This window comes from Ottowia sp. oral taxon 894 (assembly GCF_001262075.1).
GTDB classification, from domain to species: domain Bacteria; phylum Pseudomonadota; class Gammaproteobacteria; order Burkholderiales; family Burkholderiaceae_C; genus Ottowia; species Ottowia massiliensis.
This window is the reverse complement of record NZ_CP012073.1, coordinates 1244446-1300152: the sequence shown is the minus strand read 5'-3', so window position 1 is coordinate 1300152 and position 55707 is coordinate 1244446. Positions and strand designations below refer to the sequence as shown.

Genomic DNA, 55707 nt, shown 5'->3' with positions numbered 1-55707 from the left:
GCCGATGTCGGCGCTGAACTGGCCTTGCATGCCGCCCACGCGTATTTGCAGCGCGGCAGGCTGGCCGCCGGGGCCGGGCGCGGCTTTGGCGGCTTCAGGCGCGGGTTCTGGCGCTGTTTCGGGCGCGGCTTCGGGCGCGGCTTCAGATGCCTTGGCGGCGGGGGCGAAGGTCATTTCCATGCCTTTGAAGTCCACCTGGCCGGACAGGCGCTGGCGGTTCTGGCTCAGGCGCAGGTCGTAAGTCAGGGGCTGCCAGCTCGCCTGGCTGGCGGGCTGGCCGGGCTGTTGCACGGCGAAGCGGCCGGCGGGCAGCAGCAGCTGCGCCGTCATGTCGCCCGCCAGCGGGCGGTGGAGCGTGACTTCGGGCGGCTCGGCCTGGGCGAAGGCCTGGCGCACTTCATCGGGCAGGCCCTCCACCTTGGCCAGCTTCAGGCGCGTGGTCACGCCCAGCGCACCGTGGCTGACGTGCTGGCTGATGTGAAAGCGCACGGGCGGCAGCGGCGCGCTGCTGTCCGCCTGGCTTTCGCGGCTGCTTTCGGCCTGGCTTTCATGGCCTTCGCCAGCTTTTGCGGCGGCGCTCTGGGCCGCCTTGGGCGGGCGTTTGAGTTCCACGACGATGGTGTTTTCGTCGCTGAACAGGCCGCGCTGGTAATTGCTTTGCACCACGGCGTGCTCGCCCAGCTTGTCTTTCACCCAGTTCAGGGCCTGGTCGGTGTGGTGCTCGGCCTGCTGGCCCATCCACCAGCTGGCGCCGGCGTAGCCAGCGGCGGCGATGACGGCGGCGGCGGCCGCGATTTTGGTGAGTTTGCTCATGTTGATGATGGCGTGGCGTTTGAAAAAGAAAAGCTGAAAAAGGACAGCGGCGGATTTTCAGGGCCGCGAAAAATCATGAAAAACGCCGCCAGCGCCCGTGGATTGGGCGCGGGCAGCTATCAAAAGCGCAGTGGCAGCGGGCATGGGGCGCTTCAGTCTAGCCGCAGGCCCAGGGTGCGCACGATCTGGCCGAGCGCTTCGGCCTCTTTGCCGATGTGCTGGCGCAGCTCTTCGGGGCTGGAGCCAACGGGCTGCCAGCCCAGGGCGAGCAGGCGCTGGCGCAGCGGCTGGGCCTGCATGACGGCGGCCACGGCCTGCGCCAGCTTTTGCCGCGCGGCGGCGGGCAGGCCGGCGGGGGCGATGAGGGCGTTCCACACCTGCAAGTCGTAATCGGGCACGCCCAGCTCGGCGAGCGCGGGCACGCCGGGGGCCAGGGGGCTGCGGCTGGCGGTGGTCAGGCCAATGGCGCGCAGCCGCCCTTCGGCCACGTGCGGCATGGCGACGCCGGGGGCCATCAGCCCCATCTGAATCTGCCCGCCGATCAGGGCGGTGATGACGGCGGGCTGCCCGTTGTAGGGCACGTGCAGGGGGTTGAAGCCGGGCAGGCGGGCCTTGATGAGTTCCACGCCCAGGTGGGCGATGGAGCCTGCGCCCACGGAGCCGTAGTTCCAGCGCTCGCCTTCCTGGCGGGCCTTTTGCAGAAATTCCTTGCCGCCGGGCAGGCCGGCCGGGGCCACGAGCACGGCGGGGGCGGTGGTCAGCAGGCTGATGGGGGCCAGGTCTTTAGCCGGGTTGTAGGCGAGCTTGCGGTACAGCAGCGGGGCGGTGGTGAGGTTGCCGTTGATGGCGATGCCCAGCGTGTGCCCGTCGGCGGCGCGGGCGACTTGCGCGGCGGCGATGTTGCCGCCCGCGCCGGGCTTGTTTTCAACGATCACGGGCTGCCCCAGCGCGGCGGCCAGCGGCTCGGCCAGCGCGCGCGCCGTCAGATCGGGCGAGGAGCCGCCGGGAAAGCCGACCATGAGCTTGACGGGCTGCACGGGCCAGCTTGCGGCCGGAGCATCGGCGGCCTGCGCGCGCGGCGCGGCGGCGGCCAGGGCGGCCAGCAGGAGGGAGCGGCGTTGCATTTTGTGGGTGGTTGGCATGGGAGTCAAAACGCTTTTTGCTATTGATAGTGAGGCAAATCCAGGCCCATTGAAACGGCTGAGGTCCTAGTGGAATCTGCGCAGTGCGCTATGAAACAAGGAGCAAAGAAACCGTTCTGTTCATGGCTTGGCGTCCTGCGCGCGGGCCTGCTCGCGCGCCAGTTTTTCGGCTTTTTCCTGCGCTTCGCGGGCTTTTCTGGCGCGGCGCTCCTGCACGCGGCGCTTGGCGAGCACGCGGATTTCGTCAGGGGTGAGAAAGCCGTCGCCATTGGTATCGGCGGTGTGGAATTCCGAGCGCAGGGGCTTCCAGGGCACGAAGCGCACTTCCTTCCATTCCAGGTGGCCATCGTGGTTGGTGTCGAGCATGTCGAACCAGACGCGGGCCTGTTTCTCGCCCTGGCCGGGTTCTTCGGCGGGTTTTCCGGCAGATGTTTCAGCAGCGGGCGCATCGGCGGCAGCGCAGGGCAGGGCCAGCAGCAGCGCCAGCAGGCCAGCGGGCAGGGCGGGTGTTTTCATGGGGGCGCAATCATGCCGTTGGCGGCTTTGCGCCCTGGCTGCGGGCGGGCGGCTCGTTGGCCACGCCGGCGGCCACATGGCCGGCGGGCACGTGGCGGGCGGCGTGTTCGGTGTGGCCGGTCTGGTCGTCAAAAAAGAAATCGGGCGCGAATTCGCGCAGAAAGCCGCCTTTGGGCAGGCCGCCGAGGAACATGGCTTCGTCCACGGCAATGCGCCAGGCCATCAGCGTTTGAATGGCGCGCTCGTGCGCGGGGGCGCTGCGGGCGGTGACGAGCGCGGTGCGCAGGCGCATCTTCGGCGCGCCGCCATCGCTGCCATCGCCGCCGCCAGCGTTTTGCAGGCGGTTGAGCGCGTCCAGCAAAGGCTTGAAAGGGCCGGGCGGCAGGGGCTGGCGGGCCTTTTCGCGCTCGTGCGTGTGGAAGGCGGCGATGCCCCCGCTTTGGTAGATGCGCTCGGCTTCGTCGGAAAACAGCACGGCGTCGCCGTCAAAGGCGATGCGCACTTCATCAGGATGGGCTTCGCTGGCGGGGGCCGATTCGGTGAGCACGCGGGCGGCCGGAAAGCCCAGCGCCAGCGCCTGCTTCACATCGGCCTCGTTGGCCGAGAGAAACAGGTGCGCGCCCAGCGGCCGCAGGTAGCCAAAGGGCGCGCGCCCCTGCGTGAACACGCCCCTCTCCAGCGCAACGCCATTGGCGGCGGCGCTGCGGAAGGCGCGCATGCCGCTGACAGGGTCGTTGCGCGAGAGCATGACCACTTCCACCCGCTTGCGCTCCGGCGTGTTGAAGGCCAGCAGCTTTTTCACCAGCGCGAAGGCCACGCCGGGGCGCGCGGGCGCGTCCAGCCGGTCGAGCTGCAACCGCATGTAGGCGGCGGCGTCGCCCGTTTCAAACAAGTGGTTTTCTTCCTCGAAGTCAAACAGCGCGCGCGAGGAAATGGCGACGACGAGCTGGTCTTGCAGGCTGGCGGGCATGGGCGGGCGAAGCGAGGCGGGGAGCGGGGCGGGGGAGCGAAAAAAGCAAGGGGCAAAAGCAGGAGGAGCAAATGTACCCGCCCAATACAATCCGTTGCACTCCAGGCTCCCGCTCATGAAGATTCTGCTCTGCAACGACGATGGCTACCAGGCCCCCGGCATCTGCGCGCTGCATGCCGCGCTGGCGGCCGCGCCCGGCGTGCAGGTGGAAGTGGTGGCGCCGGAGCGCAACAACAGCGCCAAGTCCAACGCGCTCACGCTGCACGCGCCGCTGTTCGTGCACGAGGCGGCAAACGGCTTTCGCTACGTGAGCGGCACGCCCGCCGACTGCGTGCACCTGGCGCTGACGGGGCTGCTGGGCTACCGGCCCGATCTGGTCGTCTCCGGCATCAACAACGGCGCCAACATGGGCGACGACACGCTGTATTCAGGCACCGTGGGCGCGGCGATGGAGGGCTATCTGTTCGGCATTCCGGCCATCGCCTTCTCGCAAGTGCAAAAGGGCTGGGCGCACCTTGAAGACGCCGCGCTGAAGGCGCGCGACATCGTGCTGGGCGTGGCCGCCGGGCGGGTGGGCGAGGGCGCCGGCGGCCAGCCCTGGCTGCTCAACATCAACATTCCCAACCTGCCGCTGGCGCAGCTGGGGCGCGTGAAAGTCTGCCGCCTGGGCCGCCGCCACGCCGCTGAAAAAGCCTGCGTGCAAGTCAGCCCGCACGGCGACACGATGTACTGGATAGGCGGCGCAGGCCCCGCGCTGGATGATGCGGAAGGCACCGACTTTCACGCCACGGCGTCTGGCTGCGTCTCGCTCACGCCGCTGCAAGTGGATTTGACCGATCACGATCGGCTGGCCTACTGGCACCAGGGCCTGGCGGGCACGCTCACCGGAAAGGGGCCGCAGCAGCCATGAGCGCGCCGCCGCGTCGCCCGCCGGGCCAGGGCCGTTCAGGGCGCATCGTGCCCGCCCTGCAAGCCCAGGCGCGCACGCCCGCCGAAGGCGATTTCAATGACCCCATTCCCGCCCGCGCCCACATGCTGCGCCAGCTTGCGGCGCAGGGCCTGCGCGACGCCCAGGTGCTGCGCGCGCTGGGCGCGGTGGATCGCCGCCGCTTCGTGGAAGCCGCGCTGGCGCGCCGCGCCTATGAAGACACGGCCCTGCCCATTGGCCTGGGGCAGACCATCTCCAAACCCAGCGTGGTGGCGCGCATGGTGGCGCTGCTGCGCGGCGGCCTGACCGACCCCGCAACCGGCAAGCTGGGCCGCGTGCTGGACATCGGCACCGGCTGCGGCTATCAGGCCGTCGTTCTCTCGCACGTGGCCGACGAGGTCTACAGCATGGAGCGTCTGCGCGGCCTGCACGAGAAAGTGCGCGAAACCCTGCGCCCCTTGCGCGTGAGCAACGTGCACCTCATTCTGGGCGACGGCATGGAAGGCTTTCCCAGCGGCGCGCCCTACGCCGGCATCATCGCCGCCGCCAGCGGCGCCGCCGTGCCCCCCGCCTGGGTCGAGCAGCTGGCCGTGGGCGGGCGCATCGTCGCGCCGGTGGACGTGCGCGGCGACGGCGGGCAGGCGCTCGTCGTCATCGAGAAAACCCGCCAGGGGCTGACGCACGCCGTGCTCGAACCCGTGCACTTCGTGCCCCTAAAATCCGGCATTTCCTGAGAAAATTTTCACAGTCTGGCAACGCGCCTTCACAAAAACGCCGGGCAGGCGTTCAGGCGCGGGCCACGCCCGGCGGAAGGCGCTTCAGCCCTCCGACAGGCTGCCCCGCCCCATGCAGGCGGCGGCAGGCGGCCCCACCGAACAAAGGAAATCCAGCATGGTTCTTCTCACACGCAGCACTCACACGACGCGGGCCTGGGCGGCGCTGACGCTGGCCGCCGCGCTGGCCATCAGCGGCTGCTCCACCACGCGCGCGCCGCGCGCTTCCGGCGCCAACGTCACCCTGCCCGGCGCGTGGAGCGCGCAGCCCGGCGGCACGGGCGCGGCCGCCGCGCCCGCCGCCACCCCCGCGGTCGATCCTTCCACCCTGCCCGGTGCCGAAAACGCGGGCAAGCCCGGCTACCACACCGTCCGCCCAGGCGAAACGGTGCGCAAGATCGCCGCCGAATACAACCAGGACTGGCGCGACATCATCCGCTGGAACCAGCAGCTGCCCAACCCGGACGTGATTGAAATCGGCCAGGTTCTGCGCGTTCTGCCGCCCGCCAAAGCGCCTGCGCACGCCAGCGCCACGCCGCCCGCCACCACCACCACCACCACCACCCCGGCTGCTGGCGACGTGGCCGTGGCCACGCAGACCACGCCGGGCGTGACGCCTGCCGCCATGACGCCCCCGCCGGTTTCTCCGCCCGCCGCCACGGCCCAGACGGCCAGCCAGGCCGGCGCGCTGGACGAGAAAGTCTCCTTCATGTGGCCCGCCAGCGGCGCGGTCATCAGCGGCGGTGCGGGCGAAAAGGGCAAGGCCCTGTTCATCGGCGGCAAGGCGGGCGACCCCGTCGTGGCCGCCGCCGACGGCAAGGTCGTGTATGCCGGCGCGGGCCTGCGCGGCTACGGCAATCTGCTCATCGTGCAGCACACCGACGCCGTCATCAGCGCCTACGCCCACAACCGCGCCCTGCTCGTGAAGGAAAAGCAGACTGTCAAGAAAGGCCAGCGCATCGCCGAAATGGGCGACAGCCACGCCAGCCGCGTCATGCTGCGCTTTGAAATCCGCAACAACGGCAAGCTGGTCGATCCCCTGCGCTACCTGCCCGCGCGCTGAGTGCCGCTGGCCGCGCGGCCTCTTTCACGACGTCAAAGGGCGCTGGCAGCGCCCTTTTTCATGCGGCCAAGGCACAGCCGGACTTGGATGAATGGCGATATTTCGCTCTTTTATCCATAGCATGATGTCCTAGTGAAAACTGCGCAAGAGGCATTTCAGGCCCCTTGAATTCGCTATTGTTTTTGATGATGTTTGACTGTTGCAGAGCCGCTGCGCAATCCGGCTTTGCCCGTCTGCTGCCCAATCTGGATCTGCGGTGCGGGTTGATGGCAAGCGGGCGGCATCAAGCCGCAGTAGGGATTTCCGGCATTCCCAAGCGGGCAGCAAAGGCCAACACTTTGGGGCAGGATTGACTGCCATGACTTCTTCCAGCCTTCAGCATCTCATTGACGCCAATCACGCCTGGGCCGAGGGCGTGAGCCGCCAGCAGCCCGGCTTTTTCCAGCAGCTGGCCAAGCAGCAAAGCCCGCGCTACCTGTGGATTGGCTGCTCCGACAGCCGCGTGCCCGCCAATCAGGTGGTGGCGCTGGCGCCGGGCGAGGTGTTCGTGCACCGCAATGTGGGCAATGTCATCGTTCACTCCGATCTCAACGCCCTCTCGGTCATCCAGTACGCGGTGGACTATCTGAAGGTGGAGCACATCATGGTGGTGGGGCACTACGGCTGCGGCGGCGTGCTGGCGGCCCTGCACGGGCAGCGCGTGGGCCTGGCCGACAACTGGCTGCGTCACATTGGCGACGTGAAGATGCGTCACTACGCACGCCTGGCCAGCCTGTGCCGCCACGAGCAGGAAGATGCGCTGTGCGAGATGAACGCCATTGAGCAAGCCTTCAACGTGGCGCAGTCCAACGTGGTGCAAGACGCCTGGAAGCGCGGCCAGCCGCTTTGCGTGCATGGCTGGTGCTACGGCCTGAAAGACGGCAAGGTCAAAGACCTGGGAGTGACCATGAGCTGCGCCGAAGACGCCGGGCAGATTTACCGCGCCGCCCTGCAACGCTACCCGTGTGCGCGGCCGCCAAGGCTTGACGTTTCGCTTGATGTTTCGCAGGAAGGCGCACCTCAAAAACGGTAACAATTCCCGGCGAGAACCTGTTTGCGCCCCGCATTGCCATGCCACCGCTGCCGGTGGCAGACAGATTCCAAGCCGCCCGCGCCCCGGCCCAAGCGGCGTTTTGCAAGTACCTGAAAGGAGACTCTCTCATGAGTGAAACCATCGTCATCGTTTCCGCCACCCGCACCCCGATGGGGAGCTTCCAGGGCGACTTCACTCCGCTGTCCGCCAACGAACTGGGCGGCGTGGCCATCAAGGCTGCCGTTGAAAAAGCGGGGCTGCAGCCGCAGCAAGTCGATGAAGTCATCTTCGGCAATGTGCTCACCGCCGGCCAGGGGCAAGCGCCCGCACGGCAAGCCGCCATCAAGGCCGGGCTGCCCATCTCCACGGGCGCGGCCACGCTCAACAAGGTTTGCGGCTCGGCCATGAAGGCCGTCATGCTGGCCGCTGACGCCATCAAGGCAGGCTCTGCCAGCGTGGTGGTGGCTGGCGGCATGGAAAGCATGACCAACGCGCCCTACCTGCTCAAAAAAGCCCGCGGCGGCTACCGCCTGGGCCACGACAAGATTTATGACCACATGATGCTCGATGGCCTGGAAGACGCTTACGAAGAAGGTCGCAGCATGGGCCTGTTCGGCGAAGACTGTGCCGCCAAGTACAACTTCACGCGGCAAATGCAGGATGACTTCGCCATGGCCAGCGTGCAGCGCGCGCAAAGCGCCATCGCCTCGGGCGCGTTCAAGGAAGAAATCACCCCCGTCACCATCAAAGACCGCAAAGGCGAGCGCGTGGTGGACACCGATGAAGGCCCGGGCCGCATCAAGCCCGAAAAAATCCCCACCCTCAAGCCCGCCTTCAAAAAAGACGGCACCGTCACCGCCGCCGCCAGCTCCAGCATCAATGACGGCGCAGCCGCCGTGGTGCTCATGACCGAAAGCCGTGCCAAGGAGTTGGGCTGCAAGCCGCTGGCGCGCATCGTCAGCTACGCCACGCACTCGCAAGAGCCGGGCTGGTTCACCACCGCCCCCGTGCAAGCCAGCGAAAAGGCGCTGAAAAAAGCCGGCTGGCAAGTGGGCGATGTGGATCTGTGGGAAGTCAACGAAGCCTTCGCCGTGGTGCCCATGGCGCTGATGCACGAGCTGAAAGTGCCGCATGACAAAGTGAACGTCAACGGCGGCGCTTGTGCGCTGGGCCACCCGATTGGCGCCAGCGGCGCGCGCATCATCGTCACGCTGCTTTATGCGCTGAAAAAGCGCGGCCTGAAAAAAGGCCTGGCCACGCTGTGCATCGGCGGCGGCGAAGGCACGGCCATGGCGCTGGAACTGCTGTAAGCCACTGGCGCGCCTGCTTTTTTTTGAATAGGGACAGGCGCGTTTGATGAGAAAAGCGGCCCTTGAGGCCGCTTTTTCTTTTCTGTTTCGGCGCTTCGCGGTGAGTGACTTGACCTCGCGCGGGCAGATTGCAAACAGGCTTCCAAAGTCGCTCCCGGCATTCATGACAGCCCATTCAGGCTGCGCCAAGGCACTTGAGCAATTGAGTATTCGGATGCCTGGCTGAAATGAAAAACGGGGCGGATGTTGCTGCCCCGTTTTTTCGTCATTGGCGTGCGATGCGCCAGCTGCGCTTCAGGGGTAGAGGCCGCGCAGATCGCGCGCTTGCAGGATGCGCGTGCAGGCCACGATGTAGGCGGCCGTGCGCAGCGTGACTTTGTGCTGCTGGGCCACGTCCCACACGCTGGTGAAGGCTTCTTTCATGATGCGCACCAGGCGTTCGTTGATTTCGGTTTCCGTCCAGAAGAAGCTGGAGAAGTCCTGCACCCATTCAAAGTAGCTGACCGTGACGCCGCCTGCATTGGCAATGACGTCGGGCACGACAAGCACGCCCTTGTCTTTCAGAATGTCGTCGCCGGCCGGTACCGTGGGGCCGTTGGCGCCTTCCACAATCAGTTTGGCCTTGATTTGCCCGGCGTTGGCGGCGGTAATCTGGCCTTCCAGCGCGGCGGGAATGAGGATGTCGCAAGGGGTGGCCCAGAAATCGGCGGCATCCATGGCTTCAGCGCCTTTGAAGCCCGCGACGCTGCCGGTTTGCGCCACGTGTGCGAGCAGGGCGGGCACATCCAGCCCCTTGGCATTGGCGATGCTGCCGCCGTGGTCTTGCACGGCCACGATGAGCGCGCCCGCTTCGGCAAACAGCTTGGCCGCAATGCCGCCCACGTTGCCAAAGCCTTGCACGGCCACGCGCGCGCCGGGCACGCTCAGGCCCAGGCGCTGGGCAGCTTCCACGCCCACGGTGAACACGCCCCGGCCCGTGGCTTCGCGCCGGCCCAGCGAGCCGCCCAGCGAAATGGGCTTGCCGGTGACCACGCCGGTGGCGGTTTCGCCCAGATTGACGGAGTAGGTGTCCATCATCCAGGCCATGATTTTTTCGTTGGTGTTCACATCAGGCGCGGGAATGTCCTTGGTCGGGCCGATGATGATGCCGATTTCGCTGGTGTAGCGGCGCGTGAGGCGCTCCAGCTCGCCTTGCGAGAGCTTGCGCGGATCGACGCGGATGCCGCCCTTGGCGCCGCCATAGGGCACGCCGACGGCGGCGTTTTTGATGGACATCCAGGCCGACAGCGCCATCACTTCCGACAGCGTCACGTCCTGGTGAAAGCGCACGCCGCCCTTGCCGGGGCCCCGGCTGGTGTTGTGCTGCACGCGGTAGCCCTCGAAGTGGGCGATGCTGCCGTCATCCATCTGGATGGGTACATCCACCACCAGCGCGCGCTTGGGGCGCTTGAGCGTTTCCACCCATTTGGACAAGGGTCCCAGATAAGGCGTGACGCGATCGACTTGCGTGAGGTAAATGCCCCACGGCCCCAGACGCTCTGGATTGAGGTACGAGGGCAAGGCATGAGTGGCGGTTTGGCTGGATGTCATGCGAACTTCCCGAAATGAAAAACAAAAGGGCTTGAGAAAAACAAAAGGGCTTGAAGCTTAACGGTTTGCAACAGCGTCTTGCGCCTTCCTGCGCCCTGCTTTGCTCGGAGCCTGTTCAAAGGCCTTTGATCAAGAGAGCCAGAAATTTTCAGCCAGACCAAGCAGAGCTCAACGATTCAGCGCTTGGGTTTCACCTTGAATGCGTGAAGTTCGCCTCTCCTGGCTATCTGCACCGTCACATGCTCGCCAAGGATGTTTTTGACGTCCTGCGCACTGACCTGCGTGGCCGCAATCGCGCAGCAGGCTTTGCAGGCAGCCCTGGCTGTGCTGGCTGCACTCCGGCACAGCCAGCGCCTTTTGACGCTGCCGCTGGGAGGGCGGGCTTGCGCGGTGACATCGCGAAGACAGAGCCAGCCTGATTCACATGCCGTGGTTTTCGCGCTGTTTCGCTTGCTGGGTGCCGCTAAGCCCGGCACTGTGCGCTGGGCATCGCGCCAGATGACTCGGTGACCGCAGTCAGCGCCCTGCTGGCGCCGACTGCATGTGCGGCTTATTTTGCTCCTCTATTCATAGCATGATGCCTTAGTGGATAGTGCGCAAGACGGGTTTTGGCGTCTGTTTTTTCGCTCCTTTTTTTGTGTTTGTGTGCGCATCTGTCGTCCAATCTTGCGCTTGCATGGCTGAGATGAGCCAGTTGGCTCAAACAGAGGAATGAATGAGGCGCACGTGATTTCAGAACCGCATGCGCGCGGTCAGCATGAAGCTGCGCGGCTCGCCGTAGGAAACCTGGTTCAGGTTCACATCAGCAAAGTAGTGTTTGTCAAACAGGTTGCTGATGTTCAGTTGCACGCTCCAGCGCGGGTTGGGCTGCCAGGCCAGCATGGCGTCCCAGATGGCGTAGCCGCCCTGGCTCACGCGGGCGGCGGGCACGCGGCCGCTGGCAGAGCGCGCGACAAAGTAGTTGCTGTTGGCGCGCACGCCGCCGCCCAGCCGCCATGCGCCGCCGGCCACGGGCAGCCGCCAGTCGGCCCAGGCGCGGAAGGTGCGAAGGGGCACGCGTTCGTTCCAGGTGACGGCATCTCTGGGGTTGCCGTTGCCGTCCAGGTTGCGGACGTAGCGCTGGTGTTGCAAGGTTGCGCCCAGCGCTATTTTCAGGCTGGGGCGCACCAGGCCAGCCAGTTCCAGCTCAATGCCGCGCACGCGCTGGCGGTTGTCGGCGATGTAGCAGTAATCGTCGCTGATGGGCGAGGCCGGGCAGGGGTAGGGCGTGCTGGGGTCGCGGCGGATCTGGTTCTTGCGGTCGGTCTGGTACAGGGCGATAGAGCCGGTCAGGCGCTTGTCCATCCATTCCGTTTTCAGCCCCAGCTTCCAGTTCGTGCCCGTGGTAGGCGGCACCATCTTGCCGCGCGCGTCGTAGGCGTTGTTGACATCAAAGATGTCGGTGTAGCTCACGTAGGCGCTGGCGTGGGGGTTGAAGTCCCAGTTCAGCGCGAAGAAGGGGGTGAAGATGTGGCTCTTGTGGTAGGCCCCGTTGCCCACTACGTTGTAGGTGGGGTTGAAGCGGCCGCCGTAGTGGTAGCTGCTCAGGCGCCCGCCGAGAATGCTGGAAACCGAGTCGGTCAGCCGCAGGCGCAGGCTGGCGTGCGCGCCCCAGGTTCTGGAAGGGGTGAACGACCAGGCGCTGGGGCCCCAGATGGCGGGCCGCCACGGCGCGGTCATGTCCAGCGTGCCCGGGTTGATGCGCACGGGATTGTCCGGGTAGTGGGGCGTGGGGCGGGATTCGTAGGCGTATTCAACGGGTCTGATCTCGCGGGACTTTTCCCACCGCCAATCAATGCCTGCAATGAGGTCGTGGCGGCGGCCCAGCCAGTCGAAGCCGCCCGTCAGGGTCACATCCATCGTGCGGCTGTTTCTGGAGCCCAGGCGGCGCTGCGCGTCCTGATACAGCGGCACTTGCGCGCTGCCCGGAACCGGATTGGCCACGCCGCTGACAAAGCCGAAGTCCCAGTCTGTTTCTTCGCGCCGCCAGTTGTAGGCGGCCTTGAGCTTCCAGCCGTCGCGGAACTGCTAGGCCGCTTCGGTGAAAAAGCCCAGGGTGTCGCCGGCCCATCGCGACCAGGGAGACACCGTGCTCATGCGGCGCGAGTAGCCGGGGAAGGCGCCGTCGCCGCGCAAGGGCAGGCCGTTGATCCACGGTATGGAGCGGCGGCGCTCCAGATCCATGCCCGCCGTCAGCGTGAGCGCAGCCAGCGGCTGCCACTCGGCCACGCCGTAGAGCGTGGTGTTTTTGCGGCGGGCGGTGCGGAAGAAATATTCGCGATTGGCCTGGCTGGCGATCAGGCGCACGCCCAGGCTGCCATCGGCCAGCAGGCGGCGGTTCACGTCCACGGTGGCGCGGTACTGCTTCCATGAACCCAGCGCCGCTTCGCCTTGCGTGTGCGGCTTGTCTTGCGGGCGCTTGCGCGCGAAGTTGATCTGTCCGGCAGGGCTGCCCACATAGCCGCCGCCTGAAAACAGGCCATTGGGGCCGCGCAGCACTTCCACCTGGTCATAGGCGGACAAATCGCCAGGCGCTTGCCAGAACGAGGTGCCGGCCAGGCTGCCGTCGATGGAGATGTTGTTGAGCGCAAAGCCGCGCGACAAGAAGATGGGTGAGTCCGGAAGATGGGTGAGTCCGTCTCGCGTGAGCGGCCATTGAACACGCCGGGCATCCATTCGAGCACGCGCGCGCCGTCCACTTGCGCCTGATCGCGCAGGCGCTGCTCGGTGAACACCGAAACCGACTGCGGGATTTCGCGCAGGGCGCGCGGGGTTTTGCCCGCCACTTGCACGCCGCGCGTGGTGTAGGCCGTGCTCTCGGACACGCCATCGCGCGCCAGGCGCCGTGCCCGGACGATGACTGGCGGCATCGTGTGCTCTGGCGAGGCGGTTTGTTCTTCTTCAGCCTTCGTTTGGGGTTGAGGCCGGGTGTGCGGCTGCGCGTGCTGCTGCGCCGGGTCCTGTGCCTGTGTTTGGGCATGGGCCTGGGCTTGCGCAAGGGCGGGCGCGCTGGCGGCCAGCGCGGCGGCGGCCAACAGACGCAGGGCGGGCCGCAGGGGCGCGGGGCGGGAGCGAGGTGCAATGAAGTCAATCTCCTGAATGAAGGTTTGAAAACGGAAAAAATCAAGCATCATCCAAATATCAAACAGGAATACAGTTGATTTTTCAAAAATCAAGCGCGGGATGTCTTGCATTGTTTTATTTGATTTTCAACAATATCCCAGATAAATGGACTGGATATTCTATTTTGAAAATTAAAAAAATATTTTCACCTGATTGAATATGTGGCGTTTACTGAAAAACCGGCCTTTCTGGCCGCATGACAGCGGTCCGCTGATCTTTCCGTGTCGGCCCCTGTATCAGCGCGTGCGCTGTTTCATGCGCTGGCCTATAGTCACGCCTTTTTTCTTTTCCCCGGTTTTTTCCGAATGAACCTGACTGCTTTCAAGCCCCGGGCTTTTTCCCTTGCTTCTTCTTGCGCGGCCGCGCTGGCCGCCCTTTGCGGCATGGCCGCGCTGGCCCCTGCCCATGCCGCCGATGCCTGCCCGCACCGGGGCGATCTGGACGCGCAGTACTGCGACGCCAACAAAGACCTGGTGGCCGACACGCCCACTGATGCGCGCCAGCTCAAGGACCCCAGCACGCTGGTGTTTGCCTTCACGCCGGTGGAAGACCCGGCGGTGTACGAAAAGCTGCTGCGCCCCTTCATGGCCGATTTGGCGCAGTGCGTGGGCAAGAAGGTGGTGTTTTTCCCCGTGCAGTCCAACGCCGCGCAGATTGAAGCCATGCGCTCGGGCCGCCTGCATGTGGCCGCCTTTTCGCCGGGGCCGGTGAATTACGCCGTCAATCTGGCGGGCGCGGTGCCTTTTGCCATTCGCGGCAACGAGCAAGGCCCCGTGGGCATGTATCTGAAGATGATCGTCCGCAAAGACAGCCCCTACCAGAAGCTGCAAGACCTCAAGGGCAAGCGCATTGCGCACACCTCGCCGTCGTCGAACTCGGGCAACATGGCCCCGCGCGCGCTCTTTCCCAAGATTGGCCTCACGCCCGATGCGGACTACAAGGTGGTTTATTCCGGCAAGCATGACCAGTCCATCCTGGGCGTGAAAACGGGCGATTACGACGCTGCCCCCGTTGCCAGCGACGTGCTGGAGCACATGACCGACCGGGGCATCGTGGGCAAGGATGATTTCCGCGTGCTCTACACCAGCGAAATGTTCCCGACCGACGCCTACGCCTACGCCTACAACCTCAAGCCCGAATTGCAGGAAAAGATCAAGCAATGCTTTTTCGCCTACCGCGCGCCGGCCGAAATGGCCAAGGGCCTGGGCGGCGACCGCTTCTTGCCCATCTCCTACCAGAAAGACTGGGAGCTGGTGCGCACGGTGGCCGAAGCGGCAGGCGAGAAGTTCACGCGCGATGCGTACAACCAATCGGCCCGCAAGTAACGCGGCTGATCAACGGCCCGCCCAGGCGGGCTTTTTCATGGATTTTCGCTATTTTCTTAATAGCATGATGTCCTAGTGGAAACTGCGCGAGGCGGCATTTTTACCCGTCTGAATTCGCTCTCTTTTTTTGATGCCCGCAGTGCGTGCTGCCGCCTCCGGGCCGCTTTTTTTCATCGCGTCTGCAATGACCGGACAGACTCTTACGCCATCTTCATGCGGCGCGCTGCGCATTGAGCAGCTCGTCAAGGAATACCGCCCCGGCCAGCCGGTTCTCAAGTCCATCAGCTTTGCCGTGCAGGGCACGGGGCTGACCAGCATCATCGGCCCTTCGGGCACGGGCAAATCCACGCTGATTCGCTGCATCAACCGGCTGGTGGACCCCACGTCGGGAAAAATCATGCTGCAAGCGGACGGGCAGGCCGTGGACATGGCGCAGCTCAAGGGCGCCGATTTGCGGCGCGCGCGGCGGCGCATCGGCATGGTGTTTCAGGAATACAACCTGGTGGAGCGCCTGACGGTGATGGAAAACGTGCTCACCGGCCGCCTGGGCTACCTCTCGGCCTGGCGCGCCTGGCGGCGCAAGTTCGACGAGGCCGACATTCAGCAAGCCTTCGAGCTGCTGCAAGTGGTGGGCCTGGCCGCTTTTGCCAGCCAGCGCGCCGATGCCCTGAGCGGCGGCCAGCGCCAGCGCGTGGGCATTGCGCGCGCGCTCATGCAGCAGCCCGCGCTGCTGCTGGCCGATGAGCCGACTTCGTCGCTCGACCCCAAAACCTCCGTCGAAATCATCCAGCTGCTGCACGAGCAGGGCGTGCGGCGCGGCATTCCGGTGATGGTGAACATTCACGACGTGGAGCTGGCGCGCCGCTACTCCAGCCGCATCATCGGCATGACCGGCGGGCATGTGGTGTTTGACGGCGCGCCGGGCGAGCTGACGGACGAGCACCTGAACACGATTTACGGGGGCCGCGCATGGCTGAACTGAACCAGGCTGCACGGGCCGCGCGCCGCCCCTTTTCCTGGAGCGCGGGGCAAAAGGCCCTGCTGCTCATCACCGCCGCCTACTGCGCCTGGAGCCTGGCGCACATGGGCGTATCGGGCGAGCGGCTGGCCGACGGCTGGCGGCAAGGCGCGAAATTTCTGGCCAGCATGTTCCCGCCCGAGCTGGGCAAGATGGACGAGCTGTGGCAAGGCATCAAGGAAACGCTGCAAATTGCCGTGCTGGCCACCGCCGCCGGGCTGGCGCTGAGCCTGCCGGTGGGGCTGATGGCGGCGGCCAACCTCTCGCCCGCGCCGCTGCGGCTGGCTGGCAGAACGCTGATTGCGGCCTGCCGCGCGCTGCACCCGGTGATCAGCGCCATCTTGTTCGTCAAGGCCGTGGGCTTCGGGCCGCTGGCGGGCATTCTGGCGCTGGTGGTGGCCACGGTGGGCTTTGTGGGCAAGCTGTTTGCCGATGCCATCGAAGAGATTTCGCCCAAGCCCATCGAGGCCATCCGCGCCACGGGCGCTTCGTTTGCCAACGTGGTGCTGTTTGGCGTGCTGCCGCAAGTGACAACGCGCTTTGTGGGCTTTGCCACGTATCAGCTCGATTCCAACCTGCGCAATTCAACGATGGTGGGCATCGTCGGCGCGGGCGGCATTGGCGGGGCGCTGTTTTCGGCCTTTCTGCGCTACGAATACGGTTTTGTCTGCACCATTTTGGCGACGGTCATCGCCATCATCGTGCTGGGTGAAGTGGCGGTAAACGCCGTGCGAAAGGCGCTCGATGTCTGAACCCGCCGCAACGCCAGCCGCCGCGCCGCAAACCTGGCAGCGGCGCAGCATGGGCCAGCGCCTGCTGCGCTACGCGCTGGGCCTTTTCATCATGGCCGCCATCGTGCAGGCCGCGCGCACGGTGGAAGTCATTCCCGAATTCCTCTACGACGCGCCCGAGCAAATGGGCGACATGCTCCGGCGCATGTGGCCCGTGGACTGGAGCTATTTCGGGCAAGCCGTGGGCAGCGCCCTGCTGGAAACATTGCACATGGCCACGCTGGGCACGCTGCTGTCACTGGCGCTGGCGCTGCCGCTGGGCGTGATGGTGGCGGGCAATGTCACGCCCAACCGCCTGCTCAACTTCGTGGCGCGCGTGCTGCTGGTGGCCAGCCGCTCGGTCAATTCGCTGGTGTGGGCGCTGCTGTTCGTGGCCATCTTCGGCCCCGGCCCGCTGGCGGGCATGCTGGCCATTGCGCTGCGCTCGGTAGGCTTTGTGGGCAAGCTCGTGGGCGAGGCGCTGGAGCAGGCCCCGCGCGGCCCCATCGAAGCCTTGCAGGCCGCAGGCGCCACGCGCTTTGCGCAAATCTGGTACGGCTACTGGCCGCACATCAAGCCCGCCTTCTGGTCGGTGGCGCTGCTGCGCTGGGACATCAACGTGCGCGAATCGGGCGTGCTCGGCCTGGTGGGCGCAGGCGGCATCGGCGTGGCGCTGAACACCGCCATCGACCTCTTTTACTGGGACCGCGTGGCGCTGGTGCTCATCACCATTTTCGCCGTCGTCATCGCCGCCGAAGTGCTGGTGCTGTGGGTGCGCAAGCGGGTGATTTGAAGGCCCTGTTCAGCTGGCCGTAAAGGCAAAAGCGTGGGGGCAGGATGGGCCGCAAAGCGCGAACGGGCAGATTGCAAACAGGCTCTCAAAAATCCACCGTCGCGCTCAGCAGCACGGTGCGCGGCGCGCCCAGGCCGGAGTAGAGCTGGCCGGCCCAGTAAGCCTTGTTCGTCACGTTTTGCACAGCGGCGCGCAAGGTGACGCGGCGGCCTGCCGTGGGGAGCACGTAGCGCGCGCCCACATCAAAAACGGTGCGGCCGGGCGTGTGCAGCGTGTTGGCCGCGTCGATGTACTGGCGCGAGGCGCTGCGCAGGTTGCCCGCCAGCGTCAGGCCTGGCAGCGCGTCCCACTCCAGCCCCAGCTTGGCTTGCCGGCGCGGCGTGGCCACGGCCTGTTTGCCCTGGTTCACGCCGCCAGCGGTGCGCGTGAGGGTGGCCTGCGTCCAGCTGGCGCCGCCCAGCACGCGCAGGCCAGCCCGCAGCTGGCCGGTCACGCTCCACTCCAGGCCGCGATTGCGCTGGCGGCCGTCGGCCGCGAAGCGGTTGGTCACGGGGTCGGTCCAGGCGCTGGGCTGTTTGATTTGAAACAGCGCCACGGTGTGCGTCAGATCGCCTTGCGCCAGTTTCACGCCGATTTCGTGCTGTTTGGTCTTGTAGGGGGCGAACAATTGCCCCGCATTGGCCGTGCCCAGCGGGGCGCTCTGGCCTTCGCTCAGGCCTTCGATGTAGTTGGCGTACACCGACACCTGTTCGCTGGCCTTGAGCAGCACGGCCACGGCGGGCGAGGTGGCGCTGGATTTGTAGAACGTCCACGGCGCGGCCGGGTTGAACCATGAGCTGCTGGCGCTGCTGACCTTCTGGCGGCGCACGCCCACGGTGAGCTGCACGCGGCCATCGGCGAATGAGAGCGTGTCGGCCACGGCCAAGCCGGACAGGCGCGAGTTGCCCGACGGCGGCAGCGCCGCATTGCTGAAGGCGCGGCTGACCTCAGGCCCCCATGCGGGGCGGTAGAGGTTGGTGACCCACGGCGCGGAGAGCATGCGCAGCAGAAAGCCGAATTCACGCTGCTCGTGCTGCCAGTCAAAGCTGGCCGCCAGCTGGTGCGCCACGCTGCCCGTGGCAAAGCGCGCGTGCAGCCCCGCGCTGGCCGCACGCCGGTCGCGCTGGTCACGCTGGTGGGCGAAGTCGTTGATGAACGTGCCCTGCGTGTCGGCCACCCTGTAGACGGAGCTGGCGATGGAATCGAAATCAAATTTGCCCTGCCCGGCATTGGCCCACAGGGTGACGTTTGGCGTCACGTCCCACTCGCCGCGCAGGATCACGGCCCTGTCTTTGGACTTGCCAAAAGTCCAGTCTGGCGCCAGCAGCGTGCGCGGGTTGGGCGCGCGCGGCAGCGGCACGCCCGGTGCCAGGCTGATGCCCCGGTTCACGCCATCCAGGCTGTCGCGCGACTCGAACAAATCGGCCGACAGGCGTGCCCGCGCGCCACGCCAGTCCAGGCCCAGGGCCGCCAGCCGCGCGCCCAGCTTTTGCGGCTTGACGGGGCCTTTGCCGTCGCGCCAGACGGCGTTGAAGCGCACGCCCCATTCCTGCTGCGGGCCAAAGCGCCGCCCCACGTCGGCATGCAAGCCCCACTGGCCTTCGTTCATGAACGCGCCCGTCAGCTGCGTCAGCGGTTTGCTACCCGCACGCTTGGGCACGAGATTGACCGCGCCGCCCACCGATCCGCCCGGCGGCATGCCGCCCAGCAGCGCCGAAGGCCCTTTGTGCACTTCCACGCGCTCGAACATCTCCGGCGTCACGCGGTAAAAGGGCGTCAGCCCATACAGCCCGCCCAGGGCCATGTCGCGGTGCGCCACGTTGAAGCCGCGAATGCTCATGCTCTCAAGCAGCATCCCTGTTGCGCCGTTGTTGAACACCGCCGGGTCTGTGCGGCTGACAACGTCTGCCAGCCCGTGTGCCTGGGTGTTTTGCACGTGTTCGCTGGTGTAGCTGATGGTGGAAAAGGGCGTTTCCATCACCTCGCGGCTACCCAGCAGCCCCAGCCGCGTGCCGCTGGCCACCTGCCGGCCGGCATGCGCGGGCGGCAGATCCATGGGTCGCAGCGCCGCATTTTCGCGCACCGTCACCGCTGGCAGAGTGGCGGCTGCGCCGCCGCTGGCCTGGCCGTCATCACGCGCCGTCTGCGCCTGCGCGGCCTGCACACAGCCCAAGGCCGCCAGAGCGATCAGGCCCGCGCGCATGGCAGGCCGCCGGATGGGATGGGATGGGATGGGCATGGCGAAACTCCTTTGCGCGCCAATGTGTTGATGAAAAACGGCATCTGAATGCAAATGATTGCAAACGATTCTTATATTGTCTTTGAAATCAATGCCTATGACGGCTTCACTGCCATAGGGGGGATCGCGCCGTTCCCACTTCCGTCAGTTCAAAAAAAAGCAAATCCAGTGGCTGAAAAAGCTGTTCTACGCTGATTCCACTAGGACCTCTTGCTATGAAATAAAGAGCTGATCACCTCTTTCTTCTTTTTCCGGCGTAGCAGATAGCGCCGCCGCATCAGAGCCTGGCAATGAGGAGTGACGGACTGGGTTGGGGAGCGAGTCTCAAGCCCTCGCGAGACGGCGCTTTTCGCGCCCTTGGATGGGCTTCACACAGGTTCTTACACTCCCGCCCCAAAACTTCACGCATTGCCGTTTCCCATGAGCATTCCCTGCACTCCTTACGCCGGCCGCCGCGCCCGCCTGGCCGCGCACATCGGGCCAGAGGCCCTGGCCCTCATTCCCACCGCGCCGCAGCGCTTGCGCAACCGCGATTGCGACTTTCCCTACCGGCACGACAGCTACTTTTATTACCTCACCGGCTTTGCCGAACCCGACAGCTGGCTGGCGCTGACGGGCGAAGGCCAAAGCGTGCTGTTTTGCCAGCCCAAGGATGAAGAGCGCGAAATCTGGACGGGCATCCGCTTAGGCCCGCAAGCCGCGCCCGCCGCGCTGGGCGTGGATGAGGCCCACGCCATCAGCGAGCTGGATGAGCGCCTGCCCGCGCTGCTGGAAAACCGCCGCGCCGTGTGGTTTCCCTTTGCCGTGCATGAAGGGCTGCCCGCGCGCGTGGAGGGCTGGCTGGGCAAGGTGCGCGCCCGTGCGCGGCAGGGCGCGACAGCGCCTGCCGAGCTGCACGACGTCTGCGCCCCGCTGGACGAAATGCGCCTGATCAAGGACACGCACGAGCTGGAGCTGATCCGCCGCGCCTGCGCCATCAGCGCGCGCGCCCACATTCGCGCCATGCAGCGCAGCGCCGCCATGCTGCGGCAGGGGCAGGACGCGCGCGAACACCATCTGGAAGCGGAGCTGCTGCACGAATTCCGCCAAAGCGGGGCCGAATTTCCGGCCTACGGCAACATCGTCGCTAGCGGCGCCAACGCCTGCGTGCTGCACTACCCGGCCGGCAGCGCGCCCGTGCGCCCGGGCGACATGGTGCTGATAGACGCCGGCTGCGAGCTGCACGGCTACGCCAGCGACATCACCCGCAGCTTTCCCGCCAGCGGGTGCTTCACGGCTGCGCAGCGCGCGCTTTACGACGTGGTGCTGGCCATGCAGCAGGCCGCCATTGACGCCACCCGCCCCGGCGCGCGCTTCAATGAGCCGCATGAAGCCGCCGTGCACACGCTCACGCAAGGGCTGTTCGACCTGGGCATCCTCACGCACAGCCAGCACGGCAGCGTGCAAGACGCCGTGGCCGCCCGCGCCTACGCCCCCTACTACATGCACCGCACCAGCCACTGGATGGGCATGGACGTGCACGACTGCGGCAGCTACGCCGAGCCAGGCGCGCCCCGCCAGGCCGATGGCGCCCTGCCCAGCCGCGTTCTGCGCCCCGGCATGGTTCTCACCGTGGAACCCGGTCTTTACGTGCGCGCCGGCAGCGCCGCGCCGGAAAAATTCTGGAACACCGGCATCCGCATTGAAGACGACGCACTCATCACCGCCGAAGGCTGCGAGCTGCTCACGCGCGGCGTGCCCGTGGCGGCCAGCGAAATCGAAGAGCTGATGAGCTGAAGACCCGCCATGCGCCCCTCGCCCTTCGTGCTTGAAAACCCCAACGTCCTGCTGGTGTCGGAACTCGACTGGCCGCCCGAGCGCGACCGCATCCCGCATGAAACCGCCTTTCTGCTGTGCCCGCGCCCCATGCGCAGCCACGCCATTGGCGTGGCCGAATCGCTGCCCAGCGACTGCCTGCTGCCGCACTCGCCCATTGAAAGCGTGCGCGCGCTGCACCTGTGCGGCCACCATGAGCACCTGGAGCCTGTGCTGGCGCTGCTGACCGCGCTGGCGGACAACTCGCCAGAGCCGCCGTTGGGACGCCGCATTGGCTTTGACTGGGCCAGCGTCGCTGAAATGGCCCGGCTGCACACACCCGCTGGCGAGCCGCCGCCCCGCCCAGCGCCGCAAGGCCGCCTCATCGCCCTGTACGGTGAAGGCGGCAGCCAGCAGGCCGCCTTTGAAAACCTGCAAGCCAGCGCCACGGCCCGCCTCGTGCTGGCCGCCCGCCGCCCGCCCGCACCCAACGTGCTGTGCCTGATGCAAGCGCCGCAGCCCTTCAGCCTGGGCCAATGCCAGCCCATGCTGCGCGAAATGCGGCAATGGTGGCCGCGCACCGGCTTTCTCTACGGCCACCGGCAAGCCAGCGAAGCCCTGCACCGCATGGCGCTGCTGCTGCCTGCGGCTTGAGACTGTTTAGAGCGGGGCCGTGAAGGGCGAAAAGGCGGCTCGGGGATGGGTTGCAAGACGCTGCTCCAGCAACCCCGCGAGGGCCTGCCACGCAGCAGAGCGCCTGAGTTCACGCTTTCCGCGCCCGTGGACAGATTCTGAAAAACCGCCTGCCATCCGCTGCGCGAGGCAAAGCACAGGAGCAGTGAACCGGCGTGGACAGGCTGGCAGCAGGGGTTTGCTCCTTTATAAATAGCAATACGTCCTAGTGGAGCTTGCGCGAACGGGTGTTTTTATGCCTCTAAATTTGCTCTTGTTTTTGATGCCGCCTGACGTGTGCAATCAGCGCCGCATCACTGGCTGGCTTGCGCCGGGCCAGCGGCGGCGGCTGGCTTGGTTACTTCGGACGCGGCGGGCGGCTGCGCCGGAGCGGCGGGCGCGATGGCCGTGGCTGGCGCGGGAGCGGCCACGGTGGGCAGATAGCGGCCAATGAGATCGAAAAACTGCTCGTACAGATGGGCGCGGGTGACGGTGCGGCTGGAAATCTTGACCATTGAGTCGTGCCCGCCTTCCAGCGGCACCGACAGCGAGGCCACGCCCACGCCCAGCGAGGCGGAGTCCTTGACGCGCCGCAGGCCGTATTGCTCTTGCAGGCCGCTGGCGAAGGCCATGGTCTGCGGCTGGCCGTCTTTGTCTTGCAAGGCGGCGCAGACCACGCGGAATTCAAGCTGGGCGTGGTAGTTGGCGTCTGGCTGGAAGAATTTGCGGCCCACCACCTGCTGGGCGTTGCCGCCCTTGCCTTCTTCCAGCACGTAGCCCTGGCTGAGCAGGGCGCGCCGCGCAGCTTCGCAGGTGTGCTGGGGCGTGGCGGCGAACAGATGCGAATGGGTGTTGGCGCTGAAGTCTTCGGGCTGGTAGTCCAGCAGCGCCGGGGGCGAGCCGGAGACGCCAGCGCACCCGGCCACGAGCCAGGCGCTGGCCGCCACGCCAGCAAGGCGCCCCGGCAGGCGCCGCCCCCATGTCAGGCAAGAGAGTTTCATCAGGCAAGCACGTGCAGTTTTTCAGGAATGGCGATGGTAAGGCGGCAGGGTGAACAGACCGTAACGAAACCCGGGAATGGCGCGGCGGCAAGGCGCTGCCAGGAGGTGGAGAGGAGATGGATATAGTGAGAATGCCTGTTATTCAGAACGGGCTTTTTCTTTCTTCTTTTCCCCTTCATTCCAGGAGATTTCTCATGGTCAAGAAAACCGTCAAGAGCGCTTCGGCCAGCACAGACAAGGCCGTCAGAAAAGCAGGCGGCGCGCCTGCCGTGAATATCGGCATTTCGGAAAAAGACCGCGCCGCCATCGCCAGCGGCCTGTCGCATTTGCTGGCCGACACCTATACGCTGTATCTGACCACGCACAACTTCCACTGGAACGTGACGGGCCCCCTGTTCAATTCCCTGCATGACATGTTCATGGCGCAGTACACGGAACTGTGGAACGCGGTGGATCCGATTGCCGAGCGCATTCGCTCGCTGGGCCATGTGGCGCCCGGCTCCTACGCCCAGTTCGGCAAGCTCGCCAGCCTGAAAGACGCGCCCGCGCATCCGCCCAAGGCCCTGGAGATGGTGCGCATCCTGGTGGAAGGCCACGAGGGCGTAGCCCGCACGGCGCGCGATCTGTTCCCGCTGGCCGACAAGGCGGGCGACGAGCCGACAGCCGATTTGCTCACGCAGCGCCTGACCCTGCATGAGCAAACGGCATGGATGCTGCGCTCGCTGCTGGAAGAGCAGTAATCGCTGACTGGCGCGGCGCCGGGGCGGCGCTTTTCACCCCTCGCACGGCCAGACCCTGAACAGGTTCTGAAGCGCCCCTACCATACGGCCCGCCATGTCATCCGCGCCTGCATCCCCTCCAGACGATCCGCCTGCCGGGCCAGCGGCAGGCCTGGCGTCCGGCCCCAGCGCCAGCGCCGCGTCTGACCCACTCCGCTTGCAACGTTTGCTGCCTTTTCTGGCTTGGCCGCGCCCTACGCCTGCCCTGTTGCGCAGCGAGGCGCTGGTGGGCCTGACCGTGGGCATGATGATGCTGCCGCAGGCTGTGGCCTATGCGCAGCTGGCGGGCATGCCCCCGGCCGCCGGGGTGTATGCCAGCTTGCTGCCCGCGCTGGCAGGAGCGCTGTTTTCCGCATCTACCCGGCTGTCGGTGGGGCCGACGGCGCTGTCGTCGCTGCTGGTGTCGGCCTCGCTCACAGGGCTGGCTGCGCCGGGCAGCGCGCAGTGGGTGTTGCTGGCCGTGTGGCTGGCGCTCATGGCAGGGGCGCTGCAACTGGCGCTGGGGCTGGCGCGCTTTGGCTGGCTGCTCAATCTGGTGAGCACGCCGGTGCTCATGGCTTTCACGCATGGCACGGCGGCGCTCATCATTGCCACGCAAGCGCCTCATTTGCTGGGGCTTGAGGGCTGGGATTGGGGCAGTTTGAGTGCGCGCGGCTGGCATGGCGCATCGGCGGTGTATGGCGTGCTGTCGCTGGCGGCTTTGCTGCTGGTGCGGCGCTGGCGGCCTGCTTTTCCCAGTGTGCTGGCGCTGCTGATGCTGACGTCGGCCCTGTCGTGGCTGACGGGCTTTGAGGCCGGCGGCGGCGCGGTGATTGGCGAGCTGCCGCGCAGCCTGCCCACGCTGGCGCTGCCCGAGTGGCCGGGCCTGGCGGCCCTCTCGCATCTGGTGCTGCCCATGTTCGTGCTGGGGCTGGTGAGTTTTCTGGAAACGGCGGCCAGCGCCCGCGTGGACAACGCCCGCAAGGGCGTGCGCTGGCAGCGCGATCAGGATCTGATCGGCCAGGGGCTGGCCAAGCTGGCTTCGGCTTTTTCAGGGGGCTTCAGCACCAGCACGTCGTTCACGCGTTCGGCGCTCAACCTTTACGCGGGCGCGCAAACGGGCTGGGCCGCCGTGTTCACGGTATTGACCGTGCTGGCGGCTTTCATGCTGCTGACGCCTGTGCTGCGCCACGTGCCGCAGGCGGTGCTCACGGCCATCATCGTGGCGGCGGTGGCGGGCCTGATCAAGCCGCGTGAATACCGGCGGCTGTGGCGCGTCTCGCGCGCGGAGGCCGTGATGGCGCTGCTGACGGTGGCGCTGACGATTGCCACGGCCCCGGCGCTTTACTGGGGCGTGCTGGCCGGCGTGCTGATGACTCTGGCGCGCTTTGTCTATCAGCGCCTGCACCCGCGCATTGTGGAAGTGGGCCTGCATGCCGATGGCAGCCTGCGCAACCGCCACCCCTATGGCCTGCCCCTGCTGGCGCCGCACACCCTGGCGCTGCGCATGGACGCAGCGCTGGACTTCGCCACCGCCAATTCATTTGAACAGTATGTGGACGCCATGCTGGCCGCGCGCCCGGGCACGCAGCACGTTGTGCTGCTGGCGCAGTCCATCAACCGGCTCGACGCCACGGGCGCGGAAACCCTCACGCGCCTGCTCGTGCAGGCGCGCTCGCACGGCATAGGCTGGCATCTGGTGGGCTGCAAGCGCCCCGTGCGGCAGGCGCTGCGCGCGGCGGGCGTGCTGGGCGAAAAGCCGCTGGCCGCCCACTACCGCACCGAAGCACGGCTGCTGGCCGCCCTGGCCAAACTGGAGCAAGGCCCGCCCGATCTGGCCGCCCTGGCTATTTGAGTGAACGGCAGGCGGATGCGGGGCGGCCTTCGCCCAGGCCCTGTTCAGAACCTGGCTGTGAGGGGCAAAAGCGCGGATCAGGATGGGCGCGAGGCGCAAACCACGCCCAGGCAGCGCACGACTTGAAAGGGAAAGGCGCCGACGCATTCCTGCCGGGCAAAACAGTTGTTGCCGACAAGGCCTATGGCACGCCGCGTCCAGGTTTGCCCGGCTTGGTTTTATCAGTCACTCATAACAAAAACAGGAGCAAATAGATAGGGGCAGAAATACCCTTCTACGCAGGTTTTACTAGGATGTAACGCTATGAATAAAGGAGCGAAATAATGCGCCCTCGCCCGGCTTCTTCCATTCATGGCCCCCGCTTTATTCCGATTCGCTCCTTTCGCGGCGGGCCGCAATCCGCTCCCTGGGCCGGGTGTGACAATTGCCTTTTGCTTTTCACCCGCATACGGCCTGCCATGTCACCTACTGCCTCGCCTTTGTTTTTGTCCACGGCCCAGCCTGATTTCCAGGAGCGCTTCACCGAACGCCTGCACTGGAGCGCCGAGCAGGACGAGGCGATTGAGCAGCGCGTCAAAGACATCCTGCGCGAAGTGCGCGCGCGCGGCGACGAGGCCGTGCTGGCCTTCACGGCCCGGTTTGACCGGCTGCCCGCCGCCAGCATGGCCGCGCTGGAGCTGCAAGCGGCTGACTTGCGGGCGGCCTTCGAGAGCCTGCCCGCCGCGCAGCGCCAGGCGCTGGAGCAGGCGGCCGCGCGCATTCGCCGCTATCACGAGTGGCAGAAAAAGCAGGGCGGCGAAACCGCTTCGTACCGCGACGAGGACGGCACTTTGCTGGGCCAGAAAGTCACGCCGCTGGACCGCGTGGGCATTTACGTGCCCGGCGGCAAGGCGGCCTACCCTTCCAGCGTGCTGATGAACGCCGTGCCCGCGCACGTGGCGGGCGTGGGCGAAATCATCATGGTCGTGCCCACGCCGGGCGGCGAGCGCAATGCGCTGGTGCTGGCCGCCGCGCACGTGGCGGGCGTGAGCCGCGCTTTCACCATTGGCGGCGCGCAGGCCATTGCCGCGCTCGCTTACGGCACGGCCTGCGTGCCGCGCGTGGACAAGATCACCGGCCCCGGCAACGCCTACGTGGCCAGCGCCAAAAAGCACGTGTTCGGGCAAGTGGGCATCGACATGATTGCCGGCCCCAGCGAAATCCTCGTGCTGGCCGACGGCACGACGCCGCCGGACTGGGTGGCGATGGACTTGTTCAGTCAGGCCGAGCACGATGAGCTGGCGCAAAGCATTCTTCTTGCCCCGGATGAAAGCTACATGCGGCAAGTGCATGAGGCCATGCAGCGCCTGCTGCCTGCCTTGCCGCGCGCGGCCATCATCGCCAAAAGCCTAGCCGGGCGCGGCGCGTTCATTCACACCCGCAGCATGCAAGAGGCCTGCGAAATCGCCAACCGCATTGCGCCCGAGCATCTGGAAATCTCCAGCCGCGAGCCGCACCGCTGGGAGCCGCTGCTGCGCCATGCCGGGGCCATCTTCCTGGGCGCATACACCAGCGAATCGCTGGGCGACTACTGCGCCGGCCCCAACCACGTGCTGCCCACCAGCGGCACGGCGCGTTTTTCGTCGCCGCTGTCGGTGTACGACTTTCAAAAGCGCAGCAGCCTGATTGAAGTGAGCGAAGCCGGCGCGCAAAAGCTGGGCCGCATCGCCAGCGTGCTGGCCCACGGCGAAGGCTTGCAGGCCCACGCCAGGGCGGCGCAAATGCGGCTGAAATAAAGCCCCCGCCATTGGCATCGTGCGGCCGGGGGCGCTTTCCAGCGCCTGTTCAAAGTCTGGCCGCAGGCGCGAAAGCGCAAGCCAGGCACGGCATGGCCTCGGCGCGTTTGACTCTTTGTTTGAGAGCAAATTCAGGCCCCTTGAAAACGCATTCGCCGCATTGCTGGCGGGCTTTGTTGCTATTAAAAAGGCAGCGAAAGCAGCGCCTTTGGGGCCGTTCGACGGCTGGGGTTTGCTTGCGGACAGGCTTTGAACAGGTTCTCAGGCCAGGGGCAGGCGCAGCTCGAAGCAGGCGCCGCCCTCTTCGCTGGCCAGGCAGCGCACGCTGCCGCCGTGGCGCTGGGCGATGGAGCGCACCAGCGCCAGGCCCAGGCCCACGCCGCCTTCGCGTTCGCTGGCGCCGGGCAGGCGGTAGAACGGCTCGAAGATGCGCTCGCGCAACTCGGGCGGCACGCCGGGGCCGTGGTCGCTGACGCGGATGACGGCCAGCCCCTTGCCCGGCTTGCCTGCGGGCGCGGCCTCCAGCGCAAGGGTGGCGCTGGCGGGCTGATCGCCGCCGTAGCGGGCGGCGTTTTCCAGCAGGTTGCGCACGGCGCGGCGCAGGAGCTTGGCGACGCCGGGCACGGCGGCTTCGTGCAGGCCGCTGGCGGGGGCGAAGTCCGCGCCGGTGCGCGCGCATTCTTCGGCCATGAGGCCCAGCAGGTCCACGGATTCGATGCTGCCCAGATCGGCTTCTTGCGCATCCAGCCGGCTGGCCAGCAGGATTTCGTCGATGAGCTGGTCCAGCTCGGCGATGTTGCGGGTCACTTCGGCGCGCACGGCGGGGCTGGGGCGCTCGCCCATGAGTTCGAGCGCCATGCGGATGCGCGCCAGCGGCGAGCGCAGCTCGTGCGAGGCGTTGGCCAGCAGCGACTTTTGCGCGGCCATGAGCGACTGGATGCGCGCGGCGGCGGCGTTGAAGCGGCGCGAGAGGTCGGCGACTTCGTCGTGGCCGTCTTCGGGCAGGCGCACGGCGAGATCGCCTTCGCCCCATTGCTGCACGCCGCGTTGCAGGCGCTCCAGCCGCTGGGTGAGACGCCGCGCCACAGGGTAGATGCCCGCCATGACAGCCAGCCCGGCCAGGCCGATGACCCAGAGAAAGCCGAAGGGCGGGCGCAGCCAGAAAGGCGGGCCGTCGCCCTCGCCGCCGCGCGGGCCGGCGCTTCTGGGGGCGGTTTTTCCCGCAGTGTTTTTTCCAGGCTCATCCGGCGCCGCATGGGGGCCGCCGCCGGATGGGGAAGGAGGGGGCGGCGGCAGCGCAGCGGCGTCTTCCTGCACGCGCGGCGCGCGCTGGATGAGCAGCACGCGCCCGTCAGTCAGCACGACGGCGAATTCATGCCCCCGTCCATGCTTCCATTGCAGCTGCCCCCGGCCAATGGGCCTGCCGTCGGCGTCGCGCACGATCAGCTCGCGCATGGGGTGCTGGCGCAGTTCGGTGGCGCTTTGCCGCTCGCGCTGGCGGTCGCGCTCGTGCTCGGCTTCGGCGGCGTGCCAGCCCCAGGCAATGAGCAGGCCCAGCACGGTCACGCAGGCGGCGGCGGCCAGCCAGATGCGGGCGTAGAGGTGGCGGGCGATGATGGTTTGCATGGCGGGGAGGCGGCGGAAAGTGGCGGGCGCGCGCCCGTTTTGCTCTTGTTTTGATAGTGGTCTGCGCTGGTTTCACTAGGACTTGCGGCCGATTTGGCCATGAAATCAGGCCGTGAAATCAGGCCATGAGCGCGGGCGGGCCGGGGCGGGATGCGGGCTTTCAGTCTTGCTGCCGTGCGAACACGTAGCCCACGCCGCGCACGGTGAGGATGCGCTTGGGGTGCTTCACGTCGGTTTCGATGGCAGCGCGGATGCGGCCCATGTGCACGTCAATGGAGCGGTCAAAGGCTTCCAGCTCGCGGCCGCGCACGGCTTCCATGATCTGCTCGCGCGAGAGCACGCGCCCGGCGCGCTCGGCCAGCGTGACGAGCAGGTCGAACTGGTAGCTGGTCAGCTCCGCCGGCTTGCCCGCCACGGTGACGGTGCGCGCGTCGCGGTCGATTTCCAGCGAGCCAAAGCGCAGCACGGGCTGCGTGGGCGCAGCGCCGGGCGACTGGCGACGCAGCACGGCGCGAATGCGCGCCAGCAGCTCGCGCGGCTCGAAGGGTTTGGGCAGGTAGTCATCCGCGCCCAGCTCCAGGCCGATGATGCGGTCCATTGCGTCGCCCTTGGCCGTGAGCATGAGCACCGGCACGCTGGCGGCTGCGCCGGGCAGGGAGCGGATGCGGCGGCACACCTCCAGGCCGTCCATGCCGGGGAGCATGAGATCGAGAATGACCAGATCGGGCGCGCTTTCCTGCACGGCGGCCAGGCCGCTGGCACCGTCGCCCTGGTGGGCAAAGGCAAAGCCGGCTTGCTCCAGGTATTCGCCCACCATGCTGGCCAGGCGGGCATCGTCTTCAATCATCAAAAGGCGTGAGGGCATGTCTGCGTCGTTCATGCCGGGTATGGTGCCCTCGGGGCGCTGCGCCGGAATGAATGAGGGGTAAAGATGGGTAAAGCGCGGCATCTGGCGTTTTGCGGGTGGCCGGCTGGGCGGCATTTTCGCGTGGCCGCCAGCGCATCCATGACAATCGCCCGCATTGGTTTTGCCTTGTTACCCATGTCCGCCACGCCATCTGCCCCTTCCCGCCGCGCGTCCATGACGAATGACGAGCGCCGTGCCAGCTTTTCGCTGGCGTCCATCTTCGCGCTGCGCATGCTGGGGCTGTTTCTGGTGCTGCCCGTGTTCGCTCTGGAGGCGGCGCACTACCCCGGAGGGGGCGATCCGGTGCTTGTGGGCCTGGCGCTGGGCCTGTATGGGCTGGTGCAGGCGGTGTTTCAGGCGCCGCTGGGCATGGCCTCGGACCGCTTCGGGCGCAAGCGGGTCATTGTGCTGGGGCTGCTGATTTTTGCCGCCGGCTCGCTGGTGGGCGCGCTGGCTGGCAGCGTGTATGGGCTGATGGCCGGGCGCGCCTTGCAAGGCGCCGGGGCCATTTCGGCGGCAGTGACGGCGCTGCTGGCCGATCAAACGCGCGATGAGGTGCGCACCAAGGCCATGGCGCTGGTGGGCGCAAGCATCGGGCTGATGTTTGCCCTGTCGCTGCTGGCCGCGCCGCCGCTATCGGCCTGGCTGGGGGGCCTGAGCGGGCTGTTCTGGCTGACGGGCGCGCTGTCGCTGGCGGGTGTGGGGCTGGTGCTGTGGGTCACGCCCGCCGAGCCGCCGCACAAGCCGCATGAAGCGCACGCGGCCGAAAGCCATCTTGCCGCCGCGCCCGTGGGCGTGTGGCGGCATCCACTGCTGTGGCGGCTCAACCTGGGCATTTTCGTGTTGCAGGCCGTGCAAATGGCCATGTGGGTGGTGGTGCCGGGGCTGCTGGTGGGCGCGGGGCTGGGCAAGGCCGAGCACTGGCATTTGTATCTGCCGGCGGTGCTGGCCTCGTTTGTGCTGCTGGGCGGGCTGTTTTCGCTGGAGCGGCGCGGGCATCTGGCGCTGGCGCTGCGCGGCTCCATCGTGCTGTATCTGCTGGTGCAGCTCATCTTCTGCTGGATTGCGCCGCGCCAGCCGGGGCTGTGGGCGCTGGGCGTGGCGCTGTTTCTCTTTTTCGTGGCTTTCAACGCCATCGAGGCCAGCCTGCCCAGCCTGGTGTCGCGCCTGGCGCCGCAGGCGGTGCGCGGGCAGGCGCTGGGGGTGTTCAACACCTTGCAATCGCTGGGCTTGTTCGCTGGCGGCGCGCTGGGCGGCTGGCTGCTGAAAGAGCAGGGCGCGGCAGCGGTTTTCGTGGCGGGCGCGGCGCTGTCGGCGCTGTGGCTGGCGCTGGGCTGGAAGCAGCCCGTGCATGCGCCCGCCAAAGAGCCGGGCACCGCATAATTTGCCGCTTTTGCAAAGGTTCTTCATCATGGCCGTGAACAAAGTCATCCTCGTCGGCAACCTGGGCCGTGACCCGGAAGTGCGCACCTTCCCCAGCGGCGGCCAGGTGGCCAACGTCACCTTGGCAACCACCGAGCGCTGGAAAGACCGCCAAAGCGGCGAAATGCGCGAGCACACCGAATGGCACCGCCTGGTGTTCAATGACCGGCTGGCCGAAATTGCCGGGCAGTACCTGCGCAAAGGCTCGCAGATTTACGTGGAAGGCAGCATCCGCACCCGTAAGTGGACGGACCAAAGCGGCCAGGAACGCAGCACCAGCGAAATTCGCGTGGACAACATGCAAATGCTGGGCAGCCGCAACGCCGCTGGCGGCGACGATGCCAGCTACGACGCGCCGCGCCGCGCCGCGCCTGCCCCCCGCGCCGCCGCGCCTGCCCGCCCCGCTCCCGCGCCAGCGCCAGCGCCCGCCGCAGCGCAGCCGCCTGCGGCTGACCTGGGCGACATGGACGACGACATTCCCTTCTGAGAACCTGTTCACGGCCCGCCTGCGCGACGAATGAGGCAGCGCCTTCAGGCTGGCATGGCCCGAAGAAAAGCATCAGAAACAGGAGCAAATTCAAGGGGTCGAAAGCACCTTCTCGCGCAGGTTCCACTAGGACCTCTTGCTATGAATAGCGGAGCGAAATAACGCTTTCATCCAGCTTTCTCCCGCATCCGGTTCAGCCTATGGGCTGGCGGCGGGCGCGCGGTCCAGCGCCTGCTGCGCCAGGGCGATGTATTCATGCACGGGCACTTCTTCGGCGCGGCGCTGCACGTCGAACACGCCCGCAAAGCCGCGCTCTTGCAGCCAGCGGCCCAGGGTGTGGCGCAGCAGCTTGCGGCGCTGGCTGAAGGCCACTTGCACCAGCTCGGAAAAGCCGGCCAGCGGCACATCAGCCGGCGCGGGCAGGGGCAGCATGCGCACGACGGCTGATTCCACCTTGGGCGGCGGGCTGAAGGCTTCGGGCGGCACGTGCAGCACGCTTTCCATTTCGTAGCGCCATTGCAGCATGACGGAAAGCCGCCCGTAGCTGGCCGTGGCGGGCGCGGCCACCATGCGGTCCACCACTTCTTTTTGCAGCATGAAGTGCTGGTCTTCAATGACGGGCGCGAAGGGCAGCAGGTGAAAGAGGATGGGCGTGGAGATGTTGTAGGGCAGGTTGCCGCACACGCGCAGTTTGGCCGGGGCGGGCGTTTCGGCAGGCGTTCCGGCGGGGGCTTGCGCGGCCAGATCGCGCGCCAGTTGCGCGAAGTCCACCTTCAGCACATCCGACTCGATGACTTGCAAGCTGGCCTGGCCGCGAAGGCGCGCAGCCAGATCGCGGTCCAGCTCGATGACGGTCAGCCGCCCCAGGCGCTGAAGCAGCGGCTGGGTGAGCGCGGCCAGGCCGGGGCCGATTTCCACCACGGCCTGCCCCGGGCGGGGGGCAATGGCGCGGACGATGGCGTCAATCACGGCTTCGTCGCTCAAAAAATGCTGGCCGAAGCGTTTGCGGGGAATGTGTTGCATGGCGTGGCCCCGTTGCCGCAAGGGGCGCTGAAAAAAGCGGGGCATCATAGATGCCATGAAAACAGGCGCTTTCTCCCTTGCTTTTTCTTTGTTGCTGCCTGCCGTGGCATGGGCGCATGGCGTTCATGACGGCGCGGCGCACTGGCCGCACGCCGTGCAGGTGGCCCAGGCCGCGCCGGCGGCGCTGCCTTCGCTGGGCGATGCGGGCGAGATGACGCCGCTGCAAGAGCGCAAGCTGGGCGACCGCATCGCGCGCGAGATGTTTCGCGACCCTTCCTTTTTTGACGATCCGGTGCTCACCCAGTGGGTGGACGGCATCTGGCAGCCTTTGCGCGCCGCCGCCCGCCAGCGCGGCGACATGCCGCCGGAGCTGGACGAAGCCTACGCCTGGCGCGTGCTGCTGGGGCGCGAGGGCGAAATCAACGCCTTTGCCGTGCCCGGCGGCTACTTCGGCCTGTATCTGGGCATGATTGGCGTGGTGGATTCGCGCGACGAGCTGGCCTCCGTCATGGCGCACGAAATGGCGCACGTCACCCAGCGCCACATCTCGCGCATGACCAGCCGCCAGGCGCGCCAGGCGCCCTTGCTGCTGGCCAGCCTCATCCTGGGCGCGCTGGCGGCGGGCAGCAACCCGCAAGCGGGCGCGGCCCTCATCACCGGCGGGCAGGCCGCCGCCTTGCAGCAGCAGCTCAATTACTCGCGCGACATGGAGCGCGAGGCCGACCGCATCGGCCACGGCATCTACCAACAGGCCGGTTTTTCGGCGCAAGGCATGGCCAGCATGTTTGAAAAGCTGCAAAACGCCACGCGCCTGAGCGACCGGGGCGACTGGCCCTGGCTGCGCAGCCACCCGCTCACGGCCGAGCGCATCGCCGAAGCGCGCTTGCGCGCCCCGCGCGAAGCGGGCAAAGCCAGCGCCGAGCCTGATCTGGCGCAAGCGCAAATTGCCGCCCGCGCCCGCGTGCTCTCGCGCCCCGGCGTGGACAAGCTGCGCGACTGGGCCAAGGCGCCGCAAAGCACGGGCGAGCGCGGCCTGCCGCTTCAGCGGCGCGTCGCCTCCCTTTACGCCGCCGCGCTGGCGCAAGCCGAGCTGCGTCACCTGGGCCAAGCGCAAGCGCTGGCCGCCCAGCTGCCCGCGCTGGTGCAAAGCCCGCCCGCCGCCGCGCGCCAGGCCCGCCTGCTGCAAGCCGATCTGGCCCTGCGCGCCAAGGACTACGCCCAAGTCAAAACCCTGCTGCAAGCGCACGTGCCCGAAGGCGCCGAAGGCCGCCCCGAGCAGCTTTTTCTGGCGCAGGCCGAAACGGCCAGCGGCCAGGCGCAGCAAGCTGCCGAACGCCTGCAACGCTGGGTCAGCCTGCACGCCGATGACGGCACGGCCTGGCAACTGCTGGCTGCCGCCTGGCGCGAGCGCGGGCAGCCCCTGCACGCTTTGCGCGCCGAAGGGCAGGCGCAGCTGGCCTGGCAGGACCTGGCTGGCGCGGCCCAGCGCTTTCGCGCCGCGCAGGACTGGGTGCGCCAGCATCCGCAGGCCGACCACATCGAGGCGGCCATCGTGGACACCCGCTTGCGCGAAACCCAGCAGGCGCTCAAGGCGCAGCAGGAAGAAGAAAAGGAGTAGCCGCAACCAGCGGAGCAGGGGGAAAGGAAAGCATGCCCGAAGCTGGAATTCTCAATAAACCCTAGACATCAGCGTATTGATGCGGGGTGGATTCGTTCCTGCTCGGGAAGCGGGCGCTTCGCTATTTCATCTCTTCTGGCACGCCGGGCAGAACCAGGTGGAGCGCTGCCCTTGCGCGATGCGGCGGATGGGCGTGCCGCAGGCGCGGCAGGGCTGGCCTTCGCGGCCATAAACCGCCGCTTCCAGCTGAAAGTGGCCCGCATGGCCGTCGATGGCGGCAAAGTCGCGCAGGGTGCTGCCGCCTTGCTCCACGGCGCGCGCCAGCACCTGGCGGATGGCGGCATGCAGGCGGTCAGCGCGCGGGCGCGAGACGCGGCAAGCGGGCACGGCGGGGTGCAGGCCCGCGTGAAACAGCGCCTCGCTGGCGTAAATGTTGCCTACGCCCACCACCACGTCGCCCGCCAGCAGCACTTGCTTGATGGGCGCGCGGCGCTTTTTCAGGCGCTGATGGAAGGCGGCGGCATCGAACGTCCCGTCCAGCGGCTCCATGCCCAGGCCGCCCAGCAGCTTGGCGGCCATGCCGGAGTTTTCGTCGGGCGCCCAGACAACGGCGCCAAAGCGGCGCGGGTCATGCAGGCGCAAAACGCCCTGGCCGGTCACGAGATCAAAGTGGTCATGCGGGCCGGGCGGCGGCGGCGCGGCCTGCCAGTCCAGGCTGCCCGACATGCCCAGATGCACCAGCAGCAACCCGTCCGGCGCCAGGCGCAGCAGCAGGTATTTGCCGCGCCGCCCCACGCTGGCCACGGTGCGGCCACGCAAGGCTTCGGGGGCAATGCCCAGCGGCCAGCGCAAGGGTTTGCCGGGCCGCGCGGCCTCGATGCGCGCGCCCGGCAGGCGGCAGGCAAGGCCGCGCCGAGTGACTTCAACTTCTGGCAGTTCAGGCATGACTTATTATGGGTTGATGCCCTTGAATCAGCCCTTGCGCCCGCCAGCGCGCCCGTCCTTGCGGCGGCCGATTTCCGCCGCCGCTTCCGCCCTTGCCTTGGCCTGTTTCGCGCTTTGCAGCGCGCCCGCTTCGGGGCAGGAGCCAAACGCCTCTTCGGCTGAAGAGCCGCCGCCCGCGCAGGCCGAAAAAACCGCGCCGCCGCAATCCGCCCTTACGGCCTCGCTGCTTTACAGGCTGCTGGTGGGCGAGCTGAGTTTTCAAAGCGGCGACGCGCGCACGGGCGTGAGCTTCATGTTTGACGCCGCTCGCCGCACGGGCGACGAAGCGGCCTACGAGCGCGCCACCGCCATGGCCCTGCAAGCGGGCGCTGGCACAGCGGCGCTGGAAGCCGTGGAGGCCTGGCTGCGCGCCCATCCCGATTCACCCGTGGCGCTGCGCTACCAGTTGCAGACCCTGCTGCTCATGGGCCGCGCCAGCGAAACCGCCGAACCCCTGCGCGCCATGCTGCCGCTGCTGGAAGACGAGGAGCGCGCTTCGCTCATCAACGCCCTGCCGGCCATTTATGGCCGCATGTCCGACAAACAAAAAGCGCTTGAAATCATCACGAAGGCGCTTTCCTCCGTGATTGACGAGCCGGGCGCCGCCGGCCCCGCCTGGGCCACCCTGGGCCGCATGCGCTTGCAGGCGGGCGATGCGGCAGGCGCGCTGCAAGCCGCGCAGGAAGGCGCGCGGCAGGCGCCCGATTCCGAATGGCCCGCCCGGCTGGCCTTGCACTTGTGGGTGAATGCCGGCATGGACGAGGCCCAGGCGCTGGCGCGCGGCTACCTGGAGCGCGAAAAGGCCGCGCCCGGCATGGGCGTGGCCTACGCCGCCGCCTTGCGCGAACTGGGGCAGGACATCGCCTCCCGCCAGTTCCTGGCCGACTGGGCGCAGCGCCACCCGCAAAGCGAGGAAAGCTGGCTGGCCCTGGGGCTGGCGCAGGCGGGCGTGCATCAGGACGAAGCCGCGCGCCAGTCGCTGCGGCGCTATCTGGAGCTGGCGCCTGAAAGCGAAGCCACCGAGCCGGAGCGCGCCAGCGCCTGCCTGGCCTTGTCGCAACTGGCCGAGCGCCAGGGCGACTACGCCCAGGCCGCGCGGTGGCTGGACAAGATTGAGCTGGACGAAGGCGAGGCCGCTGCCACCGTGCTCATCGCCCGCGCGCGCCTGCTGGCCCGCCAGGGGCGCATGAATGAAGCCATCAGCCTCATCCGCCAGGCGCCGGAAGACGGCCCGCTTGACGCCCGCGCCAAAGTGCTGGCCGAAGGCAATCTGCTGCACAGCGAGGGATTGCCCCGCGCCGCGTTCGCCCTGCTGCGCTCGGCGCTTGACCAGGCGCCTGATGACCCTGACCTGCTTTACGAAACCGCCTTGGCCGCCGAGCAGTCGGGCGACATGGCGGAAACCGAGCGCCTGCTGCGCCGCCTCATCCAGCTGCGGCCCGAATCGGCCCCCGGCTACAACACGCTGGGCTATCTGCTGGCCGATCGCAAGCAGCGCCTGCCTGAGGCGCGCGAACTCATTGAAAAAGCCGTCAGCCTCGCTCCGCACGACCCCTTCATACAGGACAGCCTCGGCTGGATCGCCTTCCGCCAGGGGCGGCTGGACGAAGCACGCCGCATTCTCGAAGACGCTTTCGAGCGCCAGCCCGAAGCCGAAATCGGCGCGCACCTGGGCGAGACGCTCTGGGTGCAGGGCGAGCGTGAGCGGGCGCAGGCCATCTGGCGCGAAGCTCTGCGCATTGACCCCCGCAACCAGACGCTTGCGCAAACGCTCAAGCGCCTGGGCGTTCAGCCCGGCGCGCTGGGCAAAGCCGCCGCGCCATGACGTGCCGTTTGCCCGCCGCCGCGCTGGCCGCCGCCCTGTTCGCCGCTCTGGCGGGATGCGCCCATGCGCCCTCCGCTCCTGAACCGCCCGCCAGCCAGCCAGCGCAAGCCGGGCGCCGCTTTTGGCAAGGACGCCTCGCCCTGCAAGTGGAAAGCGAGCCGCCCCAGTCTTACGCAGCCAGTTTCACCCTCTCCGGCACGCCCGAGGCAGGCGAGCTGCACCTGACTTCTCCCGTCGGCAGCACCCTCGCCCTCATGCGCTGGCAGCCCGGCCAGGCCAGCTTGCAGCAAGGCGCGCAAACCGAAACCTACGCCAGCCTGCAAGACATGACGGCCCGCGCCACTGGCGCGCCCCTGCCCGTGGCCGCCCTTTTCAGCTGGCTGCGCGGCCAGCCCCAAGCCAGCGCCGATTGGCATGCCGATCTCTCCCGCGTCGCCGAAGGACGCCTTTACGCCCGCCGGCTGCAACCGCTGCCCACGGCGCAGCTGAAGGTGGTTTTCGAGCCTTGAAAGCCTGATTCGCTATCAAAAAGAGAGTTGCCCGCGCCCATTCCACTAGGACTTGCGGCCGATTGGGGCATGAAACGGGCTGCGCATCGCCGGAGCGCGGAGCGATGCAGGGCGCGCAGGCATCGCTTGGAGCCATACGTGAAAAAGCCCATGCGTGCGAAAGCGGCGCATGGGCTTTTCAGAACCTGGCCCTGAGGGGCGAGCTTCCCGCCCCCACGGAAAGATTGCGGACAGGTTCCCGGGGCAGGGACGGGCTTATTTCTGGCTCATGACGCGCGCCATGTCCAGGCAGCGGTTGGAGTAGCCCCATTCGTTGTCGTACCAGGCAACGAGTTTGACGAAGGTGTCGTCCAGCGCGATGCCGGCGCCCGCATCGAAGATGGAGCTGTGCGCGTCGCCCCGGAAGTCGGTGGCGACGACTTTGTCTTCGGTGTAGCCGAGGATGCCTTTGAGCTTGCCTTCGCTTTGGGCTTTCATTTCGGTGCAGATGTCGGCATAGGAAGCGGGTTTTTCCAGCTCGACAGTGAGATCGACGACGGAGACGTCCGAGGTGGGCACGCGGAAGGACATGCCGGTGAGCTTGCCTTTGAGCGCGGGCAGCACAACGCCCACGGCCTTGGCCGCGCCGGTGCTGCTGGGGATGATGTTTTCCAGAATGCCCCGGCCGCCGCGCCAGTCTTTTTTGCTGGGGCCGTCCACGGTTTTTTGCGTGGCGGTGGCAGCGTGCACGGTGGTCATCAGGCCGCGTTTGATGCCCCATTTGTCTTGCAGCACCTTGGCCACGGGCGAGAGGCAGTTGGTGGTGCAGCTGGCGTTGCTGATGATGCGCTGGCCCGCGTAGGCGTCGCTATTGACGCCGTAGACGAACATGGGCGTGTCGTCTTTGGAAGGGGCGGACATCATGACTTTGCCGGCGCCAGCGTCCAGGTGCTTTTGCGCGGCTTCCTGGGTCAGGAACAGGCCGGTGGATTCGATGACGATTTGCGCGCCCACATCGCCCCATTTGAGGTCGGCGGGGTCTTTTTCGGCGCTGAGGCGGATTTTTTTGCCATTGACGATGAGCGTGTTGCCTTCGGCGCGCACGTCGGCGTCAAAGCGGCCTTGCACGCTGTCGTACTTGAGCATGTAGGCCAGGTAGTCAGGCTCGAGCAGGTCGTTGATGCCGACGATTTCGATGTCGGGGCAGCTTTTGACGGCCGCCCTGAACACCATGCGCCCGATGCGGCCAAAGCCGTTGATGCCGATTCTGATGGTCATTGCGTTCTCCTGAAATTGAAGCGTCGAAAAGGGAAGTTAGCGTTTTTTGAGCACGGCCAGCGCTTGCGCCGCCACGTTTTCGGGCGTGAAGCCAAAGTGCCTGAACAGCACGGGGGCGGGGGCGGATTCGCCAAAGGCGTCGATGCCGATGACGGCGCTGACGCCATATTTCCACCACGCGGCGGTGCTGGCCATTTCCACGGCCACGCGGGGTTTGCGCGGCAGCAGCACGGCGCGCTTGTAGGCGTCGCCCTGCCGGTCAAACGTGGTGGCGCTGGGCATGGAGACGACGCGGGCAGCCACTTTCCTTTGCGCCAGCAGCGCCTGCGCTTTCAGGGCCAGATCGACTTCCGAGCCGGTGGCAATCAGCACGATTTGCGCGGGCTTGTTCAGGCCCGCGTCCGCCGGTTCGCTGAGCACGTAGGCGCCACGGCTGATGTTGCCCATGTCGCCCTTGGGCAGCGCGGGCAGGTTCTGGCGCGAGAGCAGCAAGGCGGTGGGCCGGTCTTTGCTCGTCAGCGCCGCAGCCCAGGCGATGGCGGTTTCCACGGCGTCGGCCGGGCGCCAGACATCCAGGTTGGGAATGAGGCGCAGGCTTGCGGCGTGCTCGATGCTTTGGTGCGTGGGGCCGTCTTCGCCCAGGCCGATGCTGTCGTGCGTGAACACGTGAATGACGCGCTGCTTCATGAGCGCGGCCATGCGGATGGCGTTGCGGCTGTAGTCGCTGAAGGTGAGGAAGGTGCCGCCGTAGGGGATGAAGCCGCCGTGCAGCGCCACGCCGTTCATGATGGCGGCCATGCCGAATTCGCGCACGCCGTAGTTGATGTGGCGGCCAATCTGGCCGTCTTTCGTTTTTTCGACTTCGCCCTGGGCGTTCATGCGCAGCGGCGCTGTGGCGGCCGTCTGGGTGAGGTTGGAGCCGGTGAGGTCGGCGCTGCCGCCCAGCAGCTCCGGCAGCGCGGCGGTCAAGGCTTGCAGCGCCTGCTGGCTGGCCTTGCGGCTGGCCACGGTTTCGGCCCTTTCATGCGCGTGCATGGCTGCATCGACGGCCACTTGCTGGAAGCTGGCGGGCAGCTCGCCGGCCATGCGGCGGGTGAATTCGGCGGCCAGTTCGGGGTAAGCCTTGGCGTAGGCGGCAAAGGCGGCGTCCCACTGCGCTTCGGCTTTGGCGCCAATGGCTTTGGCGTCCCAGGCGGCATAGACCTCGTCCGGAATTTCAAAGGGGCCATGCTGCCAGCCCAGCGCCTGGCGTGTCAGCGCGATTTCGTCCGCGCCCAGCGGCTCGCCGTGCGCTTTGGAGGTGCCTTGCCGGTTGGGGCTGCCTTTGCCGATGTGTGTCTTGCAGATGATGAGCGTGGGCTGGCTGGCGCTTTTTTTGGCCTGGGCGATGGCCTTGTCGATGGCGGCGGCGTCATGCCCGTCTACCGGGCCGATCACGTTCCAGTGGTAGGCCTTGAAGCGCTCCGCCGTGTTGTCTGCAAACCAGGGAGCCACTTGCCCGTCGATGCTGATGCCGTTGTCGTCATACAGGGCGATGAGCTTGCCGAGCTTCCATGCGCCCGCCAGGCTGCATGCTTCGTGGCTGATGCCTTCCATCAGGCAGCCATCGCCCAGAAAGACGTAGGTGTGGTGGTCCACGATGGTGTGGCCTTCGCGGTTGAATTCGGCGGCCAGCAGCTTTTCGGCCAGCGCCATGCCCACGGCATTGGCCAGGCCCTGCCCCAGCGGGCCGGTGGTGGTTTCCACGCCGGGGGTGACGCCGTGCTCCGGGTGGCCCGGCGTTTTGCTGTGCAGCTGGCGGAAGTTTTTCAGCTCATGCAGCGGCAGGTCATAGCCCGTCAGGTGCAGCAGGGCATACAGCAGCATGGAAGCGTGCCCGTTGGAGAGCACGAAGCGGTCGCGCCCCGCCCATTGCGGATGGGCCGGGTTGTGGCGCAGGTGGCGGCTCCACAGCGCCACGGCCATGTCGGCCATGCCCATGGGCGCGCCGGGGTGGCCCGACTTGGCTTGTTGAACGGCGTCCATCGAAAGGGCACGGATGGCGTTGGCCATGAGGGTCGGGTCTGCCATGAGATTCAGCTCCGCTAGCAAGGTGTGGGAAGTGAAAAGCTTCAAATTTTACAAAGCCGCCCCTTCCTCTCGCAGCTGCTGGCAGGCACTTTCAGCGCCCTGAATTCAGATGCCGAATTGGCCGCAAGCCCTTGTGGAGCGGGCGCTAGCCGCTATGGATAAAAGAGCGGAGCGCTGCCCGCCATCAGGCGAAACGGCGGAATGCACGAGGCTATGGCGCAACCAGCCGGAAGCCTTGGCCGCGCTCGGTGACGATCAGGCTGGGGTCGCCCAGCTTGCGGCGGATGCGGCCAATGAGCACGTCGATGGTGTTGGAGTCAGGATCGAGATCGCGGGCATAGACGTGTTCGCCAATGTGGGCGCGGGTGATGACCTGGCCCGGGTGGTGCATGAGATAGGCCAGTATCTTGTGCTCCTGCGCCGTCAGGCCCAAGGGCTGGCCGTGCCAGGTGAAGCGCCCCGCGCTCACGTCGTATTCCAGCCCGCCCGCGCGCAGCACGGTGGAGCCGCTGCCGGTCTGGCGGCGCAGCATGGCGCGCAGGCGCAGCACCACTTCTTCCATCATGAAGGGCTTGGTGAGGTAGTCGTCAGCGCCTGCGTTGAAGCCGGCCACCTTGTCGCTCCAGCGGTTGCGGGCGGTGAGGATGAGCACAGGCCAGTGGCAGTTGCCCTCGCGCCAGTCGCGCAGCACGGAAAGGCCGTCTTTGGCGGGCAGGCCCAAGTCGAGCACGGCCGCGTCGTAAGACTCCACGCTGCCTGCGAAGGAGGCGGATTCGCCGTCGTGCTCCACATCCGGCACAAAACCCGCTTCGGCCAGGGCCTGGCGCATTTGCTCGGCCAGGGCCGCGTCGTCTTCCACGATGAGGATTCGCATGGGAAAGGTCTTTTTTTGGCAGAGGTGAATTGGCAGGAGTGAAGCCGGTTTCAGTCGCGCTTGATCTTGCGTTGCAGCACTTCCAGCGTGTGGGCGTGCACTTTCAGCTCCAGCGTGTTGCCATCCGGCTGGAGCAGTTCCAGCTCGTAGAAAGGCTGGTTGCGCGTGTCGTGCTCCAGCTCCACCTCACGAACCAGGCCTGAAAAGCGCGGGGACAGCGTCTCCAGCATTTCATGCATGGGGCGGATGACGCCAGCGGCGGACTGATTGCCGCGCTCCAGCACAGCGCCGTTGCGCGCATCCAGCAGCATGCGCTGCGAGGCTTGCGCCGCCGGAGCGATTTGCAGCTGGTAGGCGGGCAGGCCCTGCGGCGAAAGCTCGAATTCGGCTTCCACCACGCGCTGGTCATGCTGCTCCAGCGGGCGCAGCCAGGCCGCCAGCGCCGATAAGGAGGCCGCCTGGCGGGAGAAGTCCTGCTCTTGCGCCAGCACGCGGCCCGTGGCGGCATCTACCAGCAGCTCGCGCTTTTGGCCGTCGCGCCGGGTGATGAGCGTGATTTCATATTGAAGCTCGCCGCGCGCGCCCTGGCGCGACTCCACATCCACCACGCGCGCCTCGTGCTGGGCCGATACCTCATCCAGGATGGCCGCCAGCGGACGGTAAGCGCCGCTGATAACGCCCAGGCGCGCCTGCTCCTGGTCGCTGCCGCGCGCCTGGACCGCGCCCAAAGCGCCCAAAAAGAGGCTGAAAACAAGGCACGAAAGAAAAAGTTTGGTGTGTTTCATGTGGATACAGGCCTCTTCCTGATTGTGGAGACGGTTTTTAAATGCCCCGTGAACGGCGTCTTCATATTGCATTTAGATGCATCGATTCATCATTCAGCCATGGTTTTTCAACCATGTTTTTTCTCAACAGCACCTGAAAGGAGCAAGCAAATGACCAAAGCCAAGAAATTCATCGCCGCCGCCGCCGCCGCCCTCGCGCTGGCATCCAGCCCGGCCTTTGCCTTGACGGCGCCCGAAGCCTTGCAGACCATGCAGGCCCACGGCTTTTACGGCGTGAAAGACTTTGACCGCGAGCATGGCTACTGGACAGCCAAGGCCCTCTCCAAGGAAGGCGTGCGCCACTACCTGCTGCTCAACGATGCCACAGGTGAATTCCTGGCTTTCACGCGCACCGACATCGGCACGCGCCTGCCGGGCATCTCCCAAGTGATTGAGAAGCTGCGCCAGCTGGGATTCGCCGTCATCAACGACGTGGAGTTTGACGACGGCCTCTGGGAAGCCAAGGTTCGCCAGCACGAGCGCGGCGCCAAGGTGAAGTTGCATCTGCACCCCGTCACGCTGGAAGTCATCTCCCAGGTGTCTCGCGGCGGCAATGCGGCCCAGCCGGGCAACCCCAATCCCACGCCCATTCTGACGGCACAGCAAGTTGTGGCGGCCCTGCAAGCTGCGGGCTACCGCAACGTGCATGACCTGGAGTTTGAACATGGCCGCTGGGAAGCTGACGCCGTGAACGCCGCTGGCCAGCGCGTGGAGCTGCACATCAACCCCTACACGGGCGCTATTGAGCGCGAGCGCCTGGACGACTGATTCAGCCTGACGCTTGCATGACGGCAGCGGGCGCGGAGCAATCCGCGCCCGCTTTTTTTCCCGCATTCAACCACCAGGAAGAAGTAAAAAGAGGAGCAAATACAAGGGGTGTGAAATGCCGTCTGGCGCAGTTTCCACTAGGACATCATGCTCTAAAAGAAGGAGCATCAATCAAGCGGCTTCAGCCTGACGCCGGCCCGCCAGCCTGGGCCGCTTTCTGCCGGTAGCGTGCCGCTTCCTGCGGCTGCCCCAGGCGCTCCAGCAAGGCGGTGATGTTGGCCAGCGCGTCCGGGTGGGCGGGCGCTTGCCGCAGTGCCTGCGCGTAGCAGTCCAGCGCCTCTTGCGGGCGTTGCAGCGCTTCGAGCGCACTGCCTTTGGCGTTGAGCGTTTCGGGGTCGCCCGGCGCCAGCGCCAGCGCCTGCTCGTAGGCCTGAAGGGCGGCAAGGCCGTCGCCGCTTTCTTGCAGCAGCAGGCCCAGGCTGTAGCGGGCTTCTGCGTAGCCGGGGTGCTGGCTGGCGGCTTGGCGGGCGCAGCCGAGCGCTTCGGGCAGGCGGCCCAGTTCGCGCAGAGCGAGGGCGCGGTTGTTGAGCGCCTGCGGGTGCGCGGGCCGCAAGGCCAGCGCGGCTTCGTAGCTGGCGAGCGCTTGGGCGCTCTGGCCCAGGTCACGCAGGGCGTTGCCCTGATTGACGAGCGCCTCGGCGTAATCAGGCTGCTGCGCCAATGCCTGCGCGTAGCAGTCCAGCGCCTCGCTGGCGCGGCCCAGCAGGCGCAGGGCGATGCCCAGGTTGTTCAGCAGCGCAGCCGTAGGTTGCTTGAGCGCGCGCGCTTTTTCAAGGCACTGCAAAGCCTGCGCCGCCTCGCGCCGTTGCAGGTGCAGCTGGCCCAGCAGGTGCAGCGCGTCAAAGTTCTGCGGATCGTTTTGCAGCAGCTTTTCCAGCAGGGGCATGGCGCGCTCGCCCTGCCCCTGGCGCAAGAAGTTGAAGGCGTGCTGCAAGCTCAGAGAGGAAGCGACGGCGGGGCGCAAGTGCAGCACTTGGGTGTTGCTGGCGGGGCGGTTTTTGGGAGGGCGCATGGGCGGCTTTCCTGATGTGGCCTGGCGATACACACGCAGCCATTTTTGACCACGCGGCAATGCCACCACTGCCGTCGCGGTGAGTTTGAAGGCGCGCGCGGCGGCGTACGCAGGCGCCCCAAAAAGAGAGCGGACGAGGCCGGTTGCGCCAGGGAGAAAAAACGCTTCGGGCCGGATGCTGGCAAAATCTCGATACCACGCAAGTGATATCGTAACTTTCTTTGATATTTCTCAAAAATGCGAAGCGCTCGCAACTTGAGAATCCGCCCCAAACGTTTTGCTTTCATCTGGATAAGAGGAGTACACACATGTCTGCATCCGACCGCCGCGCTCTGCGGCGTTTTTTCATGGCCGCGCCCACGGCGCTGGCGCTGGCTTCATGGGCCATGTGCGCACAGGCGCATGACGGACATCACCATGAGCCGGAGCGCGTGGCCCGCGTCAAAACCACGGCCTCCAAAGAAGGCGGCACGCTGCCCGAAGTGACGGTGCACAGCCTGGGCACGAGCGCCCAGCGCCAGATACGCCCCGGCGCGCTGCGCGATGACATCGTGATGACCGAGAGCGTGAGCGCCCGCGCCATCGAAAAAACCGGCGCGACCAACGTGAACGAGGCCGTGGACAAAAACCCCGGCGTGGCCGTGCAGGTGGAATGCTCCATCTGCAATGTGCGCAACGTGCTGCTCAACAACCTGCCCGGGCGCTACACCACGCTGCTGATTGACGGCATTCCGATGTATTCCTCCGTGTCTTCCGCCTATGGGCTGGACAGCGTGGGCCTGTATGGCGTGGAGCGCATCGACATTGCGCGCGGCGCGGGCGCCAGCTTGATTGCGCCCGAAGCGCTGGCCGGCACGGTCAACATCGTCACCAAGCGCCCCACGCGCGATGAGGCGCAGATGCGCGTGCAAGGCGGCAACTTCGGCGCCCGGCGGCTGGACGTGTTTTTGGCCAAGCCCCTGCAAGGCGGCGCCGTGACGGCCGCCGTGCACTACGACCGCCACAACTCGGTCGATGGCAACGGCGACGGCATTTCCGAATACACCGGCTACGACCGCCGCATGGGCGGCATGGGCTGGTTCCTGGATGACGTGGGCGGCTTCAAGATGCGCGGCCGCTTCGACCTGGTGGACGAAAAGCGCGGCGGCGGCGCGCTGGGCCGCGACTACCAGGCCATCAAAGACAACATGAGCGGCAACCCCTTCAACTTCAGCCGGGGCGCGGGCGGCTCGCAGCGGCCCGATGGCTGGTACGCGCCTGACTCGGGCGACTTCCTGCCCTACGACAGCGGACGCGGGGGCTTTTCGGAAGTCATCTTCACCAAGCGCGCGCAAATCGTGCACCAGGGCGAACGCCGCCTGGGCGATGGCCGCCTGCGCCTGGCCATGGGCGCGGCCCAGCACAAGCAAGACAGCTTCTACGAAGGCGACTACTACTTTGCCAAGCAGCGCCAGTACTACCTGGACGGCAACTACCAGTTCCCGGCGGCAGGCTGGCTGATCACCGCTGGCGCGAGCTGGCGCTATGAAGACCTGCGCAGCCACGGCACGCTGGGCGCGCAAGGCGGTGCGCCCATTGTGGGGCTGGACAACTACACCTTCCGCACCCCCGCCCTGTACTTGCAGGGCTACCGCACCTTTTTGGGCGACCGGCTGGAGCTGAACGCCTCCGTGCGCGTGGACCGGCACAACGAATACGGCACCATCGTCTCGCCGCGCGCCAACTTGCTCTACCACCACACCGCGCACCTCTCCAGCCGCCTGAGCGCGGGCAAGGGCTTTCGTGCGCCCACCAGCTTTTTCGAGCAAGACCACGGCATCTTGAGCACCACGCGCATCGTGCGCGAATTCACCAAGCCCGAAGTTTCCGAAAACCTCAGCTACGCCCTGAACTTTGCCGACGACCGCTTTGCCGTCACCACCTCCTACAACTACAACCGCATCAAGCACATGGCCGTGCTCGATTCGGGTGCGCAAGACGCGCAGGGCAACCCCATCACCCTGTTCACCAGCGCCAAACGCCCCGTCACCGTGCAAGGCGTGGACGTGAACGCCAGCTACCAGCTCACGCCCTCGCTGACTCTTTCAGCGGGCGGCGAGCTGTATCACTACAAGTTCGACCCCGGCACTCTCGTCTTTGCCCGCCCCAAATCGCGCTTTTTCGCCAGCGTGGACTTTGAGCAAGGCCCCTGGACGCTGACCGCCAAAGTCAATGTCACCGGCCCGATGGACTTGAAAAAATTCCACGGCGACGGCAGCGGCGAGCAAGGCCGCTACAACTTCGACGGCACCAAAAAACGCGACAAAAGCCCCACCTTCGCCACCGTGGACGTGCGCGGCCAATACAGCATCAGCAAAAACGTCTCCCTCTACCTGGGCGTGGACAACCTTTTCAACTACCGCCAGGTGGACAAAGAGAGCTTTTTGTGGATCAACGGCGACGGCGAAATGGACGTCACCCACCTGTGGGGGCCGAACCGGGGCCGCTACATCTACGCAGGGGTGAAGCTGGACTTCTGACCATGCTTTTCAGAGCCACCGTCCACATGAAAAAGTGCGGACGGCGGCTCCAGGGCGCAGCCCGAAAGCCGCGCCCGGCGCAAAGCTCAGCTCAGCATCTCAATCCGCTCCTTATTCAATAGCTAGACCTCCGCGCCAATACTGCGCGAAATGCCTTTTTTGGCGCTTTGAATTTGCTCCTGTTTTAAAATCATCTCGCCTCTGCACCGTCTGCTGCTGACGCCTCTGACAGCCCGTTCAATGTACGCTGCCAGCGAAAACGGCCAGTCGTTTCACAGCAAACATAAGCGCCAATATTTTTATTGCCATATCGGCATGCCTGAGCAAATATGCCCGGCATCACAGCCACACAGTATCAGTGACCCGTATCGCGAAAATGAATCCCCGCTTTAGGAATTCCTGAATATTGAAAACTCGCAAAAGCATGCCGTGCCGCCATACGCCCCAATGGGCATGATTTGCGAAAGACAATCCTGCATTCAACGCCGATTCGCAAAAACATATTTGCTACATAACGGACTGCGTTCATGCTTTTTCCCCGCATGCCTTTTCCTTTCACACGCGCCCTGATGCGCCTTTTGTTCACGGCCTTGGCTTTGAGCGCGGCTCTGACCGCCCGCGCACAAGCGCTTGAGCCTTTGCCAGATGACTGGGACTTCACGCTGCCCTCGCTGGATGGCGGGCGTTTCATCACCGCCTCCCAGGAACCGGGGCCTTTGCTCATCAACTTCTGGAGCGTGGACTGCGCTCCGTGTCTGGCCGAAATGCCCCTGCTGCAACAGCTGGCCGACGGCCCCAGCGGCTGGCGCGTGCTGCTGGTCACGGCAGACACGCCTGCCGCCGCAGCTCGCGCGATGCAGCGCGTGGGCAGCACTTTGCCCGTCGCGCGCGGCGGCAAAGGCCTGACGGCGCTCATGCGCGCGGCGGGCAATACCCGTGGCGCCTTGCCATTTACCGTGCTCATGACGAACGGGCGGCCTTGCGCCCGCCACGCAGGACAGCTGGATCAGCAAACGCTGCCAGCATTGCTGGCCCAATGCCCACACGCTGCCGCGCCACAACGCTGATCTGTGCGTTTACAGGAAACCATCGCCGTCATGCCCCGCTCCGCGCAAGAACCCGCCAATGCCCTCTGGCTGGCCATGACCACCGTAGGCAGCGCCGCCCAAGCGCGCGAACTGGCGCAAGCCGCAGTGCAGGCACGGCTTGCGGCATGCGCGCAAATCAGCGCCATCGAAAGCGTGTACCGCTGGCAAGGCGAGGTGCTGCAAGAAGCCGAGTGGCGCGTGCTATTCAAAACCACGGCACGCGCCTGGCCCGCGCTACAGACGGCGCTGGCACAGTGGCATCCGTATGAACTGCCCGCCATCGTAGGCTGGCCTCTGGCGGCGGCCCTGCCCGCTTTCGCCCAATGGGTGCAGGAAGAAACAACCCCGCCAGCAGCGCCCGCGCCCATCCCGCAGCAGGGCAAAGCCTGAATTCCAGGCTTTCAGGGCGGCGCCAAGACATCCACAGCCCTTTCCGCCTTTGATTTCCCAAGCAGAGAGACTGTTCTGGCTGCGACTGAATCCAAAACGGCGGCGGGGCAAGCCCGCCAAACAAAGCCCGCTCGCAATTCAGGCGGCCAAAATGGAAAGTTGATGCGACTGACGACGGCATCGCCCGTTTGCAGCAGGCTCATGCCGCTGCCTTCTGCGTAGCCGCAGCCAAAGTCAAAGCTGCGGCTGAGCGCTTCTGTCCAGACGCCAGCGTCCGCCCCCCGCAGCCAGCAGCAAGGTGTCGCGCGGATCGCGCGCGGTGTTGCCGAAGGTCTCGTCCAGCAGCGCCAGAGTGGCTTCGCGCGCATCCCGTGCGGCGGCAGGGCGTGCCAGCGGCATGGGCAGGCCACTCATGACGCTGCCCAGAAAGTCCTGCGCGAAGGCAGCGGCCGGGTCATTGGGGATTGCCCAGCGCTTGCAAGGCGCTGCCCGTGGCGCGCGACTGTTGGCCTCAAGCAGGTCTGCCGTCAATCATTGGAGGTGGCTGCGGCTGTATTGGTCTAACAGATAGCCAGTCATTCATGCGGGCGGGTTACCCGCTTCCGGTTTCTTCGGAAGAAAAACCTTGACTGAAACTTCGCCCGTTAGCCTGTTAACTAAAGTTTCTGTTAATACAACAGCATCTTCAGGGCGTTTCCCCGCAAGATATAATTCAAAAATACCAAAATCACCTTCAAAACCTGAACCAAGCGTCAGATTTTTCATTTTTTCTTTTTCCCAAACATAATTTTTCAAAGCGCTTCGTGTAGCTTCTCGCGCAATGGGTTCCATTTCTTTCAAACTCAGTTTGCGAATTTTTTTTGTCATGGCTGCCATCCTTCCAGGCTATCCCCATCCGGGGTAAATATTCGGCGTCTGCCTTCACTATTAAATAATACACTCCATTTCTGTCCCATTGCTTCCAATACGGCTCTATCTCCTTCTGAAGATCTTAATACATTCCGTTCACTGCCCGGATGGGTATGCGAAGACCAACGCCACCCTTGGCGGGCCAATTCACGCCCTATTTCTGGAGTGACCGGCACGGAAGTGTGATTGCCATGAATAATCAGCCTGCGCCCACCGACAGAGAGTATGGAAAATCCATCTTCAGTGACAGCGACTGATGCAATTTAATTGCGCTGATAAAAATCGTTTTATGCGGCGTTTCATTACTCTAATTCTGATTACCGCCTAAAGTTTGCCGATGTCAAATGATTGGATTCGTCGATATTAGGCATAATGAATGGTGAATTTCCTTTTGCCAATAATGAAAAACAAACAACAAACCTTAAGATAACGCCCCCTGATTGCACAATATGTGTTCAATGTCATTTCCAGTAGCACGATGACAGCTAATACACACATCTATTATCATCCCGTCATAATTTATTTTCAACAAATTCTTGGAAAATTTTCATGCCAGAATCCGTTATCCAGTAGTTGGGCATCCCTGGATTTTCTCCTTTCGCAACAACGTACCCCCTATCAATTAATGAATAAGTCGCATCAAATACCTGCCGTTTGTCCAGATCGCGCTAACCATTCCTCCAAGCTGCTCTGTCAAGAGTACAAAAGTTTAATTTCCCATTATTGGCTCGAATTAATCTAAGGAGTAATATTTCACCAGGCTTTAGCATGTGTCACCTCAGGATGGTAAAGCATATCGCCATTCAATCTATAATCTTCCAGTGTGGCTGTGTGAGCATTGTTCTATAATCTGTGAGCTTCCATTGGATCCTTTGGAATACCTGATTCCCAACCCAAACGCCTGTATCTGACATATTCTCTCAATTCATGCGTGTAGTAATTCAAGTCCCACTCCGTTGGTTCCAGTGAGCCTTGAGCAATCCTTCTGAGCCGTTCAATCATGAAATCGTTGGCTTCATCTGGTTGAAATCTTGAGACATGTCTTTCCACGACATCAATTCCTCGATTTGTAATGCGAACGCCTTCGGTGGACAGATTGCGCACAGGTCCGCCTGCTTGCGTCGGGTCAAACTCCCTGCCGCTTGCGACTCCATGAACCATACGTTCCGGGTCGCCATATGCGGAACTTCGCGGGCCATGCCCGCCAGATATAGGAATGTCATTTCCAATATTCCCCGGTGATGTTCTTTCCTGTCTGAAGGGGTTGCGGATGCCACGATACAGCGCTACTACATCCGCCCCCACATCCCTGCCCAGCCCCGGCAAGCGATTGAGCCGCCCAAGTGCTGCGGCTCCCGCTCCGCCCATCATGGCCCCGGCCGCTCCATTGGCATAAAGGTCCGCCGCCATGTCAGCGAGCGTGCGGCTGCGCCAGTAATCGCGGGCTGCCCGCCCAATCAGGCCCGGGTCGCTCATCACCTGGCTCAGGCCATCAGAGATTTCTCCGCGCACACGGCCATCGAGCAGCGAAACCGTGCCTGCCGTGCCTTGCGTGAAGCTGGCAAATGACCTTGCCGGTGTACGCGCCAAGGCGGCCAGTGCTGTCACAAGGCCGCCGCCATCGGCTACGGCCGCCTCATCCAGCCGGTCGATGACGCCCTCTCCCCACTGCCGCATGTTGCGGTTCAGGCGTTGGCCCCAGCTGGGTTCGGCAGGCTGCTGCGCGGTTGAAGGGGCCGGGCTGCCATGCTGGGCTTCAGGCCGCGCAGCTTGCGGCAGCTCCAGCCTTCTGGCGTTTTCCACGGTCGGAGCCAAATCCTGCGGCCTGGCCCGCTCTGGCAGCGCTGGCTTTGAGGGCCGCATGGGCGCAGCAGGCGCTTGCGCGCGGATGCGCTCGATCTGCTCTCTCAAGTTCAGCCCGCGCGCATTGCGGCCTATGACTTGTCCGCCCAGGCGCGAGAGTTGCTCGATCTGGCTGGCGCGCAGGCCATCCAGAGGCCTGGCTTGCAGGCTTTGCCCGGGGCGGATCAGCGGGCTGCCCCAGGCGTTGGTGGTGATTTGGTTATCGGCCATCAGCACCGGCAGGCCCGCCCTCCAGCGGCTGCCGTAGAGCTGCCGCGCCAGGCTCTCCAGCGTGTCGCCTGCGGCCACGGTGACAGATTGCGCGGCTGGTTTGGTTTGCGGCTGCGCGGCTTGCGCGGCGGGGCGCTCTTGTGCATTGGTGCCCTGGCGCGGCCCCTGCGCGGCGGCATCTTGTGACGGCGCCTGAGGCGCGCGGCTTTGCGCCTGCGGCATGGGCAGGCCGCTCATGACGCTGCCCAGAAAGTCCTGTGCGAAGGCAGCGGCCGGGTCATTGGGGTTGCCCAGCGCTTGCAAGGCGCTGCCCGTGGCGCGCGAGAGCAGGTGCATCATGCTGCGCTGGCTGGCCGAAAGGTTCAGCTGGCTGGCAATGCTGGCGTCAATGCGCGCGCGCACTTCGCCTGCCGCGCCCGAGAGTAGGCCTTGCACGAAGCCGTCGCGGAAGTTGCCGCCCAGCACATCCTGAATGGCGCCCTGGATGGTGGCCTGCCCGGTGATGCGCATCAGCCGCTCGCCTGCGCCGGCCGCGCTGGCTGCGCCGCCCAGTCCGGCCGCTTGCGTCAGCCCCGCCGTCAGCGCCCCGCCCACGGCGCCACGCAGCACGTCGCGAAAGCTAAAGCCATCGCCGCTCGTGCCTTGCTGCATCAGACCCGTGGCCGCTGCGGTGAAGGCCGCCTGGCCGATGAGGCTGGAAGTCAGCGCCCCGGCCACACCGCCGCTGACCACGGCAAAAAAGGAGGTGGCGGCAAAGCCCACCAGGCGGTCAAACCAGTCGCGCTTGACCTTGATGTTGCCCGGGTCGGTCACCCAGCCATGCACGGGGTCGAACCACACCGCTTCGGGGTGATACAGATTGGGCGGGCGCGCCGGATCGATGGCGCCTCCGAGCGGCTCAAGGCGGCTGTCAGGGCGGGTGTTGGTGACGATGTATTCATGGCCCGTGGCCGGATCGCGCAGATGCCGCCATGGCTCGCTGAAAGTTTCTCCGCGCCCGTGGTTGCGCACGTCCGATATGTCCAGCTGCTGCTCGCCCAGGTAGTAGTGCTGCCGCACATTCATGCCCGCACTCAGGCTGTTGCGGCGCTCGTAGCGGAACTCCAGCGGATCAGGGCCATACAGGCTGGCAAAGGCGCGCTGCGCCGGGCTATCGCCTGCGGCCCAGTGGCGGGTGAAGTCAATGGGGGCAAACTCCCAGTGCCCCGTGTCGCCAAATCGGCCAAACCTGAACCCCGTCGGAATATCCGTGGGGCTGCCAGCGAACCTGACGCCGTTTTCAACAAAGTGCCAGCCCGGCAGACTTCTGCCATTTGCCGCCTCATACCACTCAGGCGTTCTTTGCGTGGGCAGCCGCGCCTGCCGCATGGCATTCATCGCATCCAGATACTGCTGACGCACGGCGTTTTGTGCCTGATGCAGCTGGTTCAGCCGCGCGGCCAGATCAGGCCCGTAGCGCTGGATGATGCTGTCGGCCACCGCATTGCCGCCGGGCACGCCGGACGCGGATGCGCTGGCGCTGCCAAAGTCGCGCACGATGGCCTGGCTTTCGGGCGAGCGCAGCAGCAGCTCCAGCGCCGCAATCTCCTCGCGGCTGGCCGTGGGCGCTGGGCTGGAAACTGCGCCGGGAGCGCCGACGGGCGAAACGGGCGCCAGCTGCTCGCCGCCGATGATGGGGAGCGAAGGCTTGTAGGCAATAGGCTCCAGATCCATCGGCACTTGCACGGGAGCCTTGTGATTGAAGATCAGCCCGGAAACAGGCCCGGGAGCTGGCCCGGCAACCGTGGCGATGGGCGAGGCAGACAGATGAACCGCAGGCTTGTGCGCGATGGGCTGGGCGGCCAAGTCCGTCAGCGTGGCGCCGGGTGTGAGCGGTACGTCAGACACGGTAAGGTAAGGCGGCAGCGCAGGCGAGGGGCCTGAATGAGGCGGCTGCTCATGGCCGTGCGGCTCGCGCCGGGGCGCTGCCGGGGCGGGCGCGGCACTGGGAACGGCAGGTGACGGCGGCTGTGGCGGCAGTGGTTGCAGCGGCTGGGGTGAAATGGTCACATTCATGAAGGGCCTCAGCAAAAGGAAGGTTTGAAAACGAAAGCGGAGCAGGCTGTTACGGTGCGCGTATGCGTATTAATGCGTGCGAGTGCGTCTGCTAATCGCATTCGGCTGCGACAGAGGCCTTGGCGCTGAAATGTTTCACATTTTTGGGCAGGCGGTGCACTTTTTTTGAATGGATAGCGAGGGAGCAAGCCCGCCTTGGGGGGGCAGTCGGGCTTTTTCGATGGGCTGATCCGGATGCCGCTGCTCAAAGATGCCGCCGCCCCAAAGCCGCTGGGCGGCGCAGGGCCGCGCACAAAAGTGGCGGGAAAAGCGGCGGGAAAAGCGGCTTTTCTCATGGCCTGTCCGCAAGGCGGCGCAGGCTGGCTGGGCGAGAAAAAGCCCGGCGCGCGGCGGGGCGCGGGCCGGGCTGGGAATGTCAGAAACAGGAGCAAATCATGAGGGTAGAAAATACCGCTCGCGCCCGTTTCTCTAGGACATCACGCTATTGGGATAGGAGCTGAATTGGCGCCTTCCCTGCTCTCATGAAAGGGCCTGTTTGAAGCTTTCCCAGGCCTGCTTCAGTTTGGCGGTGCGCGCTTCATAGCTGGCTTTGGCTGCGCTCAGGCGTTGTTCCACCTTGGCTTTCTGGCGTTCGCTGGCTGTCTGGATTTGCGCCTGCATGGCGGCGGTTTTTTGTTCGGCTTCCTTGCGTATGTCTTCCAGGGCGGCTTGCGCGCGCGCTTGCAGGGCCTGGGCCTTTTTTTCCAGCGCGTGCAAATGCGCCTGCACTTTGGTTTTGGCTTCGTCGCTGGCTTCGGCCAGTTCGGCCTTGAGCTGCGCGCGCTCGGCTTTGAGCTGGGCGGCTTCGCGGTTTAGCTGGTCTTCTTCCACTTCAGCGCGCAGGTGGCGCACGACGACGGCGCCCAGCGGCTCCAGGCGGGTGTCTACGGGCACAGTCCAGGTTTCATCCATGTCGGCCAGCACGGCGGATTTGCCGGGCGCCAGTTTTTCACTGACTTCCTGCACGAATTCCTCGCTCATGCCTGCGCGGCGCAAGTCCAGCAGCAGCCCCGTCAGTCCGCCAGCGGTGGCGCCCAGCGCCAAGCCCAGAGGGCCTGCCAGCAGCCCGATCAGCGATCCGGTGACCAGGCCCAGCGCCGTGCTGCCGGGGCCTTGTTCGGCGGCCTGGCGCAGGTTGAGCGCGCCGTCGGCGCTTTTGGCGATGACGGCCGTGGCGTTGAGGGTGATGTCGCCGCTGGCGTTCAGCTCCTTGAGGGCGCTCAGTCCTTCATAGGCGGCGGTTTCGGTGTCAAACACGGCAACCAGGATTTTGTTCATGGGACGGCTTCCTTTCAGGGTTTGTTTGCAGTTGGGAAAAAGGCGGGAAAAAGACCGGGCCGGGCGGCCCGGCCGCACGCATGTCTGCCATGCGCTGCCTGCGCAGATGCCCCGCATTGGGCCGCTTGCAAGACTGTGGCGGCAGCCGGGATGTAATGTCTTGTTGCTTCGCTTCTTGCATCGGGCCTGTTTTCAGCCGCAGCGGCAGGCCGGTATGCGGCAGCCTTGGAGCCTGCTCAGAGGCGGACTGTGGAGAGGCAAAAAGGGAAGGGTGCGAAAAGGCGGTTCGGGCAGGATTAGACATGAGTAGGGAGGAGCGATATTTGCTTCTCTATTCATAGCATGATGTCCTAGTGCAGATTGCGCGAAACGGTGTTTCCGCTTCATTAAATTTGCTCCTGTTTTTGATGCCATTCAGCCTGTGTAACCCGTTCCGGGGCGCAACCTTCTGCCTGCCCAGGCTCGCAGCCAGGCTGCAACCGGGTTCTGACGCTGGCGCGGCCCGGCTTCGCGCCTTTCGCTGCCACGGACAGATTGCGAACCGGGGTTCTCAGGCCACGCCCAAGCGCTGAAACAAGCCGCCGGGCAGGCGGCCAACCTGGCCGGCCAGTTCCAGCTCCAGCAAGGCAGCTTGCAGCTGGGGCGTGGGCCAGCCGGTGCGCGCCTGCAAAGCGTCCAGGCTGGCCGGGTCGGCGCCCAGGGCGGTCAGCAG

At 65.8% G+C, this 55707-nt stretch carries 48 protein-coding genes and 2 pseudogenes (2 of these 50 cut by a window edge); 26 read left to right on the top strand and 24 right to left on the bottom strand.

All coding sequences use genetic code 11. The features are described 5' to 3' along the window. The 4 genes from ADJ79_RS05470 to ADJ79_RS05455 form a co-directional block, all read right to left on the bottom strand. Nucleotides 1-813: the 5' portion of a DUF945 family protein gene (locus ADJ79_RS05470; protein WP_050715113.1), read on the bottom strand. Its footprint begins 750 nt before the window's first position; only the first 813 of its 1563 coding nucleotides appear in the window; the start codon lies at nucleotides 811-813; its stop codon lies off the left edge, out of view. 152 nt (nucleotides 814-965) lie between these two features. Then, the gene (locus tag ADJ79_RS05465; protein WP_050716442.1) at nucleotides 966-1937 is read right to left on the bottom strand and encodes a tripartite tricarboxylate transporter substrate binding protein; all 972 of its coding nucleotides are present in this window, start codon (nucleotides 1935-1937) and stop codon (nucleotides 966-968) included. A 138-nt stretch (nucleotides 1938-2075) separates the two neighbouring features. After that, nucleotides 2076-2471, bottom strand: a complete 396-nt coding sequence (locus ADJ79_RS05460; RefSeq protein ID WP_050715112.1) for a hypothetical protein — start codon at nucleotides 2469-2471, stop codon at nucleotides 2076-2078. A gap of 10 nt (nucleotides 2472-2481) precedes the next feature. After that, entirely contained in the window at nucleotides 2482-3441 is a 960-nt protein-coding gene (locus tag ADJ79_RS05455) for a 5'-nucleotidase (RefSeq protein WP_050715111.1), read from the bottom strand. Nucleotides 3442-3556: 115 nt separating this feature from the next. Here ADJ79_RS05455 and surE point away from each other — a divergent pair, with 115 nt between their 5' ends. From surE to ADJ79_RS05430, 6 genes are all read left to right on the top strand, one after another. After that, entirely contained in the window at nucleotides 3557-4351 is a 795-nt protein-coding gene (gene surE / locus ADJ79_RS05450) for a 5'/3'-nucleotidase SurE (protein WP_050715110.1), read from the top strand. Continuing rightward, nucleotides 4348-5103, top strand: a complete 756-nt coding sequence (locus tag ADJ79_RS05445) for a protein-L-isoaspartate(D-aspartate) O-methyltransferase (protein WP_082203136.1) — start codon at nucleotides 4348-4350, stop codon at nucleotides 5101-5103. The genes surE and ADJ79_RS05445 overlap by 4 nt, the downstream gene beginning before the upstream one ends. A gap of 157 nt (nucleotides 5104-5260) precedes the next feature. Next, nucleotides 5261-6205, top strand: a complete 945-nt coding sequence (locus tag ADJ79_RS05440; protein WP_050716440.1) for a peptidoglycan DD-metalloendopeptidase family protein — start codon at nucleotides 5261-5263, stop codon at nucleotides 6203-6205. A gap of 164 nt (nucleotides 6206-6369) precedes the next feature. Continuing rightward, nucleotides 6370-6558, top strand: a complete 189-nt coding sequence (locus ADJ79_RS14080; RefSeq protein ID WP_156304043.1) for a hypothetical protein — start codon at nucleotides 6370-6372, stop codon at nucleotides 6556-6558. Nucleotides 6559-6563: 5 nt separating this feature from the next. Then, nucleotides 6564-7277 (top strand): carbonate dehydratase, encoded by a 714-nt coding sequence (gene can, locus ADJ79_RS05435; protein ID WP_082203079.1) that lies wholly within the window; start codon nucleotides 6564-6566, stop codon nucleotides 7275-7277. A gap of 128 nt (nucleotides 7278-7405) precedes the next feature. Then, nucleotides 7406-8587 (top strand): acetyl-CoA C-acyltransferase, encoded by a 1182-nt coding sequence (locus ADJ79_RS05430; protein ID WP_050715109.1) that lies wholly within the window; start codon nucleotides 7406-7408, stop codon nucleotides 8585-8587. A gap of 294 nt (nucleotides 8588-8881) precedes the next feature. Here the strand turns inward: ADJ79_RS05430 and ADJ79_RS05420 are convergent, their stop codons facing one another. From ADJ79_RS05420 to ADJ79_RS05410, 4 genes and pseudogenes are all read right to left on the bottom strand, one after another. After that, nucleotides 8882-10177: a Glu/Leu/Phe/Val dehydrogenase gene (locus tag ADJ79_RS05420; protein WP_050715107.1), complete on the bottom strand. Its 1296-nt coding sequence runs from the start codon at nucleotides 10175-10177 to the stop codon at nucleotides 8882-8884. A gap of 179 nt (nucleotides 10178-10356) precedes the next feature. Then, nucleotides 10357-10449, bottom strand: a pseudogene (locus ADJ79_RS14075) (IS5/IS1182 family transposase); the annotation flags it as partial. Between the two features lie 460 nt (nucleotides 10450-10909). Further along, nucleotides 10910-12229 (bottom strand): annotated as a pseudogene (locus ADJ79_RS05415) (TonB-dependent siderophore receptor); the annotation flags it as partial. A 15-nt stretch (nucleotides 12230-12244) separates the two neighbouring features. Continuing rightward, nucleotides 12245-12892 (bottom strand): hypothetical protein, encoded by a 648-nt coding sequence (locus ADJ79_RS05410; protein ID WP_156304042.1) that lies wholly within the window; start codon nucleotides 12890-12892, stop codon nucleotides 12245-12247. 23 nt (nucleotides 12893-12915) lie between these two features. On the opposite strand from ADJ79_RS05410, the gene ADJ79_RS14070 reads away from it, so the two are divergent. The 5 genes from ADJ79_RS14070 to phnE (ADJ79_RS05385) all read left to right on the top strand — a co-directional run bounded on the left by ADJ79_RS14070 (nucleotide 12916) and on the right by phnE (ADJ79_RS05385) (nucleotide 17245). Further along, on the top strand, nucleotides 12916-13377 hold the full coding sequence (locus ADJ79_RS14070) for a hypothetical protein (protein ID WP_156304041.1): 462 nt from the start codon (nucleotides 12916-12918) through the stop codon (nucleotides 13375-13377). A 267-nt stretch (nucleotides 13378-13644) separates the two neighbouring features. Then, nucleotides 13645-14664, top strand: coding sequence for a phosphate/phosphite/phosphonate ABC transporter substrate-binding protein (gene phnD, locus ADJ79_RS05400; RefSeq protein WP_082203078.1), 1020 nt, complete (start codon nucleotides 13645-13647; stop codon nucleotides 14662-14664). A 184-nt stretch (nucleotides 14665-14848) separates the two neighbouring features. Then, a complete protein-coding gene (gene phnC / locus ADJ79_RS05395; RefSeq protein ID WP_050716438.1) occupies nucleotides 14849-15646 on the top strand; it encodes a phosphonate ABC transporter ATP-binding protein in 798 nt (265 codons plus the stop codon). Beyond that, on the top strand, nucleotides 15634-16434 hold the full coding sequence (phnE, locus tag ADJ79_RS05390) for a phosphonate ABC transporter, permease protein PhnE (RefSeq protein ID WP_050715103.1): 801 nt from the start codon (nucleotides 15634-15636) through the stop codon (nucleotides 16432-16434). The genes phnC and phnE (ADJ79_RS05390) overlap by 13 nt, the downstream gene beginning before the upstream one ends. Continuing rightward, nucleotides 16427-17245, top strand: a complete 819-nt coding sequence (gene phnE, locus ADJ79_RS05385; protein ID WP_050715102.1) for a phosphonate ABC transporter, permease protein PhnE — start codon at nucleotides 16427-16429, stop codon at nucleotides 17243-17245. The genes phnE (ADJ79_RS05390) and phnE (ADJ79_RS05385) overlap by 8 nt, the downstream gene beginning before the upstream one ends. 85 nt (nucleotides 17246-17330) lie before the next feature. On the opposite strand, the gene ADJ79_RS05380 is transcribed toward phnE (ADJ79_RS05385), so the two are convergent. Then, complete coding sequence (locus tag ADJ79_RS05380; RefSeq protein WP_050715101.1) at nucleotides 17331-19523, bottom strand: TonB-dependent siderophore receptor; 2193 nt, start codon at nucleotides 19521-19523, stop codon at nucleotides 17331-17333. Between the two features lie 48 nt (nucleotides 19524-19571). Here ADJ79_RS05380 and ADJ79_RS14065 point away from each other — a divergent pair, with 48 nt between their 5' ends. From ADJ79_RS14065 to ADJ79_RS05370, 3 genes are all read left to right on the top strand, one after another. After that, nucleotides 19572-19718, top strand: a complete 147-nt coding sequence (locus ADJ79_RS14065; protein WP_156304040.1) for a hypothetical protein — start codon at nucleotides 19572-19574, stop codon at nucleotides 19716-19718. A gap of 225 nt (nucleotides 19719-19943) precedes the next feature. Continuing rightward, nucleotides 19944-21299, top strand: a complete 1356-nt coding sequence (locus tag ADJ79_RS05375; protein ID WP_050715100.1) for an aminopeptidase P N-terminal domain-containing protein — start codon at nucleotides 19944-19946, stop codon at nucleotides 21297-21299. Between the two features lie 9 nt (nucleotides 21300-21308). Further along, entirely contained in the window at nucleotides 21309-21971 is a 663-nt protein-coding gene (locus ADJ79_RS05370) for a hypothetical protein (RefSeq protein WP_050715099.1), read from the top strand. A 332-nt stretch (nucleotides 21972-22303) separates the two neighbouring features. Here ADJ79_RS05370 and ADJ79_RS05365 read toward each other — a convergent pair whose 3' ends face one another. Further along, a complete protein-coding gene (locus ADJ79_RS05365; RefSeq protein ID WP_050715098.1) occupies nucleotides 22304-22990 on the bottom strand; it encodes a DUF2242 domain-containing protein in 687 nt (228 codons plus the stop codon). A gap of 194 nt (nucleotides 22991-23184) precedes the next feature. On the opposite strand from ADJ79_RS05365, the gene ADJ79_RS05360 reads away from it, so the two are divergent. The 3 genes from ADJ79_RS05360 (at nucleotide 23185) to hisD (ending at nucleotide 27378) form a co-directional block, all read left to right on the top strand. Beyond that, the gene (locus tag ADJ79_RS05360) at nucleotides 23185-23730 is read left to right on the top strand and encodes a Dps family protein (RefSeq protein WP_050715097.1); all 546 of its coding nucleotides are present in this window, start codon (nucleotides 23185-23187) and stop codon (nucleotides 23728-23730) included. Between the two features lie 94 nt (nucleotides 23731-23824). Beyond that, nucleotides 23825-25603, top strand: a complete 1779-nt coding sequence (locus ADJ79_RS05355) for a SulP family inorganic anion transporter (RefSeq protein ID WP_082203077.1) — start codon at nucleotides 23825-23827, stop codon at nucleotides 25601-25603. 458 nt (nucleotides 25604-26061) lie between these two features. Further along, nucleotides 26062-27378 (top strand): histidinol dehydrogenase, encoded by a 1317-nt coding sequence (gene hisD / locus ADJ79_RS05350; RefSeq protein WP_050715096.1) that lies wholly within the window; start codon nucleotides 26062-26064, stop codon nucleotides 27376-27378. Nucleotides 27379-27639: 261 nt separating this feature from the next. On the opposite strand, the gene ADJ79_RS05345 is transcribed toward hisD, so the two are convergent. Beyond that, nucleotides 27640-29004, bottom strand: coding sequence for an ATP-binding protein (locus ADJ79_RS05345; RefSeq protein WP_050715095.1), 1365 nt, complete (start codon nucleotides 29002-29004; stop codon nucleotides 27640-27642). Nucleotides 29005-29164: 160 nt separating this feature from the next. Next, the gene (locus tag ADJ79_RS05340) at nucleotides 29165-29869 is read right to left on the bottom strand and encodes a response regulator transcription factor (protein WP_050716436.1); all 705 of its coding nucleotides are present in this window, start codon (nucleotides 29867-29869) and stop codon (nucleotides 29165-29167) included. 216 nt (nucleotides 29870-30085) lie between these two features. Here ADJ79_RS05340 and ADJ79_RS05335 point away from each other — a divergent pair, with 216 nt between their 5' ends. After that, nucleotides 30086-31294 carry an MFS transporter gene (locus ADJ79_RS05335; protein WP_050716435.1) on the top strand — a complete coding sequence of 403 codons (1209 nt, stop codon included), beginning with the start codon at nucleotides 30086-30088 and terminating at the stop codon, nucleotides 31292-31294. 25 nt (nucleotides 31295-31319) lie between these two features. After that, on the top strand, nucleotides 31320-31820 hold the full coding sequence (gene ssb / locus ADJ79_RS05330) for a single-stranded DNA-binding protein (RefSeq protein WP_050716434.1): 501 nt from the start codon (nucleotides 31320-31322) through the stop codon (nucleotides 31818-31820). Between the two features lie 198 nt (nucleotides 31821-32018). On the opposite strand, the gene rsmA is transcribed toward ssb, so the two are convergent. Then, nucleotides 32019-32843 (bottom strand): 16S rRNA (adenine(1518)-N(6)/adenine(1519)-N(6))-dimethyltransferase RsmA, encoded by an 825-nt coding sequence (rsmA, locus tag ADJ79_RS05325; protein WP_050716433.1) that lies wholly within the window; start codon nucleotides 32841-32843, stop codon nucleotides 32019-32021. A gap of 88 nt (nucleotides 32844-32931) precedes the next feature. On the opposite strand from rsmA, the gene ADJ79_RS05320 reads away from it, so the two are divergent. After that, complete coding sequence (locus ADJ79_RS05320) at nucleotides 32932-34461, top strand: M48 family metalloprotease (RefSeq protein ID WP_253273875.1); 1530 nt, start codon at nucleotides 32932-32934, stop codon at nucleotides 34459-34461. Nucleotides 34462-34587: 126 nt separating this feature from the next. On the opposite strand, the gene mutM is transcribed toward ADJ79_RS05320, so the two are convergent. Then, nucleotides 34588-35406 (bottom strand): bifunctional DNA-formamidopyrimidine glycosylase/DNA-(apurinic or apyrimidinic site) lyase, encoded by an 819-nt coding sequence (mutM, locus tag ADJ79_RS05315; protein WP_050715094.1) that lies wholly within the window; start codon nucleotides 35404-35406, stop codon nucleotides 34588-34590. 97 nt (nucleotides 35407-35503) lie between these two features. On the opposite strand from mutM, the gene ADJ79_RS05310 reads away from it, so the two are divergent. Continuing rightward, a complete protein-coding gene (locus ADJ79_RS05310; protein WP_050715093.1) occupies nucleotides 35504-37270 on the top strand; it encodes a tetratricopeptide repeat protein in 1767 nt (588 codons plus the stop codon). Next, on the top strand, nucleotides 37267-37779 hold the full coding sequence (locus ADJ79_RS05305) for a lipoprotein insertase outer membrane protein LolB (protein ID WP_050715092.1): 513 nt from the start codon (nucleotides 37267-37269) through the stop codon (nucleotides 37777-37779). The genes ADJ79_RS05310 and ADJ79_RS05305 overlap by 4 nt, the downstream gene beginning before the upstream one ends. 255 nt (nucleotides 37780-38034) lie before the next feature. Here ADJ79_RS05305 and gap read toward each other — a convergent pair whose 3' ends face one another. The 4 genes from gap to ADJ79_RS05285 all read right to left on the bottom strand — a co-directional run bounded on the left by gap (nucleotide 38035) and on the right by ADJ79_RS05285 (nucleotide 42765). After that, on the bottom strand, nucleotides 38035-39036 hold the full coding sequence (gap, locus tag ADJ79_RS05300) for a type I glyceraldehyde-3-phosphate dehydrogenase (protein WP_050715091.1): 1002 nt from the start codon (nucleotides 39034-39036) through the stop codon (nucleotides 38035-38037). A 36-nt stretch (nucleotides 39037-39072) separates the two neighbouring features. Then, nucleotides 39073-41106, bottom strand: a complete 2034-nt coding sequence (gene tkt / locus ADJ79_RS05295) for a transketolase (RefSeq protein WP_050715090.1) — start codon at nucleotides 41104-41106, stop codon at nucleotides 39073-39075. Nucleotides 41107-41317: 211 nt separating this feature from the next. Beyond that, nucleotides 41318-41980, bottom strand: a complete 663-nt coding sequence (locus tag ADJ79_RS05290; protein WP_050715089.1) for a response regulator transcription factor — start codon at nucleotides 41978-41980, stop codon at nucleotides 41318-41320. A 50-nt stretch (nucleotides 41981-42030) separates the two neighbouring features. Then, nucleotides 42031-42765, bottom strand: coding sequence for a PepSY domain-containing protein (locus ADJ79_RS05285; protein ID WP_050715088.1), 735 nt, complete (start codon nucleotides 42763-42765; stop codon nucleotides 42031-42033). 150 nt (nucleotides 42766-42915) lie between these two features. Here ADJ79_RS05285 and ADJ79_RS05280 point away from each other — a divergent pair, with 150 nt between their 5' ends. Then, nucleotides 42916-43572: a PepSY domain-containing protein gene (locus ADJ79_RS05280; protein WP_050715087.1), complete on the top strand. Its 657-nt coding sequence runs from the start codon at nucleotides 42916-42918 to the stop codon at nucleotides 43570-43572. A 181-nt stretch (nucleotides 43573-43753) separates the two neighbouring features. Here the strand turns inward: ADJ79_RS05280 and ADJ79_RS05275 are convergent, their stop codons facing one another. Next, entirely contained in the window at nucleotides 43754-44644 is an 891-nt protein-coding gene (locus tag ADJ79_RS05275) for a tetratricopeptide repeat protein (RefSeq protein ID WP_050715086.1), read from the bottom strand. Nucleotides 44645-44952: 308 nt separating this feature from the next. On the opposite strand from ADJ79_RS05275, the gene ADJ79_RS05270 reads away from it, so the two are divergent. From ADJ79_RS05270 to cutA, 3 genes are all read left to right on the top strand, one after another. Beyond that, complete coding sequence (locus ADJ79_RS05270) at nucleotides 44953-47163, top strand: TonB-dependent siderophore receptor (RefSeq protein WP_050715085.1); 2211 nt, start codon at nucleotides 44953-44955, stop codon at nucleotides 47161-47163. A 542-nt stretch (nucleotides 47164-47705) separates the two neighbouring features. Then, complete coding sequence (locus ADJ79_RS05265) at nucleotides 47706-48230, top strand: TlpA disulfide reductase family protein (protein ID WP_172674031.1); 525 nt, start codon at nucleotides 47706-47708, stop codon at nucleotides 48228-48230. Nucleotides 48231-48260: 30 nt separating this feature from the next. Next, on the top strand, nucleotides 48261-48641 hold the full coding sequence (gene cutA, locus ADJ79_RS05260; protein WP_050715083.1) for a divalent-cation tolerance protein CutA: 381 nt from the start codon (nucleotides 48261-48263) through the stop codon (nucleotides 48639-48641). 234 nt (nucleotides 48642-48875) lie between these two features. On the opposite strand, the gene ADJ79_RS14060 is transcribed toward cutA, so the two are convergent. The 5 genes from ADJ79_RS14060 to dprA all read right to left on the bottom strand — a co-directional run. Continuing rightward, nucleotides 48876-49055: a hypothetical protein gene (locus ADJ79_RS14060; protein WP_156304039.1), complete on the bottom strand. Its 180-nt coding sequence runs from the start codon at nucleotides 49053-49055 to the stop codon at nucleotides 48876-48878. A 165-nt stretch (nucleotides 49056-49220) separates the two neighbouring features. Beyond that, nucleotides 49221-49508 carry a hypothetical protein gene (locus ADJ79_RS14055; protein WP_156304038.1) on the bottom strand — a complete coding sequence of 96 codons (288 nt, stop codon included), beginning with the start codon at nucleotides 49506-49508 and terminating at the stop codon, nucleotides 49221-49223. An 885-nt stretch (nucleotides 49509-50393) separates the two neighbouring features. Then, nucleotides 50394-53678, bottom strand: a complete 3285-nt coding sequence (locus ADJ79_RS15180) for a hypothetical protein (RefSeq protein ID WP_216597155.1) — start codon at nucleotides 53676-53678, stop codon at nucleotides 50394-50396. A gap of 519 nt (nucleotides 53679-54197) precedes the next feature. Then, nucleotides 54198-54995, bottom strand: a complete 798-nt coding sequence (locus tag ADJ79_RS05240; RefSeq protein ID WP_172674030.1) for a DUF1269 domain-containing protein — start codon at nucleotides 54993-54995, stop codon at nucleotides 54198-54200. Between the two features lie 550 nt (nucleotides 54996-55545). Continuing rightward, on the bottom strand, nucleotides 55546-55707 hold the final stretch of the coding sequence (gene dprA, locus ADJ79_RS05235; protein WP_050715079.1) for a DNA-processing protein DprA. 1029 nt of this gene lie beyond the right edge of the window; only the last 162 of its 1191 coding nucleotides appear in the window; its start codon lies beyond the right edge, outside the window; it ends in the stop codon at nucleotides 55546-55548.

What these genes read in the sequence shown, in the direction of transcription:
- ADJ79_RS05465 (WP_050716442.1), bottom strand. Translation starts at nt 1,937, where the DNA reads ATGCAACGCCGCTCCCTCCTGCTGGCCGCCCTGGCCGCCGCCGCGCCG.
- ADJ79_RS05460 (WP_050715112.1), bottom strand. Translation starts at nt 2,471, where the DNA reads ATGAAAACACCCGCCCTGCCCGCTGGCCTGCTGGCGCTGCTGCTGGCC.
- ADJ79_RS05455 (WP_050715111.1), bottom strand. Translation starts at nt 3,441, where the DNA reads ATGCCCGCCAGCCTGCAAGACCAGCTCGTCGTCGCCATTTCCTCGCGC.
- surE (WP_050715110.1), top strand. Translation starts at nt 3,557, where the DNA reads ATGAAGATTCTGCTCTGCAACGACGATGGCTACCAGGCCCCCGGCATC.
- ADJ79_RS05445 (WP_082203136.1), top strand. Translation starts at nt 4,348, where the DNA reads ATGAGCGCGCCGCCGCGTCGCCCGCCGGGCCAGGGCCGTTCAGGGCGC.
- ADJ79_RS05440 (WP_050716440.1), top strand. Translation starts at nt 5,261, where the DNA reads ATGGTTCTTCTCACACGCAGCACTCACACGACGCGGGCCTGGGCGGCG.
- can (WP_082203079.1), top strand. Translation starts at nt 6,564, where the DNA reads ATGACTTCTTCCAGCCTTCAGCATCTCATTGACGCCAATCACGCCTGG.
- ADJ79_RS05430 (WP_050715109.1), top strand. Translation starts at nt 7,406, where the DNA reads ATGAGTGAAACCATCGTCATCGTTTCCGCCACCCGCACCCCGATGGGG.
- ADJ79_RS05420 (WP_050715107.1), bottom strand. Translation starts at nt 10,177, where the DNA reads ATGACATCCAGCCAAACCGCCACTCATGCCTTGCCCTCGTACCTCAAT.
- ADJ79_RS05410 (WP_156304042.1), bottom strand. Translation starts at nt 12,892, where the DNA reads ATGGATGCCCGGCGTGTTCAATGGCCGCTCACGCGAGACGGACTCACC.
- phnD (WP_082203078.1), top strand. Translation starts at nt 13,645, where the DNA reads ATGAACCTGACTGCTTTCAAGCCCCGGGCTTTTTCCCTTGCTTCTTCT.
- phnC (WP_050716438.1), top strand. Translation starts at nt 14,849, where the DNA reads ATGACCGGACAGACTCTTACGCCATCTTCATGCGGCGCGCTGCGCATT.
- phnE (WP_050715103.1), top strand. Translation starts at nt 15,634, where the DNA reads ATGGCTGAACTGAACCAGGCTGCACGGGCCGCGCGCCGCCCCTTTTCC.
- phnE (WP_050715102.1), top strand. Translation starts at nt 16,427, where the DNA reads ATGTCTGAACCCGCCGCAACGCCAGCCGCCGCGCCGCAAACCTGGCAG.
- ADJ79_RS05380 (WP_050715101.1), bottom strand. Translation starts at nt 19,523, where the DNA reads ATGCCCATCCCATCCCATCCCATCCGGCGGCCTGCCATGCGCGCGGGC.
- ADJ79_RS14065 (WP_156304040.1), top strand. Translation starts at nt 19,572, where the DNA reads ATGCAAATGATTGCAAACGATTCTTATATTGTCTTTGAAATCAATGCC.
- ADJ79_RS05375 (WP_050715100.1), top strand. Translation starts at nt 19,944, where the DNA reads ATGAGCATTCCCTGCACTCCTTACGCCGGCCGCCGCGCCCGCCTGGCC.
- ADJ79_RS05370 (WP_050715099.1), top strand. Translation starts at nt 21,309, where the DNA reads ATGCGCCCCTCGCCCTTCGTGCTTGAAAACCCCAACGTCCTGCTGGTG.
- ADJ79_RS05365 (WP_050715098.1), bottom strand. Translation starts at nt 22,990, where the DNA reads ATGAAACTCTCTTGCCTGACATGGGGGCGGCGCCTGCCGGGGCGCCTT.
- ADJ79_RS05360 (WP_050715097.1), top strand. Translation starts at nt 23,185, where the DNA reads ATGGTCAAGAAAACCGTCAAGAGCGCTTCGGCCAGCACAGACAAGGCC.
- ADJ79_RS05355 (WP_082203077.1), top strand. Translation starts at nt 23,825, where the DNA reads ATGTCATCCGCGCCTGCATCCCCTCCAGACGATCCGCCTGCCGGGCCA.
- hisD (WP_050715096.1), top strand. Translation starts at nt 26,062, where the DNA reads ATGTCACCTACTGCCTCGCCTTTGTTTTTGTCCACGGCCCAGCCTGAT.
- ADJ79_RS05345 (WP_050715095.1), bottom strand. Translation starts at nt 29,004, where the DNA reads ATGCAAACCATCATCGCCCGCCACCTCTACGCCCGCATCTGGCTGGCC.
- ADJ79_RS05340 (WP_050716436.1), bottom strand. Translation starts at nt 29,869, where the DNA reads ATGCCCTCACGCCTTTTGATGATTGAAGACGATGCCCGCCTGGCCAGC.
- ADJ79_RS05335 (WP_050716435.1), top strand. Translation starts at nt 30,086, where the DNA reads ATGACGAATGACGAGCGCCGTGCCAGCTTTTCGCTGGCGTCCATCTTC.
- rsmA (WP_050716433.1), bottom strand. Translation starts at nt 32,843, where the DNA reads ATGCAACACATTCCCCGCAAACGCTTCGGCCAGCATTTTTTGAGCGAC.
- mutM (WP_050715094.1), bottom strand. Translation starts at nt 35,406, where the DNA reads ATGCCTGAACTGCCAGAAGTTGAAGTCACTCGGCGCGGCCTTGCCTGC.
- ADJ79_RS05305 (WP_050715092.1), top strand. Translation starts at nt 37,267, where the DNA reads ATGACGTGCCGTTTGCCCGCCGCCGCGCTGGCCGCCGCCCTGTTCGCC.
- gap (WP_050715091.1), bottom strand. Translation starts at nt 39,036, where the DNA reads ATGACCATCAGAATCGGCATCAACGGCTTTGGCCGCATCGGGCGCATG.
- tkt (WP_050715090.1), bottom strand. Translation starts at nt 41,106, where the DNA reads ATGGCAGACCCGACCCTCATGGCCAACGCCATCCGTGCCCTTTCGATG.
- ADJ79_RS05290 (WP_050715089.1), bottom strand. Translation starts at nt 41,980, where the DNA reads ATGCGAATCCTCATCGTGGAAGACGACGCGGCCCTGGCCGAGCAAATG.
- ADJ79_RS05285 (WP_050715088.1), bottom strand. Translation starts at nt 42,765, where the DNA reads ATGAAACACACCAAACTTTTTCTTTCGTGCCTTGTTTTCAGCCTCTTT.
- ADJ79_RS05280 (WP_050715087.1), top strand. Translation starts at nt 42,916, where the DNA reads ATGACCAAAGCCAAGAAATTCATCGCCGCCGCCGCCGCCGCCCTCGCG.
- ADJ79_RS05275 (WP_050715086.1), bottom strand. Translation starts at nt 44,644, where the DNA reads ATGCGCCCTCCCAAAAACCGCCCCGCCAGCAACACCCAAGTGCTGCAC.
- ADJ79_RS05270 (WP_050715085.1), top strand. Translation starts at nt 44,953, where the DNA reads ATGTCTGCATCCGACCGCCGCGCTCTGCGGCGTTTTTTCATGGCCGCG.
- ADJ79_RS05265 (WP_172674031.1), top strand. Translation starts at nt 47,706, where the DNA reads ATGCCTTTTCCTTTCACACGCGCCCTGATGCGCCTTTTGTTCACGGCC.
- cutA (WP_050715083.1), top strand. Translation starts at nt 48,261, where the DNA reads ATGCCCCGCTCCGCGCAAGAACCCGCCAATGCCCTCTGGCTGGCCATG.
- ADJ79_RS14060 (WP_156304039.1), bottom strand. Translation starts at nt 49,055, where the DNA reads ATGAGTGGCCTGCCCATGCCGCTGGCACGCCCTGCCGCCGCACGGGAT.
- ADJ79_RS14055 (WP_156304038.1), bottom strand. Translation starts at nt 49,508, where the DNA reads ATGACAAAAAAAATTCGCAAACTGAGTTTGAAAGAAATGGAACCCATT.
- ADJ79_RS15180 (WP_216597155.1), bottom strand. Translation starts at nt 53,678, where the DNA reads ATGAATGTGACCATTTCACCCCAGCCGCTGCAACCACTGCCGCCACAG.
- ADJ79_RS05240 (WP_172674030.1), bottom strand. Translation starts at nt 54,995, where the DNA reads ATGAACAAAATCCTGGTTGCCGTGTTTGACACCGAAACCGCCGCCTAT.